This is a genomic window from Actinosynnema sp. NPDC059797 (assembly GCF_042732085.1).
Classification (GTDB): domain Bacteria; phylum Actinomycetota; class Actinomycetes; order Mycobacteriales; family Pseudonocardiaceae; genus Actinosynnema.
Genome location: NZ_JBHWIE010000035.1, coordinates 1 through 45,835 on the forward strand (window position 1 = coordinate 1; position 45,835 = coordinate 45,835).

Annotated in this window: 36 protein-coding genes; 18 read left to right on the top strand and 18 right to left on the bottom strand. The window is 73.9% G+C overall.

Translation table 11 applies throughout. The features are described from left to right. Both ACFV4N_RS12485 and ACFV4N_RS12490 read right to left on the bottom strand, forming a co-directional pair. The coding region (locus ACFV4N_RS12485; RefSeq protein ID WP_499672604.1) for a HAMP domain-containing protein at positions 1 to 370 on the bottom strand (370 nt) is incomplete at its 3' end. Between the two features lie 125 nt (positions 371 to 495). Further along, positions 496 to 1,347 (bottom strand): helix-turn-helix domain-containing GNAT family N-acetyltransferase, encoded by an 852-nt coding sequence (locus tag ACFV4N_RS12490; protein ID WP_499672605.1) that lies wholly within the window; start codon positions 1,345 to 1,347, stop codon positions 496 to 498. 101 nt (positions 1,348 to 1,448) lie between these two features. Between ACFV4N_RS12490 and ACFV4N_RS12495 the strand changes: the two genes are divergently transcribed. Next, positions 1,449 to 2,798 (top strand): FAD-dependent oxidoreductase, encoded by a 1,350-nt coding sequence (locus tag ACFV4N_RS12495; RefSeq protein WP_499672606.1) that lies wholly within the window; start codon positions 1,449 to 1,451, stop codon positions 2,796 to 2,798. A 133-nt stretch (positions 2,799 to 2,931) separates the two neighbouring features. Further along, positions 2,932 to 4,065 carry a hypothetical protein gene (locus ACFV4N_RS12500; RefSeq protein ID WP_499672607.1) on the top strand — a complete coding sequence of 378 codons (1,134 nt, stop codon included), beginning with the start codon at positions 2,932 to 2,934 and terminating at the stop codon, positions 4,063 to 4,065. A gap of 27 nt (positions 4,066 to 4,092) precedes the next feature. Here the strand turns inward: ACFV4N_RS12500 and ACFV4N_RS12505 are convergent, their stop codons facing one another. The 6 genes from ACFV4N_RS12505 to ACFV4N_RS12530 form a co-directional block, all read right to left on the bottom strand. Continuing rightward, entirely contained in the window at positions 4,093 to 8,598 is a 4,506-nt protein-coding gene (locus tag ACFV4N_RS12505) for a TIR domain-containing protein (protein ID WP_499672608.1), read from the bottom strand. A gap of 127 nt (positions 8,599 to 8,725) precedes the next feature. Continuing rightward, positions 8,726 to 10,294, bottom strand: coding sequence for a S8 family peptidase (locus ACFV4N_RS12510; RefSeq protein ID WP_499672609.1), 1,569 nt, complete (start codon positions 10,292 to 10,294; stop codon positions 8,726 to 8,728). 126 nt (positions 10,295 to 10,420) lie between these two features. Further along, positions 10,421 to 11,038: a hypothetical protein gene (locus ACFV4N_RS12515; protein ID WP_499672610.1), complete on the bottom strand. Its 618-nt coding sequence runs from the start codon at positions 11,036 to 11,038 to the stop codon at positions 10,421 to 10,423. Further along, positions 11,031 to 11,477, bottom strand: coding sequence for a DUF4383 domain-containing protein (locus tag ACFV4N_RS12520; protein WP_499672611.1), 447 nt, complete (start codon positions 11,475 to 11,477; stop codon positions 11,031 to 11,033). The genes ACFV4N_RS12515 and ACFV4N_RS12520 overlap by 8 nt, the downstream gene beginning before the upstream one ends. A gap of 6 nt (positions 11,478 to 11,483) precedes the next feature. Then, positions 11,484 to 11,897 (bottom strand): STAS domain-containing protein, encoded by a 414-nt coding sequence (locus ACFV4N_RS12525; protein ID WP_344040701.1) that lies wholly within the window; start codon positions 11,895 to 11,897, stop codon positions 11,484 to 11,486. Then, entirely contained in the window at positions 11,894 to 12,847 is a 954-nt protein-coding gene (locus ACFV4N_RS12530; protein ID WP_499672612.1) for a Ppx/GppA phosphatase family protein, read from the bottom strand. The genes ACFV4N_RS12525 and ACFV4N_RS12530 overlap by 4 nt, the downstream gene beginning before the upstream one ends. A gap of 100 nt (positions 12,848 to 12,947) precedes the next feature. Here ACFV4N_RS12530 and ACFV4N_RS12535 point away from each other — a divergent pair, with 100 nt between their 5' ends. The 3 genes from ACFV4N_RS12535 to ACFV4N_RS12545 all read left to right on the top strand — a co-directional run bounded on the left by ACFV4N_RS12535 (position 12,948) and on the right by ACFV4N_RS12545 (position 15,493). Continuing rightward, complete coding sequence (locus tag ACFV4N_RS12535; RefSeq protein ID WP_499672613.1) at positions 12,948 to 13,757, top strand: SDR family NAD(P)-dependent oxidoreductase; 810 nt, start codon at positions 12,948 to 12,950, stop codon at positions 13,755 to 13,757. A 159-nt stretch (positions 13,758 to 13,916) separates the two neighbouring features. After that, positions 13,917 to 14,288, top strand: coding sequence for a hypothetical protein (locus tag ACFV4N_RS12540; RefSeq protein ID WP_499672614.1), 372 nt, complete (start codon positions 13,917 to 13,919; stop codon positions 14,286 to 14,288). Positions 14,289 to 14,560: 272 nt separating this feature from the next. After that, positions 14,561 to 15,493 carry an anti-sigma factor RsbA family regulatory protein gene (locus ACFV4N_RS12545; protein WP_499672615.1) on the top strand — a complete coding sequence of 311 codons (933 nt, stop codon included), beginning with the start codon at positions 14,561 to 14,563 and terminating at the stop codon, positions 15,491 to 15,493. 86 nt (positions 15,494 to 15,579) lie between these two features. On the opposite strand, the gene ACFV4N_RS12550 is transcribed toward ACFV4N_RS12545, so the two are convergent. Next, the gene (locus ACFV4N_RS12550) at positions 15,580 to 16,203 is read right to left on the bottom strand and encodes a DUF305 domain-containing protein (RefSeq protein ID WP_499672616.1); all 624 of its coding nucleotides are present in this window, start codon (positions 16,201 to 16,203) and stop codon (positions 15,580 to 15,582) included. A 201-nt stretch (positions 16,204 to 16,404) separates the two neighbouring features. Here ACFV4N_RS12550 and ACFV4N_RS12555 point away from each other — a divergent pair, with 201 nt between their 5' ends. From ACFV4N_RS12555 to ACFV4N_RS12570, 4 genes are all read left to right on the top strand, one after another. Then, positions 16,405 to 17,862: an LVIVD repeat-containing protein gene (locus tag ACFV4N_RS12555; protein WP_499672617.1), complete on the top strand. Its 1,458-nt coding sequence runs from the start codon at positions 16,405 to 16,407 to the stop codon at positions 17,860 to 17,862. Positions 17,863 to 18,062: 200 nt separating this feature from the next. Next, positions 18,063 to 18,677, top strand: a complete 615-nt coding sequence (locus ACFV4N_RS12560; protein WP_499672618.1) for a hypothetical protein — start codon at positions 18,063 to 18,065, stop codon at positions 18,675 to 18,677. Between the two features lie 257 nt (positions 18,678 to 18,934). Beyond that, positions 18,935 to 21,184: a hypothetical protein gene (locus ACFV4N_RS12565; protein ID WP_499672619.1), complete on the top strand. Its 2,250-nt coding sequence runs from the start codon at positions 18,935 to 18,937 to the stop codon at positions 21,182 to 21,184. A 58-nt stretch (positions 21,185 to 21,242) separates the two neighbouring features. Next, positions 21,243 to 21,845, top strand: a complete 603-nt coding sequence (locus tag ACFV4N_RS12570; protein WP_499672620.1) for a hypothetical protein — start codon at positions 21,243 to 21,245, stop codon at positions 21,843 to 21,845. Here the strand turns inward: ACFV4N_RS12570 and ACFV4N_RS12575 are convergent. The 3 genes from ACFV4N_RS12575 to ACFV4N_RS12585 all read right to left on the bottom strand — a co-directional run bounded on the left by ACFV4N_RS12575 (position 21,842) and on the right by ACFV4N_RS12585 (position 27,027). Continuing rightward, a complete protein-coding gene (locus ACFV4N_RS12575; protein ID WP_499672621.1) occupies positions 21,842 to 23,068 on the bottom strand; it encodes an alpha/beta hydrolase family protein in 1,227 nt (408 codons plus the stop codon). The genes ACFV4N_RS12570 and ACFV4N_RS12575 overlap by 4 nt on opposite strands. A 102-nt stretch (positions 23,069 to 23,170) precedes the next feature. Next, entirely contained in the window at positions 23,171 to 25,657 is a 2,487-nt protein-coding gene (locus tag ACFV4N_RS12580) for a polynucleotide kinase-phosphatase (protein ID WP_499672622.1), read from the bottom strand. Next, on the bottom strand, positions 25,657 to 27,027 hold the full coding sequence (locus ACFV4N_RS12585; RefSeq protein ID WP_499672623.1) for a 3' terminal RNA ribose 2'-O-methyltransferase Hen1: 1,371 nt from the start codon (positions 27,025 to 27,027) through the stop codon (positions 25,657 to 25,659). The genes ACFV4N_RS12580 and ACFV4N_RS12585 overlap by 1 nt, the downstream gene beginning before the upstream one ends. Before the next feature lie 126 nt (positions 27,028 to 27,153). Here ACFV4N_RS12585 and ACFV4N_RS12590 point away from each other — a divergent pair, with 126 nt between their 5' ends. Next, positions 27,154 to 27,705: a superoxide dismutase gene (locus ACFV4N_RS12590; RefSeq protein ID WP_499672624.1), complete on the top strand. Its 552-nt coding sequence runs from the start codon at positions 27,154 to 27,156 to the stop codon at positions 27,703 to 27,705. Positions 27,706 to 27,929: 224 nt separating this feature from the next. Here the strand turns inward: ACFV4N_RS12590 and ACFV4N_RS12595 are convergent, their stop codons facing one another. The 3 genes from ACFV4N_RS12595 to ACFV4N_RS12605 form a co-directional block, all read right to left on the bottom strand. Then, on the bottom strand, positions 27,930 to 28,955 hold the full coding sequence (locus tag ACFV4N_RS12595) for a DUF4062 domain-containing protein (RefSeq protein WP_499672625.1): 1,026 nt from the start codon (positions 28,953 to 28,955) through the stop codon (positions 27,930 to 27,932). Between the two features lie 375 nt (positions 28,956 to 29,330). Then, positions 29,331 to 30,488 (bottom strand): serine/threonine-protein kinase, encoded by a 1,158-nt coding sequence (locus ACFV4N_RS12600; RefSeq protein ID WP_499672626.1) that lies wholly within the window; start codon positions 30,486 to 30,488, stop codon positions 29,331 to 29,333. A 137-nt stretch (positions 30,489 to 30,625) separates the two neighbouring features. Then, complete coding sequence (locus ACFV4N_RS12605; protein WP_499672627.1) at positions 30,626 to 31,822, bottom strand: pectate lyase; 1,197 nt, start codon at positions 31,820 to 31,822, stop codon at positions 30,626 to 30,628. A 470-nt stretch (positions 31,823 to 32,292) separates the two neighbouring features. Between ACFV4N_RS12605 and ACFV4N_RS12610 the strand changes: the two genes are divergently transcribed. Beyond that, a complete protein-coding gene (locus ACFV4N_RS12610; protein WP_499672628.1) occupies positions 32,293 to 33,174 on the top strand; it encodes a LacI family DNA-binding transcriptional regulator in 882 nt (293 codons plus the stop codon). A 95-nt stretch (positions 33,175 to 33,269) separates the two neighbouring features. Here ACFV4N_RS12610 and ACFV4N_RS12615 read toward each other — a convergent pair whose 3' ends face one another. Next, a complete protein-coding gene (locus tag ACFV4N_RS12615; RefSeq protein ID WP_499672629.1) occupies positions 33,270 to 34,466 on the bottom strand; it encodes a carboxylate-amine ligase in 1,197 nt (398 codons plus the stop codon). A gap of 657 nt (positions 34,467 to 35,123) precedes the next feature. Between ACFV4N_RS12615 and ACFV4N_RS12620 the strand changes: the two genes are divergently transcribed. The 3 genes from ACFV4N_RS12620 (at position 35,124) to ACFV4N_RS12630 (ending at position 39,310) form a co-directional block, all read left to right on the top strand. After that, on the top strand, positions 35,124 to 36,158 hold the full coding sequence (locus ACFV4N_RS12620; protein WP_499672630.1) for an ANTAR domain-containing protein: 1,035 nt from the start codon (positions 35,124 to 35,126) through the stop codon (positions 36,156 to 36,158). A 196-nt stretch (positions 36,159 to 36,354) separates the two neighbouring features. Then, positions 36,355 to 37,392: a chemotaxis protein CheB gene (locus ACFV4N_RS12625; protein WP_499672631.1), complete on the top strand. Its 1,038-nt coding sequence runs from the start codon at positions 36,355 to 36,357 to the stop codon at positions 37,390 to 37,392. Between the two features lie 61 nt (positions 37,393 to 37,453). Then, on the top strand, positions 37,454 to 39,310 hold the full coding sequence (locus tag ACFV4N_RS12630) for a CheR family methyltransferase (protein WP_499672632.1): 1,857 nt from the start codon (positions 37,454 to 37,456) through the stop codon (positions 39,308 to 39,310). A gap of 14 nt (positions 39,311 to 39,324) precedes the next feature. Here ACFV4N_RS12630 and ACFV4N_RS12635 read toward each other — a convergent pair whose 3' ends face one another. After that, complete coding sequence (locus tag ACFV4N_RS12635; RefSeq protein WP_499672633.1) at positions 39,325 to 40,068, bottom strand: ATP-binding protein; 744 nt, start codon at positions 40,066 to 40,068, stop codon at positions 39,325 to 39,327. A gap of 100 nt (positions 40,069 to 40,168) precedes the next feature. Next, on the bottom strand, positions 40,169 to 42,133 hold the full coding sequence (locus tag ACFV4N_RS12640) for a beta-galactosidase (RefSeq protein ID WP_499672634.1): 1,965 nt from the start codon (positions 42,131 to 42,133) through the stop codon (positions 40,169 to 40,171). Between the two features lie 219 nt (positions 42,134 to 42,352). On the opposite strand from ACFV4N_RS12640, the gene ACFV4N_RS12645 reads away from it, so the two are divergent. From ACFV4N_RS12645 to ACFV4N_RS12660, 4 genes are all read left to right on the top strand, one after another. Further along, positions 42,353 to 43,639: an ABC transporter substrate-binding protein gene (locus tag ACFV4N_RS12645; protein ID WP_499672635.1), complete on the top strand. Its 1,287-nt coding sequence runs from the start codon at positions 42,353 to 42,355 to the stop codon at positions 43,637 to 43,639. Next, entirely contained in the window at positions 43,636 to 44,550 is a 915-nt protein-coding gene (locus tag ACFV4N_RS12650; RefSeq protein ID WP_499672636.1) for a carbohydrate ABC transporter permease, read from the top strand. Before ACFV4N_RS12645 ends, ACFV4N_RS12650 begins: the two co-directional genes overlap by 4 nt. Beyond that, entirely contained in the window at positions 44,547 to 45,380 is an 834-nt protein-coding gene (locus tag ACFV4N_RS12655) for a carbohydrate ABC transporter permease (RefSeq protein ID WP_499672637.1), read from the top strand. Before ACFV4N_RS12650 ends, ACFV4N_RS12655 begins: the two co-directional genes overlap by 4 nt. A gap of 7 nt (positions 45,381 to 45,387) precedes the next feature. Further along, the coding region (locus ACFV4N_RS12660; RefSeq protein WP_499672638.1) for a LacI family DNA-binding transcriptional regulator at positions 45,388 to 45,835 on the top strand (448 nt) is incomplete at its 3' end.

Below are 45,835 nucleotides of genomic sequence, written 5' to 3' on the forward strand. Positions count from 1 at the left end.
ACAACAACACTCCCAAAATCCTGGTCAGGTTGCCCGCCATGGCGTTCACCGACTCGGTGAGGTCCTTCCAGGTGCCCGAGACGCCGGGCACTTCGGCCTGGCCGCCCAGCCGGCCGTCCGTGCCGACCTCCCGCGCCACGCGCGTCACCTCGGAGGTGAACAGCGAGAGCTGGTCCACCATGCCGTTGAAGACGGTGGCGATCTCGCCGAGCAGGCCGTCCGCGTCGTCGGGGAGCCGCGTGCCGAAGTCGCCGTCGCGGACCGCGGTCAGCCCGGCGAGGAGCTGCCGCAGCTCGGGCTGGTCCACCGGCGCCGCCTTGCCGGTGTTCCGCCTGGCGACCGCGGTCCCCTTGGCCGTCGTCTCAGCCATGCCACCCTCGTTCCTCGCGACTTCCAGCGCAGAGCAGCGACAGGCGCCCGCTCGTGGTTGAACGGGCGCCTGTCATCGGCGTCACGGTACACGCCGTGACCGGTGCGGCGGGCGGGCGACCGGTGTCAGCGGGCGGTGGTCGTGCGGGATTCCGCGCGGCGTTCGAGCAGGGCGGTGTCGCGCCAGGCGCCGTGGTGTCGGGCGATGCGTTCGCGGACGCCGACGGTGCGGAAGCCGGCGGAGTGGTGCAGGGCGATGCTCGCGCGGTTCTCGGGGAAGATCGCGGTCTGCAGGGTCCAGAGCCCGGCCTCGTCGGCGGCGGTGACCTGCTTGTGCAGCAACGCTTTCCCGACGCCGCGGCCGCGGAACCCCTCCCCCACGTAGACGGAGGTCTCGGCGACGCCGGCGTAGCACTCGCGGGTGGAGACGGGGGTGGCGGCGGCCCAGCCGGCGACGCGGCCGTCGACCTCGGCGACCCAGCGGTGCCCGGGGAGCCACTTGGCGTCGAGGGTGCGGCGGCCGGGGGTCTCGGTCTCGAAGGTGGCGTTGCCGGTGGCGATGCCCTCGCCGTAGATGCGCCGCACGTCCGACCAGTCACCGTCGGTCATGGCGCGCACGGTCACGTCGCCTGGCAGGTCGGTGGGGCAGCACGGGCGGGTGACGATCGTGCCCATGACCGCGTCGGCGGCGTGCGGCAGGCCGGTGCAGCAGGCCGGGTTGACCGAGACCAGGGTGGCGGTGCCCTCCTTGCGCAGCCGGACGAAGCCGGTGTCGGCGAGCTTGCGCAGGTGGTGGGAGCAGGTGGACTGGCTGATGCCCAGTGCCTCGGTCAGCGCGCCCACGGTGATCTCGCCGGGGTGGGTGGCGACGGTGTGCAGCAGCCGCACGCGCGTCGGGTCGGCCAGGCAGGCGAACCAGTCGGCGTAGGTGGCGGCCTCCTCGGGCGGGAGCCCCACCGGCCGCGTCGTCGTCGTCATGACGGCCAGTCTATCGACTGGGATCGATAGTTGATTCCATCGAGGATAGTCGATAGATTCCTCCCCACTCGATCGAAGAGTGACGATGAAAGAGGTGGCTCGTGGACGGATTCCCGGTGGTCGTGGTCGGTGCGGGACCGATCGGCCTGGCAGCGGCGGCGCACCTCCTCGAACGGGGTTTGCGGCCGTTGGTGCTGGAAGCAGGGCCCCAGGCGGGCGCGGCGGTGGCTCGGTGGCACCACGTGCGGCTGTTCTCGGCCTGGTCGGAGCTGGTCGACCCGGCCGCGCGGCGGCTGCTGGGCACCACGGGGTGGACCGCTCCCGCCCCGACCGGCTACCCGACCGGGGCGGAGTGGGCGTCGCGGTACCTGGCGCCGCTGGCGGACGCGCTGGGCGGGCACGTCCGGTTCGGCGCGCGGGTGGTGGGCGTGGCGCGCCGGGGCCGCGACCGGGTCGTGGACGCCGGCCGGGACGACGAGCCGCTGACCGTGCACGTGCAGACCGCCGCCGGCGAGGAACGGATTCCCGCCCGCGCCGTCGTTGACGCCTCCGGCACGTGGGGCTCGCCCAACCCGCTGGGCGGCGACGGCCTGCCCGCCGTCGGCGAACGCGCCGCCGCCGACCGGATCGCCTACCGCGTGCCCGACCTGGCGGTGGAGGCCGAGCGGTACGCGGGCAGGCGCATCGCGGTCGCGGGCAGCGGGCACTCGGCGCTCACCGCGCTGGTCGCGCTCGCCGACCTGGCACAGCGGCACCCCGGCACGCACCTCACCTGGCTGCTGCGGCGCGGCGCCGTGGGCAACGCCTTCGGCGGCGGCGAGGCCGACCAGCTCCCCGCCCGGGGCGCACTGGGACTCGCGGCGCGGGCCGCCGTGCGGGCCGGGCACGTCGACGTGACCACCGGTTTCCGCACCGCGGCCGTCGAGCGGGACGGCGGGCGGCTGGTGATCCGGTCGCAGGACGGCCGCCGGCTCGACCCCGTGGACGAGGTAGTGGCGCTGACCGGGTTCCGCCCCGACCACTCGTGGCTGTCGGAGGTCCGGCTCGACCTGGACCCGGTGCTGGGGGCGCCGACGAGGCTGGCGCCGCTGATCGACCCCAACGTCCACTCCTGCGGCACCGTCTACCCCCACGGCGCCGCCGAGCTGCGCCAGCCCGAGCCGGGTGTCTACCTGGTGGGCATGAAGAGCTACGGCCGCGCGCCCACGTTCCTCGCCCTGACCGGCTACGAGCAGGTCCGCAGCGTCGTCGCCGAGATCGCCGGCGACCACGAGGCCGCGGGCAGGGTCGAGCTGGTCCTGCCCGAGACCGGCGTGTGCGGCGGCTCGGGCGTGTTCGACGTGCCCGAGGAGACCTCCGGCGGGTGCTGCGGTGAGCCCGCCGTGGCGGACCTGGCGCTGACGGCCCCGACCGCCCGGCGCGTGCCGCTCGACCCGCCGCGCACGTCCTGAGGGCACTGGCGGGCGCCTCGGCCGCGTCCGCGCGACCGCCGGCGGCCCGGTGCGCGGTCGCCGACACCGGGCCGCGGCGGTGAAACCGGGACGGGTCGCGCCGCGTCGGTGTGGTCATGACGTTGGTGTGGCCATGACGAGCGTGGACCCCGAGGACGAGCCGCAGCCGCCGAGGTGGGCGGTGTGGGTGGCGCGCGTCGTCGCCGTGGCGGTCGTGGTGCCGGTGACGCTGGCGTGGGCTTGGCTCAAGGCGGTCGGGCGGGCGGTGCTGCGGCCCCTGCGGGCGGTCGCCGGGCGGATCCGGCGCTCGGGCGGCGCGGTGGCGAGGTTCCTGCGGCGGTGGCTCGTCGCGCCGGTGGGCCGGGGGCTGCGGTGGCTGGCCGACGGGGTCCGGCGGGCCCTGCGCGCGGTGCTCGTGCCGGTGGGCCGGGGGCTGCGGGCGGTGCTCGGTTGGGCCGGGCGGGGCGTGTGGCGCGTGCTCGGTTGGACGGGGCGGGGCGCGCGGGCGGTGCTCGACTGGACGGGGCGCGGCCTGCGCGCCGTGTTCGTGCCGGTCGGGCGGGGTGTGCGGGCGGTGTTCGGCTGGGTCGGCCGGGGGTTGCGAGCCGTGTTCGGCGGGGTCGGACGGGGCCTGCGCCGCGTGTTCGAGGCGGTCGGCGCGGTGCTCGACCGCCTGTGGGCGCCGGCGGGCCGGCTGCTGCGCCGCCTGGGTGGCATCCCCGTGGGCGACTACCTCGGTCGTGCGCTGAGGGCGGTGGGCAGGCCGTTGGCGTGGTGCCTGCGGGCGCTGGTGGCGGTCCCGCTGCGGTGGCTGTGGCGGAACGCCGTCGTGGTCCCGGGCCGGTGGCTGTGGCGGAACGCCGTCGTGCGGCCGACGCGGTGGCTGTGGCGGAACCTGGTCGTGCGGCCGGTCCGGTGGCTCGGCCGCGGGCTGTGGGCGCTGCTCCGGCTCTTCTTCGACGCGCTGGGGTGGGCGTTCGTCCGAGTCAAGCGGGTGTTCGCGGCGCTGGGCCGGCTGCTGCGCCGCGTGGTCGTCGTCGTGGTCGTCGTCCCCGCGCGGTACCTCCACCGCGCGGTGCTCGCACCGGTCGGCCGGGCGCTCCGGCAGGTGTGGCGGGCCGCGGTGGTGGCGCCCGCCCGCTGGGTGTGGCGGGTCGCGGTGGTCGAGCCGGCCCGCTGGGTGCGCCGGTCGGTGCTCGACCCGGTGCGGCTGGCCGGTCGCCGGGTCCGGGCCCAGTTGCGCGGCGCGTTCGGCCGCCGGCGCTGAGCGCGGCCGGTCAGGAGGTGCGCGCGCTCAGCGCGGCGGTTCGCCGGTGATGCCCCACACGAGCTGGTCGATCGGGTCGGGATCGGCCACCCGCAGGTCGACGGTGTGCCACAGCGCCAGGAAGTCCGGCAGCTCCGGGTCGCCTTCGGTGCCGTCGAGGATCACCGGGATGACCGGCCTGCCGCTGCGCACGAACCGGTCCCGGATCAGCTCCATCTCGGCGTCGTGCCACGGGCCGCGCCCCGCCGGGCCGACCAGCACCGCCGCCGACCGGCTCACCTCGATGCCCTTGGCCATCTCCTGCTGCCACCGGGCACCCGGCCTGATGTCGCGGAGGTCCAGCCACGGCAGGATGCCGCGCGCTTCGAGCCGCGCGGCCAGTTCGAGCACGCGCGGCTTGTCCCGGGTGTTGTGGCAGAGGAACACGTCGTAGTCGCCGGCGTCCCGCTTGCCCCTGACCGCGGTCGCCGCCACGTCCCGGTCCCGCTGCTCGTCGGCGCTGGCGTTCATCTCGACCACCGCGGACCGGACGTCGCCGACCTGCTCGTCCACCAGGCCAACCACGCCCTCGTCGCACATCGGGCAGCGGACGGTGGTCGCGCCCCTGGCGAGCCGGCCCCGCACGACCTCGTCGGGGATCGCGTAGCGGCAGACGCGGCACGCCCGCACCCGCCGCGCCTCCACCGTGCCCTCGACGGCGCGCGCGGTCAGGTGCTCCACCACGTAGGTCTCGAACTGCGTGCGCACCACCGGCTCGACCGGCCCCTCGTGGAACACGACCAGCTCGCCCCGACCCTCGCCGGTCTCGCGCAGCGCGATGCCGCACGTGCCGCCGGCCAGGGCCGCGTAGGTGGCCGTGTTGTGCCACATCCCGTCCCGCCGGAACAGCCGGGAGTGGGACAGCCGGACCGCGAGCGTCGCGTAGACCGAGTGGAGCCGCCCGGAGAACGCGAACACCACGTCCTCGCCCGGGACGCGCGGCGCGTCGGGCCGCTGCCGGGTGAACTGGGACGGGAAGATCAGGTCGACCTGCCGGTCGGTGACCTCCTTGAGCGCGATCTCCCGGCGCAGCAGCTCCCGCACCACCGTCACGAGCAGGACCCGCTCCTGCTGCCGGTTGCCCAGCCGCTCGTCCCCGGACATCCGGAACCGGCCCTCCAGCGCGGCGTCCTCCGGCACGAACCCGAGCCCGTCCGGCTCCTCGCGGGCCGCTTGGACCAGCGCCGACGCGTAGGCGTCCAGCAGCTCGGGCTGGAGCAGCACGTGGTCGCCGAACGCCATCCGCCGGACCAGGCCGACGCTCTCCAGCCGCCCCAGGCAGGTGGAGAAGTGGTCCGCCGACGCCTCCGGCGCGCCACCCCGGACCCGGCGGAAGCCGTGCCACAGGTCGTCGACCGTGGACAGCACCCGGCCCTGCCGCTTCTCCTCCAGCACGAACTCCCTGATCGCCTCGAACAGGGCGCTCGACCCGACCACCGGCACCGACTCCCAGTCGATGCCGTCGCGGATCGCGCGGGCCAGCTCCTCGACGCCCCAGCCCTCCTTGGCGCTGGTCTCCAGGTAGCCGTCGAAGCCCAGCGACGCCACGACCTCGTCGATCCGCCGCCTGCCGACCGCGATCCCGCCCCGGTCGACCCGCGCGGCCACCAGGTAGGTGCGCGGGCGCGCCGCCGTGGCCCCGTCGAGCCGCCGGGCCTGCTCCAACGCCCGCTGCCAGTGGCGGACCCCGGCGAACGGGTCGGTCTCGCCGCGCGCGTCGAACACCACCAGCGCCACCGCCACCTCGTTGAGGTGCAACTGGTGCACGATCCGGTAACCCGGCTGGCCCGCCAGGTCCCACAGCAGGATCTCGCGGGTGTGCGCCTCGCCCTCGGGCGTGTGGGAGTGGGCGCGCTCGAAGGTCCACACCCGGCGGCCGTGCGTGGAGGAGGTCGGCTCGTAGGGCCGGCCGCTGAGCACGAGCCCGAGACCGGACTTGCCGACCCCGGTGTCGCCCACCAGCACGACCTTGGCGTTGGCGTAGCGGCGCACCTGGTCGGTCGCGTCGGCCCGGCCGAGCAGGTCGGTGCGCAGGCGGACCACGTCCACCCGGTTGCCGTCCTTGACCGCCAGCAGCGGTTCGGTCGGGTGGAAGGCGAGTCCGCCCCGGCGACCGATGTGCTCCCGGGGCAGGACGGCCACGCACGCCAGGTCGCGGCGACGCCAGATCCGGACGGTGTTGTCGGTGGACGACGAGGCCAGGTACTGGCCGTCCGGCGAGAACCTGACGCACATCACCTGCTTCGTGTGCCCCTCCAGGACGGCGAGCACGGTGTTGGTCGACACCTGGTGGAGCTGCACGCCGTGGCCGTCGGGCGAGGAGCCGGCGGCCACGACGTCGTTCTCGTCGCGGGCGGCGAGGTCCATCACCTCGCCGCCGACCCGGGCGCGCCACCGGGGTGCCAGGCTCCGCGAGTCCAGCAGGTGCACGACCTGGCCGTTGGAGATCACGATGAACCGGCCCTCCGCCGTCCACCGGGGGCGCAGGAGGTACGTCCCCTTCTGGGGGAGGAAGCGGTGCAGCGGGACGGAGCGGCTCGGGCGTCCGGTGGCGGCGTCGACGAGCCGCAGCTCGGAGTGGTCCAGCACGGCGATCTCGCGGCCGTCCGGCGACCAGCCCAGGCGGCTGCCGCGGGTCGCCCCGCACAGAGGTCGCGGCGTCCCCTCACCGGGGGCGACGAGGTCGACCCGCCGGTGCCGTCGCACGACCGCGACCCGGGTGGTCGTCGGGTGCCAGGCCACGTCGGTCGTGCTCGGCGCCTCGGTGTGGACCAACCTCGGCTCTTCGCCGGGACCGGTCCGCCAGAAGACCGGACGGCCGTCGCAGTTGGCGGTGAGGAAGGAACCGTCCGCCGACCAGGTGACCCGCCCGACCAGGCCCGAACCGGCGACCAGGTCCCGGTGCACGAACTCGACCGGGTGCCGAGCGGGTGAGGCCGAGAGGTCCGCGCGCAGGCTGAGCACGTCGCCGTTCAGGACGAGCAGCGACATCGTGGCGCGGTAGTCGTCGGCGCTCAGCTGCTCCTTCCACCAGGGCACCAGATCGGCTGCCGAGCCGTGGGTGGCGCCCGGACCCGCCGCGTGCAGCTTGGCCAGGACCAGGTTCGCCGAGTACGCGGCCAGCCGGTTGGCGCGCCTGTTGAGGTGGTGGTCCACCTCCACCAGGAAGCGGCGGCGCTCCGCCTCGGGCTTCTCCGCGACCAGCTCGGCCACGAACTCGAAGACCAGGGGGCGGGTCGCCAGCGACCGGTGCGACAACCCCGTGGCGTCGTCGTACCTGTCCACCAGGTGCATGGCCGCCCAGTAGTCATCGGCCACGGCGTGCCGCCACCCCCGCCCGATCGCCCGGCGGACGAGGTCGGCCCGGGTCAGGCCGCCGACGGCAGCGCCGTGCTCGGCGATCAACCGCAGCGACAGCGGCTCGCGGGCCGGCTCGCCCCGGGCGATCGCGTCCGCCGGGTCCACCGGCCGCCGATCGGTCCCGGCGACGGCCTCGTTCCACGCCTCGACCCACGCGCGGACCCGCTCGTCGTCGAACGGTTCGAGCTTGACCACCCGGATGCCCACCGGGACGTCCGCCCGGTCCAGCGCCGACAGGCGGGCGGTGACCACCACCGCCACCGGCCGGCCACGCTGAGCCTGGTACTGCTGGTAGTCGGCCAGCTCCAGCAGGTACTCCGCGCGGTCCGCCAGCACGTTCTCCAAGCCGTCGAGCAGGAGCACCGAGGGCGTGCCATCCGCGCGGAGGGGCAGCGACCGGTCGATCGGCAAGTCCGTCCGCTCGACGGCGGGCAGCGTGGCGACGAGCTGGTCCAGGAGGGCGGTCTTGCCCATCCCGGGGCCGCCCACCACGAGGAGCGGGCGCCTGGTGGCTTCGGCCGTGTCGAGGTGCCGGGTGATGAACAGCTCCACGTCGTCCTCGACCTCGGTCTCGGCCGACCACCACCGCTCGTCGGACAGCCGCGCGCCCCGCGTCGCCCGCGCCTTCCGGACGCGGGGGCGCACGTAGTCGACGCCGACCAGCTCCAGCCACGTCTCGCGGTAGCCGGCCAGCACGTCGTCGGCGAAGGTCCCGGAGGGCGGGGCGCCGCAGACCAGCGCGCCCTGTTTCCTGAGCCACGGGGCGACGTGAGGGCCGCCCATCGCCGACCGCGCGGGTACCTCGGCGGCGTAGAGGCTCGACGCGGGCACCTCGTCCCCGGGGCGCCCGGCGGGCGTTCCCCCCGGCTCGCGCCGCGCGCGGGCGAAGAGCGCCGAGCACAGGAGCAGGGTGTGCGCGACGTCCCGGCGGACGGGTGACCGGGTCAGGGCCGCGGCGACGAGCACGGGCACCTCGCCGTCCGGCTCCAGCCAGGCCCGCAGCGCCCTCGAACCGGTGGAACCGGTCGTCAGCGCGCCTCCGAGCAGGCCGTCGACCTGCGCCAACCAGTCCGGGTCCCCCTGGCCGAGGACGCGCAGGGCGCCCCGGAGCGTGGTGGCGGGTTCGCGTAACACCCCCTCGATGCTAGAGCCCGGGAACCCCTTCAGGAGGTGGTGCCCCGGCCTTCGACGGAGCGCGCGCGTGGGCGCACTCGCGGCGCGCGGGAGAGGAGGACGCGCGCCGCGGGTGCCGATCAGGAGGTCAGAACGTGAGGGTCCAGCCCTCGATCGTCCCGGTGTCGTAGGTGTAGACGTCCTTCACCTGGAGCTTCCACGTGCCGTTCTTCGTCTCCGCGGAGGTGTCCAGGGTGAAGGTCTCGTGGATGCCGTGCGACGAGCCGACGCCGCCGGACCGGCGCAGCGCGTACGCCTTGCCGCCCGGTGCGACCAGGTCGATCGCCAGGTCCGCGGTGTAGGTGTGCGCGATGTCCACCTTGACCTTGGTGGCCGCGGTGCCCGCGCCGGAGCAGCCGGTGACCGGGATGGCGGAGGTCACCGCCGCGCCCGCGTCGGGGATCGCCACGTCCTCCGTGTTGGACCCGCCCGAGCAGGTGGGCGGGTTCGGGTCGCCGCCGATGAATCCCGTGTACAGCAACTTGTCCGGCGAACCCGAACCCGCGTTCTTGACCACGCCCGCGGTGGCGTTGTCGGTCAGGGCCTCGACCACCTGCGCCGGCGTGGCCGACGCGTTGGCCGACAGGTACAGCGCCGCCGCGCCCGCCACGTGCGGCGAGGCCATCGAGGTGCCGCTGATGGTGTTGGTGTTCCCGGTGTGCCAGGTGGAGGTGATCCCGGTGCCCGGCGCGAAGATGTCGGTGCAGGTGCCGTAGTTGGAGAACGAGGAGCGGTTGTCGGAGCTGTCGATCGCGTTGGCCGTGATCGCCTCGGGCGTGCGGGCGGGCGAGGTGCTGCACGCGTCGCGGTTGTCGTTGCCGGAGGCGACCGCGGTGGTGACGCCGGAGGCGACGAGCTGCTTGATGGCGTTGTCCACGGTGGTGTCCGCGGAGCCGCCGAGGCTGAGGTTGGCCACCGCGGGCTTGACCGCGTTCCGCGCGACCCAGTCCACGCCGCCGATGATCTGCGACCACTGCCCGGAGCCCTGGCAGTTGAGCACCCGGACGCCCACCAGCTTCACGCCCTTGGCCACGCCGTAGGTGTTCGAGCCGATGGTGCCGGCGACGTGCGTGCCGTGCCCGTGGCAGTCCTGCGCCACCGCGTCGTCGTCGATGAAGTCGCGGCCGTCGCCCGCCCGGCCGCCGAAGTCGGCGTGCGCCTTGTGGATGCCGGTGTCGATGACGTACGCGGTCACGTTGGCGGCCGTGTTGGCGTAGTTGTACTTCGAGTCCAGCGGCGGGTTCTTCTGGTCGACCCGGTCCAGGCCCCACGTCGGGTTGTCCTGGGTGGCGGTGGCGTGCGCGACGGCGTCCTGCTCGACGTACGCCACGGCCGGGTCGGCGGCGAGCTCGCGGGCCCGCGCCTCGTCCATGGTGACCGAGAAGCCGCGCACGGTGGCGGTGTAGGTGAGCTTGACCCGGCCGCCGTAGCGGTGGGCCAGGTCGTCGGCCTGGAGCTGGGTCTGCTGCGCGGTCATCGCGTCGGCGCGCAGCACGACGATGTAGCTGTCCTTCACCGCGCCGGGCTTGCCGACGCCGAGGATCTCGCCCTCGGGTTGGCCGGCCGCGTAACCGTAGCCGACGCCCGCGAGCAGCAGCGCTGCCGACGCCAGGCAGGCGGTGACGACCCGTCGCCGGGTCGAGCGGTCGTGTCGCATCGGTGGTTCTCCGTTCCACTCGGCCGCCTGGCAGGGAAGGTGAAGTCCGGCGGCCACGTGGCACCCACCTTCGACTGGTGAGGGGGCGCGAACAATCCGGGTGGTCATACGTAGGGCTACGCAAACTCACGGGTCTTGTTCGGCCGGGCGACCGCGTCTGCTGCCGCGGTAGGCGCGTTCCCGGAGCCTCGCCAGCAGGGCGGGCGCCAGGTCCAGGCCCGGTGGCCGGTTGCGGACCGGGTCCAGCGGCGGCTGTTCGTCGTCGGTCGGCAGCGGGCGCGCCACCAGCCGCCCGACCGGCCGCCAGGGCGGGCCCACCTCCAGGGTGAACCCCAGTTCGCCGGGCAGGTCGTCCAGCGCCGCCGACCCGGCCTGCCCGGGGTCGGGCACGGCGGCCAGCCACACCAGCGCGCCGCGCCAGCGGAACGGCGTGATGCTGCCGTAGCGGGCGCTCGACCAGGTCCGCGCGGGCCGGGGCAGCACGCGGGCGAACGAGGTGGACAGCAGCACGTCCCACGGGCCGGGCAGCCGGAAGGCCAGCCCGAGCACGTCGGGCACGCCACCGGGGGTGCCCGCGCCCTTGGACAGCCTGCCCAGGACCTCGGTGCGCCCCGTCGGCAGCGGGAGCGCGGGGTCGAACGTCGTGGTCAGGGTGCCGGCGAACCACCGGCCTCGCGGGTGGAACGCCCGCGCGCCGCGCGCGCCTGCCAGCGCGCGGAACGCGGACGCCACGACCTCAGGCACTGCGGGCGTTGGGGTTGCCCTTGAGGCCCAACGCCAGTGCGATCATGCCGACGCCCAGGCCCAGGTGCAGCCAGTCGTCAGCGGTGTTGAACGGCGCGAAGTTGGCCGCGCTCCCCTTGTCGACCAGCAGCCCGTACAGCCACAGCACCAGGTAGACGGCGCCGCCGCCGATCAGGAACGACCGGGCGGAGGACACCGTGCGGGCCAGCAGCAGGCCGGCCGCGCCGAACAGCAGGTGCACCAGGTTGTGCAGCACGGACACGTGGAACACGCCGAGCAGGTGCGCGCCCGAGCCCGGACCCGCGAACGAGATCCGGTCCAGGTGCGCGGTGATGCCCGGCACGAACCCCAGCACGCCGACCAGCAGGAACACGACCGCGACCGCCATCGCCGCCGCGCGCACCGGGTGCGGCACGCGCGTCGTGGTGGTGGTGCTCATTGCGGATCACCTCGCTTGGGAGGGTGGTTTCCGCTCGACTACCCGGTGGTCGGGGCCGGAAACTACACGACCGGTTGCCGCTGATCCCACGTCCGGGTAACGCGGGAACAACCGGTCGAGGTCGGTGCGCTCGAAAACCCGGCGCACGTGCGGCGGCACGGCGGCCAGCCGCAGCCACCCGCCGGCGCGCTGCGCCCTGGCCCGCGTGCGGACCAGCGCGCTCATCGCCTGCGCGCCGCAGAACGCGACACCCGACATGTCCAGCACGATCCGGTCGCGTCCCTCGGTGATCAGGCGGTCCATCTTGTCGAGCACCCGGCGCGCCCCCGCCAGGTCCAGCTCACCGGTCGCCACCACCACCGCGCACCCGGTCCGGTGGGACTCGACCGACAGCGCGAGCATCCCCGTTGATCCCTTCACGCCACCTGGCTGATCTCGTCGTCGTCACCTTCGTTGCCGAGGGTGAGCAGCAGGCCCTCGCGGGTCGACCAGGGGCAGATCTCCACCCGGTCGTGCCCGGTGGCCGTCATCAGCGCCTCCACCACCAGCGCGCCGGCCAGGGACTGCTCGGCGCGGTGCCGGGAGATGCCGGGCAGCCGGGCCCGCTTCGGCGGCGGCATGCTGGCCAGGCGCGGGATCCAGCGGCGCAGGTCGGCCAGCCGCAGCGCGCGGGGAGTGAACGGGCCCTCGTGCTGGGGACGGGCCCCGGCCAGGCGCGCGAGCTGCTGGAACACCTTCGAGCAGCCGACCGCGCGGTGGTCGGCCGGGTGCACGCCGACCAGCGCGTCGCGCACGGCCTCGCGCACGCGGGCCAGCTCGCGGCTCTTGCGGGAACGGCCCTCGTGGGCCAGGTCGAGGGCCAGCCGGCGGGTCAGGGTGCGGGCGCCGAACGGCAGCGACCGGGCCAGCGACGGCGTGGCGTCCTCGCCGGCCGCCAGCTCCAGGGTGCCGCCGCCCACGTCCAGGACCAGCAGCGGACCGGCCTGCCAGCCGAACCAGCGCCGCGCGGCCACGTAGGACAGGCGCGCCTCCTCGTCGCCGGGCAGCACGCGCAGCCGCGTGCCGGTGCGGCGGGCGACCTCGGCGATCACCTCGTCGGCGTTGGCCGCGTCGCGGATCGACGAGGTCGCGTACGGCAGGAAGCCGGCGACGCCCGCCCGTTCGGCGATGCGGCGCGCGGTGCGGACGGCGCTCACGACCTGTTCGACGCCTTCGGGGGCCAATCGGTTGTCCCGGCCGAGGGCCCGGTCGAGGCGGAGCCTGGTCTTGTGCGAGAGCACCGGGTGCAGTGGCGAACCGTCCACGACCAGCAGGTGTGCGCTGAAGCAACCGACGTCCAGCACCCCAACCTGACCACGTCTCCCGGACATCCGTCACCGCCGTTCTTTCACCCCACAGGAACCTTCGAGTTCCCATGAATACACCGTGTGAAACCGGATTGGGTGACATAACTGCGGGTAGTCGACCCCTATGAGCACACCGGAGAGCGCGGCGCGACCGCTGGCAGTGGTGACCGGCGCGTCCAGCGGCATCGGGCTGGAGCTGGCGAGGACGTTCGTCGAACACGGGTTCGACCTGGTCGTGGCGGCGGAGGACGCGGCGGTGGAGGACGCGGCGCGCCGGCTGGCCGCGGGCGGGGCGCGGGTCGACCCCGTGCGGGCGGACCTGGCCACCTACGAGGGCAACGAGGACCTGGTCGCGGTGGTGGAGGCCGTCGGGCGGCCGGTGGCAGCGCTCGCGGTCAACGCCGGGGTCGGCGTCGGCGGCGACTTCGTCGACGACAGCGACCTGCGCGCGCACCTGCGGGTCGTGGAGCTGAACATCGGCTCGGCCGTGCACCTGGCCAAGCGGCTGGTGCCGCCGATGGTCGAGCGCGGCGAGGGTCGCGTGCTGTTCACCTCGTCGGTCGCGGCGACCGGGCCGGGGCCGTTCCACTCGGTGTACGCGGCGTCGAAGGCGTTCCTGGCGTCGTTCTCCCAGTCGCTCCGGGAGGAGCTGCGCGACAGCGGGGTGACCGTGACCGCGCTGATGCCGGGGCCGACGGACACCGATTTCTTCCGCCGCGCCGGCATGGAGGACACGAAGGTCGCCACCGGGCCCAAGGACGACCCGGCCGAGGTGGCCCGGGAGGGGTTCGAGGCGCTGATGGCGGGCAAGGACCACGTGGTGGCCGGGTCGCTGCGGAACAAGGCGCAGGCCGCGGCGGGCCGGGTGCTGCCGGACCCGGTGAAGGCGCGGGCGATGCGCGCCATGACCGAGCCGGGCGGTGGCGAGTCGTAGTGGTGCAGGGGGCCGGTCGTAGCGGTTGAAGGGGGTCGGCCGGGCTGGTGGGCCGGCCGCCGGGTCGGGCGGCCTGTCGGGCGGCCTGTCGGCCGGTCGGGGGGCCGTGGCTGCGGGTTCCCCGGTGTGCGGCCCCTCGAACGGGGTAACCCCCCACTCGTGACCATCCACGCGAGACGCGACGTCCCCGCCCTGCCCGACCTGGTCTTCAACGCGGCCGCCGACCCGTCGCGGTTGGCCTCGTGGCTCCCCGAGCCCTACCAGGTCGTCGGCCGCAACGGCGACGTGCTGATCCTGCGCGAGGAGGGTGAAGCGCGTCAGCTGAGCCTGGCCGCCGACTACGACCGCCTGCTGCTGACCTGGGAGCCGCTGTCCGGGCACGGCTGCCGGGGCGAGCTGCGGGTGTCCCTGTCGGGCGTCGCGGCCAGCGTCGCCGAGCTGAGCGTGGACGACTGCGCGGACGAGCAGTTCCCCGCCCGGATGCTGGAGGCGCTGGCGGGCGAGGTGGAGCAGAACCTGACCGCCGGGTGACCCGCGGCCCGGCCACCGGTCTCGCCCCGCGCGGTCGGGGCGGACACCGTGTGCCGGGTCCCGCCCCCGGCGGTGGTCGGTTCGCCGGGTCGGACCGGCGTCGCCCGGGTCGCGGACCGGCTCCGCCGCCCCCGGTGAACCGCGGTCCCGAGCCGGAGCCGCGGTCCGCCCGCGCCGACCGCGTCCGCGGGTGGGTCCGGCCGCTCAGCCGTCCCGTTGGGACGCGATACTGAACGGGCAGGGCCCGCCAGCAACCGTTCGGAGGTTCCCCGGTGGTCGATTTCGTGCACGAGGCACTCCTCTACCGCGATGACGAGGAGTACCTCGCGAGCACGGTGCCGTTCGTGTGCGACGGCCTGGCCGCGGGCGAGCCCGTCCTGGTGGCGGTCGCCCAACCGGGCATCGACCTGCTGCGCTCGGCGCTGGGCCGCCGGGCCGACCACGTCGAGTTCCTGGACATGAGGCGCGCCGGGCGCAACCCCGGCCGGATCATCCCGGGCGTGCTGGCCGCGTTCGCCGACAACTCCTCGGCGGCCCGGGTGCGGATCATCGGCGAGGCGATCTGGCCCGGCCGGACGGAGCTGGAGTACCCGGCGTGCGTGCAGCACGAGGCCATGGTCAACACCGCGTTCGAGGACCGGGCGGCGTGGCTGCTGTGCCCGTACGACGCGGCGCGCCTGGACCGCGCGGTGGTGCTGGAGGCGGAGACGACGCACCCGGTGGTGGTGGAGGACTCGCGGCACCGGCCGAGCACGGCCTACCGCGAGCCGTTCCTGACCGCGGCGGAGTTCAACCGGCCGCTGCCGGCGGTGCCCGCGGACGCGCTGGTCCGCCGGTTCGACCTGGACGAGCTGTCGGTGGTGCGGCGGCTGGTGGCGGGGTTCGCGTCCGAGACCGGGCTGACCGCCGACCAGGTGGAGGACCTGGTGCTCGCGGTCAACGAGCTGACGACCAACAGCGTGGTGCACGGCGGCGGCGTGGGGACGCTGCTGCTGTGGCGCGAGGGCGGCGTGGTGGTGTGCGAGGTGCGGGACGCGGGGCGGTTGGCCAACCCGATGGTGGGCAGGCGGAACCCGGGCGCGAGCGCGCACGGCGGGTACGGCGTGATGCTGGTGAACCTGCTGTGCGACCTGGTGCGGGTGCACACGGGCGAGGGCGGCACGGCGATCCGGGTCTGGGTGGGGCCGGTGGGCCCGACCGTCTGACCGGAGGACGCGCGGTGCCCCACCGGAGGACACGCGGTGCCTGAGTGGAGGACACGCGGTGCCTGGGTGGAGGACACGCGGGGTGGTCAGCCGGACTGGAGGGCCTTCATCCGCTCGATTTCGTCCGTCTGGGTGACGACCACGTCGTTGGCCATCTCCTCCACCCGCACGTCGGAGCCCGAGGACAGCAGCTCGACGGCCATCTCGATGGCGCCCTCGTGGTGGGCGATCATCAGCCGCAGGTAGAGGCGGTCGAAGTCCGCGCCGCGGGCCGCCTCCAGCGCGGCCAGGTCGGCGGCCGACGCCATGCCGGGCATGGACGCGTGGTCCACCTCCGGCACCCCCGCGCCGTGCCCGTGGGCGGCCGCGTCCTCGGCGTAGTCCCGCTGCCACTGCTCCATGCCCGCGATCTCCGGGCCCTGGCTGTCGTGGATGCGCGAGGCCAGGCCCTTGACGGTCTCGTCGGCGGCGCGGTCGGCCGCCAGCGCGGACATCTCCAGCGCCTGCCGGTGGTGCGCGATCATCTTCGCCACGTAGGTCACGTCGGCCTCGCTGGGCGCGACCCACCGGTCGGTGCCGACGTCGTCGGGCGAGAGCGTCCGAGCCTGTTCACCGGGTCCCTGGGGTGCGATGATGGGCGGTTGATCCTCCGCACCGGACGTGCAGCCCGCCAGGACGGCCGCCAGCACCGCGATGACCAGGACCCGCATCCACAACTCCCCACTACGCCGGTCGCCTCAACGTACCCGGTGGTCCACTGGGTGAAAAGGCGGAAAATCCCGACGAACGGGTCTGGTACTTAGCGTTGCGAACAGGCACTATTTGCGGATCCCTGCACTGGGTTGGAAGGGGAACCTGAAGTGGAACCACGCGAGTCGACCAGACGGCGCCGTCGCGCGCCGATCGCGGTCTTGGGGGCCTTCGCGCTGAGCCTGTCCGGGCTCGCCCTGGGCCCGCAAGCGACCGCGGCCCCCGACGAGGACGCCGAACTGGCGGGCCTGTCGGAGCAGCAGCTGTCGAGCCAGGAGCAGCCGGACAGCGGCATCCCCGGCGTCGACGAGATCCGCAACACGCGCAACCTCAAGCTGATCGCGAACCTGCCGAAGCCGGCGCCGTTCACCAACTCGTCCACGTGGACCGACCTGGCCTTCCAGGGCAACTACGCGTTCGCGGGCAACTACGACGGCTTCGTCGTCTACGACATCAGCAACCCGCGCAAGCCCAAGGTCGCCGCCGCGGTGCTGTGCCCGGGTTCGCAGAACGACATCTCGGTCAAGGACAACCTGCTGTTCCTGTCCACCGACTCCTCGCGCAGCGACGACTCGTGCGCCAGCACCTCCCTCCCCGCGAGCAACAAGGCCGCGTGGGAGGGCATCAAGATCTTCGACATCAGCGACAAGCGCAACCCGCGCTACGTCAAGGCCGTCGAGACCAAGTGCGGCTCGCACACCCACACCCTGGTGCCGGACAAGCGCGGCAAGAACGCCTACCTGTACGTCTCCTCGTACGGCCCCAACGCCGACTTCCCCGACTGCCAGCCCCCGCACGACCTGATCTCCATCGTCAAGGTCCCGCTGAAGAAGCCGACCGAGGCGTCCCTGCTCTCGGAGAAGGTCGTGTTCCCGGACGGCGGCAACCCCGGTCGGGACGGCACGATCGAGACCGGCTACGTGCGCGCCACGTCCGGCTGCCACGACATCACCGTGTACCCGTCGAAGGACCTCGCGGCGGGCGCCTGCATGGGTGACGGCGTGCTGTGGGACATCTCCGACCGGGAGAACCCGCGCGAGATCAACCGCGTGCAGGACGACGTGAACTTCGCGTTCTGGCACTCGGCCACCTTCAACAACGCCGGCACCAAGGTGATCTTCACCGACGAGCTGGGCGGCGGCGGCGCGCCGACCTGCAAGGCGTCCATCGCCCCGACGCGCGGCGCGAACGGCCTGTACGACATCACCGGCCGCGGCGACAACCGCAAGCTGGAGTTCCGCTCGTACTACAAGATCCCGCGGCACCAGGCCGAGACCGAGAACTGCGTGGCGCACAACGGCTCGCTGATCCCGGTGCAGGGTCGGGACATCATGGTGCAGTCCTGGTACCAGGGCGGCATCTCGGTGTTCGACTTCACCGACACCCGCAACCCGCGGGAGATCGCCTGGTTCGAGCGCGGTCCGCTGCCCAACGGCGCGGGCGGCGGCACGTGGTCGGCCTACTACTACAACGGCCACATCTACTCGTCCGACATGGCCAAGGGCCTCGACGTCCTGGACCTCCGCGACCCGCGGACCGTGACGGCGAAGTTCATCCGCGTCGGCGAGCTGAACGTGCAGACGCAGGGCGCCTACCGGGACCTGTTCCCGCGTCGGTGACCCCGGCGCCCCGGCGCTGACGGACCGAGAGGGGCCCGCTCCGGGGGGCCCCTCCGCTGTTCCCGGGGGGCGCCCCTCCTCGTGCCGCGCCATTCACCGGCGGTGTAGTCCTTCGCGGTGAATCCACCGGGTGCCGAGCGGAACCGGCCGTAAGATTGGCCGGCCGCCCGGCTCCCGAATTCCGCGCGAGGAGTATTCCGGTGCCCGACATGATCCTTTATCGGGGTGAGCGCAGGAATGCCTGGCCCGACCCGGCCGTCCGCCTCATCTGGGGCGGTTTGACGATCCAGGACCCCTGGCCGGGCGCGCGCCTGCCCAACCAGGCGGCCACCGGCGCGTGGTGCGCCCTGTCCCGGGCCATCACCGCGGGCGGGCGCGACCCGGCGGCGTTCTCCCGCGCGCTGCGCGAGGGCGGCGCGCCCCACGGTTTGACCTTCACCCGCACGCCACCGGCCTCGCGGGCCGACCACGACCACCAGTACGTGGTCACCATCCACCACGCCCGCACGTTCCTGCTGCGCTACGTCGGCGTCGGCGGCTGGGCGCCGGGCGAGGAGGTGCCGTGGGCGAGCGACCCGGGCGCGGTCACGCAGGACTACGTGGTGCTGAACGGACCGAGCGTGGGCCGCTCGACGGTGCTGGGTTACGGCCACTTCTCCGGATCACCGGAGGTCACCTTGTTCACCGACGTGCCGACCGGGTGGGTCACCTCCGTGGACGGTCGCCCGATCGGGGGAAGCGGATTGCGCGTGCTGACCGATTCCGCCCTTTCCGAGGACGAACGCCGCGAACTCGGCAAGTTGCGACGTCCGTGAAGCGGGTTCGCCCCGACCGGCCCAGCCCGCTGGGCCGGTCGCCGCAGCGGGCCGGTGTCGGCGGTGACCCCGCGGAGCGCTTCACTGGGCCGTTGGGAGGAGGTCCGCGCGGAAGGGGGTGAACGCCCACCCCTACTTTTGCCGGCGCACCCACTCACCTCATGACCTGGGGTAACGCCCTTCGGAGCGCGGTCGACACGCGGGTGTCACGTGACGGGAATGTCCCAACCCGCTCCCACCGCAGAAGGGCGGATCCCATGCGCCACCCGCGAAGACCGGTCGCCATCGCGGCCGTCGGGGCGCTCCTGCTCCCCCTCGGCCTACCCGTGACGGCGGTCGCCGCCCCGGTGACCGGCGAAGACGTGCTCTACACGCTGGACGCCGACTTCGACCAGGGCGTGCTCCAGGACGTCAACCACGACTCGCCGAACGACGACCAGCTCCAGCTCAACCGGCAGAGCGTGTTCTTCCCCTACGTCAACGTCGCCGCCTCGGCGCGCGGCACGATGATCCGCATCGACGTGGACACCGGCGAGATCATCGGCGAGTGGCTGTCCGCGCCGGACGGCCGCGGCCGCAACCCCTCCCGCACCACCGTGGACAAGCTGGGCAACACCTGGCTGTCCAACCGCAACGAGGCCGGCGGCGGCCAGGGCTCGGTGACCCGGGTCGGCGTGATCCGGGGCGGCACGCGGGTCGACGCCGGCGGCCTCCCCGACCCCGCCGGCGCCTACCTCCGGGGCCCGTTCGCCTACAACACCTGCCAGGACCGCGACGGCGACGGCCTCATCGCCACCTCGCGCGGCCTGGGCGACGTCCGGCCGTGGACCAACGCGGGCGGCGTCGACGACGACGGCGGCGTGGAGACCGCCGCCGACGAGTGCCTGATCACCTACAGCCGGGTCGCGGGCACCAACACCCGCACGGTCGCCGTGGACGCCAACAACGACCTGTGGACCGGCGGTTCGAACACTCAGCACCAGAAGATCTCCGGGGTGGACGGGTCGCCGCTGAGCGCGCCGGTCAGCTTCGGCTGCGGCGGCTACGGCGGCCTGGTGGACCAGGCGGGCACGCTGTGGTCCGCCCGGTACGGCGCCAACCTCCTGCGCTACGAGCCGGGCACGGGCACGGGCGCGTGCCTGAACACCGCCCACGGCGACTACGGCCTGGGCATGGACCCGCGGACCGGCGAGATCTGGCACACCAGGGTCAACGACGGCGTCGTGGTCAAGCTCGACGCGGCGGGCAACGTCCTCGGCACGTTCCCGCACGGCAACCAGCGCTCGCAGGGCGTCGCGGTCGACGGCGACGGCAACGTGTGGGTCGCCCACTCGCTCGACGCCGGCACGACCACGGTCGGCCACCTGCGCACCGACGGCACGTACGTCGGCAACGTGACCCTGCCCGGCGGCGACGGGCCCACCGGCGTCGCGGTCGACACCAACGGCAAGGTGTGGGTCGCCAACATCAACTCCAACAACGCCCAGCGGATCGACCCGGACGCGGGGCCGATCGGCGGCGGCGGGTTCCCGGTCGGCGCGGTCGACCTGACCGTCGACCTCGGCGCGGGCGCCGGGCCGTACAACTACAGCGACATGACCGGGTCGGTGCTGGGCGAGATCACCGCGCCGGTCGGCACGTGGTCGGTGGTGCAGGACGGCGGGGTCGCGGGCCAGACCTGGGGCACCGTCACCTGGAACACCGAGCCGCAGGGCAGCGTGCCGCCGGGCACGTCCATCACCTTCGAGGCGCGGGCCTCGGACACCGAGGCGGGGCTGGCGGGCGAGGCGTTCGCGCCGGTGTCCAACGGGGTGGAGTTCGCGCTGGTCGGCCGGTACGTCGAGGTGCGGGCGACGCTGACCGCTGCGCCGTCCGGGGCGAGCCCGGTGCTGTCGGACGTGCGGATCCGGACCTCCGAGCGGACCGGCACCTTCTCCTGCCAGGCCACGGCGCTGGACCTGGCCGGCGTGGTCCTCGCGCGGGCCAACCCGCCGGACGTGCCGTGCGTGGACGACTTCGCGCAGGTGGCGAACGTGAACCTGCCCGCGGGCGTCCTCAACGTGCAGGCCAGCGCGTTGACCGCGCGCACGGACCAGACGCCGGACGACCTGCTCGCGCTGCCGCCGGCGCCCGGTGACGGCGCGGTGTCCGCGGCCCGGGTGGAGCACACCCGGATCACCGCGCTGCTGGTCGGCATCGAGGTGGGCGTGATCCAGGCGAACGCCTCGGTGACCTGCGACGCGTCGCTCAACCCCGTGTTCGCCGGTTCGTCGCAGATCGCGAGCCTGCGGATCAACGGGGTGAACGTGGCCGTCGGCAGCGCACCGCTGACCATCCCGCTGGTGATCGGGTCGCTGCGGCTCAACAGCACGACCACGACGGCGACCAGCGTGACGCAGCAGGCGCTGGTGCTGGACACGCCGGTGACCGACGTGGTGCTGGGCGAGGCCAGGGCGAACGTCGAAGCGCTGCCGGGTGAGCCCGGCGGCAGCCCCTGCCGGGTCTGAGGCGCCACCCCACTAGTAGCCGTACTATACGTAGTGCGGCTACTAGTGGGGGTTGTCGATGAGCCGGAAGCTGTTGGTGTGGTTGCACGTCGTGACGTCCACCGGGTGGATGTTCATGGCGCTGGCGCTGTTCGTGGTGGTGAACCACGCGCTGTCCGGGCGCGTGTGGGCGTTCGAGGTGGCGCTGCTGCTCGACGTCGAGGTGCTCCAGGTCATGGCGGGCGCGTCGGCGTTCAGCGGGCTGCTGCTGTCGGGGCTCACGCCGTGGGGCTACTTCCGGCACTGGTGGGTGTCCGTGAAGGTCGTCGTCACGATCACCCAGTTGTACGCGGGCATCTTCGTGCTCAGCCCGAACCTGCACCCCGGCGGCTCGACGGCGCTGCTGCGCGTCGGGTCGCTGCTCATGTTCTCGGCGCTGGCGTGCCAGGTGTGGCTGTCGGTGGCCAAGCCGTTCGGGCGGACGCCGTGGGCCACCGGCCCGAAGCCGCGCACCGCGCCACCGTGGGCGTTCGCGGCGTGCCTGGCCGTGCCCGCGCTCGACTACGCGCTGGGCCAACTGGTCCTCGACCAGTCCGTCCCGGCGCTGTCGCTGCTGGTCGTGCTGGTGCACCCGGTGGTCCGCGCCGCGCGCTCACGGGCGCGCGGCGCGAGCACCGCCTAGTGGAACTCCACCTCGGGGTACCGGTCGGACGGCCCGTCGAACAGCCGCTGGGGCCGGTGCCCCAGGTGCTGGTCGAAGAAGGCGGTCACGTACGCGCGCTGGGCGGCGACGCTGCGCCCCGGGTCCACGGTGCCGACGGCGGGTTCGGACACGGCCGGGTCCAGGCCCAGGCGCGGCAGCAGCACCTGGTGGTCGGTGTAGCTGAAGTGCTCGCCCGCCGGCAGGTGCAGCACCCGCGACCAGCCCCGGTGGTTGGCCAGGAACGCCTGCCAGGACGGGTCCGACGCCGCGCTGTGGTCGCCGGCGCTCATCAGCAGGAACGGCCGGTCCAGTCCTTCGCGGGCGACCTGGCCGAAGTCGCCGGTCGACTGCGCGTAGGCCATGCTGCCGTCGAGGTCGGCGCCCGCGTCGACGCGCCGGTCCGCCAGCATGACCTCCCCCGCGGTGAACCCGCCGCCCGAGTGGCCGAACATCCCGACCCGGGACAGGTCCAGGGCCCGGCCGAGGCCGCGCGGCAGCCGACGCCGCTCCGCGTCGGGGTTCCCGCCCGCGGCCAGCACCTCCAGCCGGTCGAGGACGAACCGGGTGTCCCGCACCCTGGTCGCGACCATCTCCCGGAGCGTCTCGGCGCTCGACGGCGGCAGCGCGCGCCGCGCCAGCCGGCCGTCGGGGAACTCCACCGCCGGGGCCTCGTGCGTGTGGTCGAGGGCCACCACCACGTAGCCCCGGGCGGCCAGTTGCTCGGTCAGCGCGGTGCCGAAGGCTCGGGACTCGCCCCGCCCCGGCGAGTAGAGGACGACGGGCCGCCCGGCGCCCACCGCCTCGGCGCCCGGGACCGAGTGGGTGGCGAAGCCGTAGTCGAACCGGTCCGCGTCGACGCCGAGCCGGGCCGCGTCCACCCGGGCCACCTCCTCCGCGACGGCCGGCGGCAGGAACGGCGCGGGCTCGCCGCCGCGCTTCGCCGGGTACCGGACGGTGACCACCAGCTCCCGCACCGCGCCGGGCACCCACGGGTCCCGGCGCGCGTGGTCGACGAGGTGCAGCTCGGTGACGCCGACCGCGTGCGGGCCGGTCGGCGGTGGCAGGTCGGAGCGGGGTGCGGCGGTCGCCGGGGCCGCGGCGACCACCGCGCCCGCCACCACCGCACCGGCCACCACTGCACGGGCCACCACTGCGCCGGCCACCGCGCCGATCCGGTGGGTCGTTGATCGTTTCCTTGGCATGGGATCGACGCTAGGCAGCGCGCCGGACCGCCACATCCGGGTGATCACCGAGCCGTGCCCGGAGCCCCCCCCCCGACCCGGGTGGGGGCTCCGGGCCCGTTTTCAGAGCCTCGGGTCCACCGGCTCGGACTCCAGCGCCAGCACGGCGAACACGCACTCGTGCACGCGCCACAGCGGCTCGCCCCGGGCCACCCGCTCCAGCGCCTCCAGCCCCAGCGCGTACTCCCGCAGCGCCAGCGACCGCTTCGCGCCGAGCCCGCGCTTGCGCAGCCGTTCCAGGTTCTCCGGCTCGGTGTAGTCCGGGCCGTAGATGATGCGCAGGTACTCGCGGCCGCGCACCTTCACGCCCGGCTGCACCAGGCCGCGCCGACCGCGCACCAGGTTGGCCAGCGGCTTGACCACCATGCCCTCGCCGCCGGCCGCGGTCAGCTCCTCCCACCAGCGGACACCCGCCGCGACCTGCTCCTCGTCGGTCGTGTCGACCACCAGGCGCCGGGTCGGCCGGAACGGGCCGCCCAGGCGCGAGAGCACGTCCAGGTGCCAGAGGTGGTCCCGGTCGTGGAAGGTCCGCCCGCGCGCGGCGAGCAGCTGGAACGGCGCGATGGTCACACCCGCCAACCCGTCGGTGGGCGCGCAGTACCGCAGGTAGGCGTCGCGGTACCCGGTGGCGTTGGCCAGCCGCCGCGTGGTGCGGTCGAGCAGGTCGGCCACGTCGACGCCGCGCCCGCGCGCCCGTGCCAGCACGTCCACCGCCGCCGACAGCCCGCCGGTGGCGGCCGCGCCGACCGAGGCGTACTGGTCCCGGATCAGGCCCGCCGCCTTGGCGTTCCACGGCATCAGCTCGGCGTCGATCAGCAGCCAGTCGGTGTCGAACTCCTCCCACAGGCCGGCCCTGGTCACCTCCTCGCGGACCACCGCCAGCAGCTCGTCGCCCAGCGGCGCGTCGAAGAACGCTCGGCCGGTGCGCGTGTGCACCACGCCGCCGGACTCGCGGCGGACGTGCAGCACCGCCCGCGACCCCATGTGCTTCTCCTCGCAGATCACCTCGCGCACGCCCGCGGCGCGGTACTCGGCGAAGGCGTCCTCGGGGTGCTCCAGCACGTCCGGGCGCGCGGAGGTCGCCGTCGGGGCCATCGTCGGCGGCAGGTACAGCAGCTCGCGCGGGTCCGCGGCGAAGCGGCTCATCACCTCCAGCGCCGACGCGGCCTGCTCCGGCCGCACGGTGATCCGGCCGTGCTGCGAGGTCTCGATCGCGCGGCGGCCGGTGACGTCGGTGAGCGCCAACACGTCCGGCGCGCGCTCCGGCTCGGGCGCGACCAGCGGGCGCACCGGCTCGTACCAGACCCGGTGCGCGGGCACGGACACCACCTCGCGCTCCGGGTACCGCAGCGCGGTGAGCTTCCCGCCGAACACCACCCCGGTGTCCAGGCACAGGGTGCCGTTGACCCACTCGACCTCCGGCACCGGCGTGTGCCCGTACAGCACCGTCGCCCGGCCCCGGTAGTCGTCGGCCCACGGGTAGCGCACCGGCAGGCCGTACTCGTCGGTCTCGCCGGTCGTGTCGCCGTAGAGCGCGAAGCTCCGCACCCGCCCGGACGCCCGGCCGTGGTAGCGCTCGGGCAGGCCGGCGTGCGCGATGACCAGGTCGCCGCCGTCGAGCACGTAGTGGGCGACCAGGCCGTCGCAGAACCGCTCGACCCGGCGGCGGAACTCCTCGGGCTCGGCCGCCAGCTGCGCCAGCGACTCGGCCAGGCCGTGCTTGACCTGCACGTCGCGACCGCGCAGGGCGCGCACCAGCTTCTGCTCGTGGTTGCCGCACACCGCGAACGCGTGGCCCGCCTCGACCATGCCCATGACCAGGCGCAGCACGCCCGGCGTGTCCGGGCCGCGGTCGACCAGGTCGCCCACGAACGCGGCCCGCCGTCCCGCCGGCGGGACGGCGTCCACCGGCCGGCCCTCCTCGTCGCGCACCAGGGCGTAGCCCAGCTCGACGAGCAGCTCCTCCAGCTCCGCGCGGCAGCCGTGCACGTCGCCGATCACGTCGAACGGGCCGGTCTCGTGGCGCAGGTCGTTGAGCAGCGGCTCCCGGACGACGACCGCCTCGTCCACTTCGGACTGGGAGCGCAGCACGTGGACGCGCCGGAAGCCCTCACGACCCAGCGCCTTGATCGACTTGCGCAGCGCGGCCCGGTGGCGGCGCACCACGTGCGGCCCGAAGTCGCGGTCGGGGCGGTCGGCGTTGCGCGCCAGGCACACCTCCTCCGGCAGGTCGAGCACGATCGCGACCGGCAGGACGTCGTGCCGCTTGGCCAGCTCCACCAGGTGCGCCCGGTCGCCGCGCTGCACGTTCGTGGCGTCCACGACCGTCGTGCGGCCCGCGTCCAGGCGCTTGCCGGCCACGAAGTGCAGCACCTCGAACGCCGCGCCGGACGCGGACTGGTCGTTCTCGTCGTCGGCGACCAAGCCGCGGAAGTAGTCGCTGGACAGCACCTGCGTGGGGAGGAAGTGCCTGCGCGCGAACGTGGACTTGCCCGAGCCGGACGCGCCGACCAGCACCACCAGGCACAGGTCCGGGATCTTGAGTTCCATCAGTCGTCCTCCCCCAGGGTGAAGACCGCGAGCTGGGTCGGCGCGCCGCGCTCGGCGTCCTCCGGCCCGATCGGCAGGTGGCGCACGGCGTAACCGCGCCGCCCGGCCACGCCGGCGGCCCAGTCGCGGAACTCGGCGCGGGTCCACTCGAAGCGGTGGTCGGCGTGCCGGTGCTGCCCGGCCGGCAGCGCCTCGAACAGGTCGTTGTACTCGACGTTCGGCGTGGTGACCAGGACCGTGCGCGGGCGGGCGACGGTGAACACCGAGTGCTCCAGGGCGGGCAGCCGGTCCGGGTCCAGGTGCTCGACGACCTCCATCAGCACGGCCGCGTCGTAGCCGGCCAGCTCCGGGTCGGCGTAGGTCAGCGACGACTGGCGCAGCACGAGGCGTTCGCGCTGCCGGTCGGGCATCCGGTCCAGGCGCAGCTTGCGGGCCGCGACCTCCAGCGCCTGCGCGGACACGTCCACGCCCTGCACCTCGGTGAACGTCGGCTCCTGGAGCAGGGCGCGCAGCAGCGCGCCGCCGCCGCAGCCCAGGTCGAGCACCCGGCGGGCGCCGGCGGCCTTGAGCTGCGCGACGACGGCCTCGCGCCGCTGCTCGGCCAGCGAGGCCCGCCGCTCCACCGGCACCGGCTCGTCCAGGGCGTTGTCCAGCTCCTCCGGCTCGACCTCCTCCGCCTCGGCCAGCCGGGTCAGGGCCGACTGCACCAGCGGGCGGCGGCGCGCCAGGTAGCGGGTGGTGATCAGCTCGCGGTCGGGGTGCGCGCCGAGCCATCCCTCCCCCGCCCGCAGCAGCTTGTCCACCTCGTCCTCGGCGACCCAGTAGTGCTTGCCGCCGTCGAGCACGGGCAGCAGGACGTAGAGGTGCCGCAGGGCGTCGGACAGGGTGAGCGTGCCGGTGAGGGTGACGTCGGCGTAGCGGGAGTCGCCCTCGGCGCCGGCCAGGGGGATCGGGGTGACGTCGACAGTCCAGCCCAGCGGCGTGAACAGGCGCTCCACCAGGTGGTGGGGCAGGACCGGGAGGCGCGCGGTCAGCGGGATGGGGGTGGCGGCCAGCTCCGCGCGGCTGTCGCTGCGGCCGTTCATGGCGGTGCGGAAGACCGAACCGAGGGCGACGGTGAACAGCGACCCGGCCGCGTAAGGCCGGTCGTTGACGTACTGGGTGAGCGTGCTGCCGGGTTTGCGGACCAGCGCGACCGGGTCGACCTCCAGCAGGAGCGCGACCGTGCACTCCTCCTCGTCCGCGCGGGGGTAGAAGACGTGCGCGATTCCCGACGAGGTGGAGAACGACTGCGCCCGGTCCGGGTGCTTGTGCAGCAGGTGGCCGAGGTCGGTCGCCGGGCGGTGGGTGGTCGTCAGCGTGAGCAGCACCGGTCCAGTGTGGACGAGGTGAATACCAGAAGACCCGCGATTTTCACCACGCGGCAGGTGCTAGCGTCGGGTACGCCCCGACGCCGCCGCACGTCCGAAAGGCAACGACGCGTGAAACGTCGTCCAGTGCTCCTGCTCATCGGTGTGCTCGCGGCCGGCCTGACCGCCGCGCCGCCGGCCTCCGCCACCGGCTCGTCCTCGGGTGTCGCGGTGACGGTGGCCCGCTTCGCCCCGCCGGGAGAAGCGACCAAGGCGTACACCTACGACACCGCGCTCATCGCACCCGGCGCGGCCGTGATGGTGGTCGCCTCCCCCGTCCGGACCTCGACGAAGACCCTGCTCAGCGTCTACGGCCTGGTGCCCAACCGCACTTACGGCGCGCACGCCCACCAGCGGCCGTGCGGTGCGCTGCCCGCCGACGCGGGCGCGCACCACCAGCACGTGGTGGACCCGGTGCAGCCGTCGGTCGACCCGGCCTACGCCAACCCCGACAACGAGATCTGGCTCGACTTCACCACCGACGCGCGCGGGCGTGCGGTGGTCGCCGCTTCGGTGCCGTGGCGGTTCGCGGACCGCCGCGCGGGCTCCGTGGTGCTGCACGCCGAGCGGACGGCGACCGAGCCGGGCCGGGCGGGCACCGCCGGTCCCCGGCTGGGCTGCGCCACGGTGCGGTTCTGACCCGTGCCGGCCCGACCAGTGCGGTCCTAAGCCGTGCGGTCCTGACCCGTGCGGTCCTGACCCGTGCGGTCCTGACCCGTGCGGTCCTGACCCGTTCCGGGGGCCGGTCGCGGCCGGCCCCCGGCACACCGGGCGACGCCCCTGATCCCCGCGCCGGGATCCGGTCGCCGGCAGGTTGGCGGTGCGGCACGCCCACCGGACCTTGAACCGGGTGCAGACCCCCGTCAGGGGGAACGCCTCTCCTCCAACGCCGCCCGAACCGCGCGCACGGTGGTCGCCCGGTCCGAGGCGGGGTCCAGCCTGGCGGCCAGTGCCTCGGCCCTCGCCAGCGCTCCGGCGAGGTGGTGCAGATCGGCGACGGGCAGCCCGCGCGCCGCGGTCAACAGCGCCATCCCGGCGTGGTAGGCGATGAACGGTTGGCCACCGTCGAAGCGGCGGGCGAGCCAGTCGAGGTGCCGGAGGTCGGGCAGCACCTGCAAGGCGCACACGGCGGCCAGTCGTGCGCCGGCTGATCCACTGGCCACCAGCTCCGGCAACAACGGCGAGGTCGATCCCGCCAGCGTCCGCATGGAGGAGGCGACGACCTCCAGGCGCCGGGTGCGGGTGGCACCCGCGGCCGTGGTCTCGCGCAGCCTGTCGTACTCGGCGGCCAGCTCCGTCACCTGCGCGCGGGCGATCTCCAGATCCGCCGCCGGCACCGCGCGGGAGGGCAGTCGATCGCCGTGCAGCAGCCTCCCGAGCACCAAGACCAGGTCACGGCGGATTTTGTCGGCGAACGACGCCCGGTCGTCGTACACCCCTACCAGACCGATCCGCTCCAGCTCGCGCCGGAACGCCAGGATCGCCTCCCGCTCCCCGTCGTCGGGATCGTCCACCGGAGCTTCGCAGAAGTAGAACAGCATGTGCGCGGGCCGCCGCCGGGTCCGCCAACCCGTGTGGGCGTCGCGGAACTCGTGCTCGGTGCCGGACCCGGCGCGCCAGGTGGGTGTGCCGAAGCGGCTCCACATGATGCCCACGAAGACGTCGAAGTCCGCGCCCAGTTGCTCGTCGACCACGCGCTGCGGGTGGTCGCCCAGGTCCGGGTGGGTGTGCGTCTCCCAGCGGACCAGCTCCAACCGGACGTCGCGTTCGGGCGCCAACGCGCCCAGGATCGTGTTCAGCTCCTCGACGACCCGCCCGCACTGCGCCCGCTCCTCGGCCACGTCGCCCGGCGACGAGACGAACACCGTGATCCGGCGCGGCTCCCCCATGGACACGACCTTAACCGGGGAACCCGTGCGGCTCGCCCGGTCGAGCCCGCTTCAGCCGGGGAAGGACCGGTGCCGGCCGCTGGGAGAGGACGGCCGGCACCGGAAGCGTGCACGTCGTTGCGGAACTCCGACGGGCGACGACCCGACCGGAGGTGAAGGACCGTACGCCGTTTTGCATTAACCGGTCAAGCACCTCTCCGAACGGCTCTGACCAGGGCGTTCAGGGCCAGCAGGAGCCGGTAGGTACCTTGTGTCCCACCTGCTCATAAATAGTTGAGCGACTTGCCGAAATGGAGCCTGACCGGAATTGTCAAAGGTATGAACCTTTGCCCGACGAGACCACACTCGATTAAGCGCTAAAGCAGAGCCCCCGGGTCACGGCTTGGGCTTCTGCTTGCCCACCGGCCGGGGGTCGGGGGTCTTGTGCTTGTGCGCCCGGTTCGCCTTGGGCGCAGCCTCGGCCCCGACCTCCGGTGCACCACCGGCCACGGGCGGCGCCGCCGACGTGGACGGGGCCTGCACCGGGCGCGCTTCGGTGGGCACCGGGACGGTCACCGTGACCGTCTCCACCACCGGTTCGGCCGGGCGCGGCGTGCCGGACGGCGCGACCCTGGGCGGCGGGTCGGAGACGCCGCTCGTGGACGACCACGCGAAGCCGACCACGCCCACCACGCCCAGCAGCGCCGCCGCGGTGAACACCACGCCCCACGAACGGTCGGCGGCCTTCTCCCGGGAGTCGTCGTAGCCGGCGGCCAGGGCCTCGGCGCACTCCGCCGCGGTCGGCCGGTCCCGCGCGTCGGTCGCGGTCATCCGCCGGATCAGGCGGGCCAGGTCGGCGGGCACGTCGTCGGGCACGTGCGGCGCGCGGTGCAGGCGGGCGACGGCCGCCTCGATCTCGCCGCCCTGGTACTCGCGCCGCCCGGTCAGGCACTCCAGCAGCACCAGGCCGAGCGCGTAGACGTCGGCCGCCGGGCCGGTGGGGCCGCCCCTCACCTGCTCGGGCGCGAGGTAGGCGGCCGTGCCGACGATCTGGTCGGCGCGGGTCAGCCGGGTGGCGTCGACGAGGCGGGCCAGGCCGAAGTCGGCCAGGTAGGCGGTGCCGGACGGGTCGAGCAGCACGTTGGACGGCTTGACGTCGCGGTGCACCACGCCGCACGAGTGCACGTGGTCCAGCGCCTCGGCCAGCCGCACGCCCAGCGCGCGGACCTCCTCGGGCGCGAGCGGGCCGGATTCCAGGCGGTCCCGCAGGGTGCCGCCCTCGACCAGGCCCAGCACGACGAACGCCAGGCCCCGGTCCTGCCCCGCGTCGTGGACGGGCACCAGCCCGGGGTGCGACAGGCCGGCCAGCACCCTGGCCTCGTTGTCGAACCGGCGGCCCGCGGTCAGGTCGTCGCCCGGTCGGAAGACCTTGACCGCCACCGAGCGCGCCAGCTCCAGGTCCCACGCCAGGTGCACGTCCGCCATGCCGCCGGAACCGATCACTCGGTCGAGGCGGTAGCGACCTGCCAGCAGCGTCACCTCTTCGGACGGCACCACGACCTCGATTCCCGCAGGGGTTGTGGCCCCTCGGGTGCCCACCGCCCGGTGCGGCAAACGTGATCCCGGCCTGGCCCGGCGCGGGGAAGGGGTGCGGGCGGGTGGTGCCCCGCCCGCACCCGGTGGCCCTCCGGTTACAGCCGGGTGATGTCGGAGGGCGAGTAGATGCAGTGCACGCCGTCCGCGCCCTCGCCGATCTTCTTCGGCTCGGAGCCCTTCGGGACGCCCTGGTACTTCTCGCAGACCGTGGTGCTGCCGCTGATCTTGATCCCGGAGAAGCGGGCGGTGTCGCCCCAGTTGGTGTTGATGCCCGCGAGCACCTTGGTGGAGTACGCCGTGACGTTCTCCATCACCACGTGCCGCTGGTAGGAGGTCGAGCAGTTGCCGCACGCCCGGTAGAGCTTGCCCGAGTTGTGCACCTGGAAGTCGCGGATGGTCACGGTGCCCGCGCCGTTGTGCTGGAACACCTTGTCCGAACCCGACTTCGCGCCGCCGCCCTCAACCAGGTACCGGGCCGAGGAGCTGGAGGACTTGAACGTCGCGGCGTCCTCGCCCACGTCGTTCCACCACACGTTGCGGATGGTGCAGGAGCCCTCGCAGTGGATGCCGTCGCCGGCGGGCGCGTCGATGATCACGTTCTCGATGGTGCCGCCGTCGGCCACCACGAACATCGGGTCCTGGCTCTCGCCCTGACCGCCGTCGCCGATGCCGTAGTAGCTCTTGAGGCCGCCGTCGAAGTAGGCGCCGACGTCGCGGGTGTCGGTCAGCTTGACGCTGCCGGTGGGCGTGGGCCAGGAGCCGCCGCCCGGGTTGGTCGTGGTGGTCGTCGTCCGGATGGTCGTGGTCGTGGTGCGCGTGGTGCTGGTGGTCCTGGTCGTCGTGGTGGTGCCGGTGGGCGAGCCGGTGCACGTCACGCCGTTGAGCTTGAACGAGGTCGGCGCGGGGTTGGTGCCCGTCCACGAGCCGTTGAAGCCCGGTGTCACCGAGGCGCCCGTGGCCAGCGAGCCGTTGTAGCTCGCGTTGCGCACCGTCACCGCGCTGCCGGACTGGGAGAACTCGCCACCCCACAGCTGCGTGACCTGCTGGCCGGCCGGGAACGACCACTCCAGCGTCCACCCCGACAGGGCGTCGCCCAGGTTGGTGACCGTCACGTTGGCCCCGAACCCGCCGGTCCACTGGTTCGTCACCGCGTAGTCGACCCGGCAGCCCACCGCGGCGCTCGCGCTCGTGCCCGCCGCCACCACCAGACCACCGGTCAGCGCCGCCACCGAAACGGCCGCCGCGGCCAGCGCGGCCCGACCTCTCCTGCGCTCGTCCGTGCGCGAATTCATGCGTCGCCTCCTTGCGAGCAGAACTGTCCGGGAGCGGCACCCCGGGACGCGCCACCGATGCGGGCGCGCGGGGCTGCCGGATGTCTTCTGGGAGCGCTCCCAGGAAGCGTAGCCGTCAATTTATCCGGACGACAAGGAGATTCACGCTGGTGAAAAACCAGGCGGGTTCACATGAATGAACGCGCGCCGGCCACCGTTATCGGAGTTGTGGCGACAGGCCCTTCCCGACGCTCCGACCTGCACGCTCCCGATGCGGACGCCCGGACGGTACGCGTTGGACCATTAAGCGGTCAAGCCTTCCACATTTGTGAACACGCCGGCCCGCCCCCGAAGCCGAACGCCGCCAACTCACGGGACCCCACCAGGACGGAAATAGTTCAGCGAGCCAACTAACAGGGATTCATTGACTTAAGCGTTATAGCTCTGCATCCTGAACCCCCGCTTCCCACGCACCTTCAGGAGGACGCGGCATGGTGACCATCGCGGAAGTGGCACGGCACGCGGGGGTCGCGGTCAGCACGGTGTCGTACGCGCTCAGCGGCAAGCGCTCCATCTCCCCCGGCACGCGCCGGCGGGTGGAGGCGAGCGTCCGCGCCCTGGGGTACCAACCGCGCAAGAACGCGAACGGCGACCTGCTCCACCTGGCGCTGCCGGGTCACGGCGCGCTGGGCGCGGACTGGCTGGGCGCGTTCCTCGGCGCGGCCACCGCGACCGCGCACGCCGGCGGGGCCGACCTGCTGGTGAGCCCGTCGGCCCACCACCGCGGCGCGGCGGGCGTCGTCGTGGTGGCCCCGGCGTCGCCACCGCTCGACACGTCGGTGCCGGTGGTGGTCGTGGGCGGGGACGGCGGCGTCCCGGCGCACTCGCGGGTGGACCTGGACCGGGTCGCCGCGGGCGTGCGCGCCGCCAACTACCTGGCCGACCTCGGGCACCGCGCGGTCGCGTTCGTGCACAGCGGCCCGCCGGAGGACTTCCACCACGGCCTCGCGCGGGGCGCGCGGGAGCGGAACGCGGTGGTGCGGGCGCACTGCCGGTCGACCGAGGTGGACCAGGTGTTCGCGCACGACCGGCCGACCGCCGTGGTGGCGTCGGACGACGCGGCCCTGACCGCGGTCCTGGAGGACCTCCAGCGCAGGCAGCTGCGGGTGCCCGAGGACGTCTCGGTGCTGGCGCTGTGCTCGGACGAGGCCGCGCGGCGCGGGCGGTGGGCCGTGACGTCGGTGTCGGTGTCCCCGGCGGCCCTGGGCCGGGCCGCGGTCGAGGCGGTGCTCGACGGTCGGCCGACCACCAGGCTCCTGGCGCCGCGCCTGACGGTCCGGGCCAGCACCGCCCCGGTCCACGGCGGGGGCTGAGCCGGCCGGGCGGACCCCGCGGCCTCGGGGACCTCCACCCTCAGCGCCCCTCCCCCAGCGGCCCTCCCCCAGCGCCCTCCCCCAGCAACCCTCCCTCAGCGACCCTCGCGCGCCGCGCCCAGCGGCACCGGCCAACTCGCGCCGGCGGGACGCACGCCCGGGTACGGGGCCGTCACGAGCGGGTCCGGGGCGTCGGCCGCCAGGACGTCCAGCAGGTCGGTCGGCGTCCCGGTGCGGACCAGGAGGCGTCGTTGCCGGTCGGCGCCGCAGCCCACCCGGTGCAGCGCGGCCAGCGCCCGCTCGACCAGGTCCAGGTCCCCGTTGGCGGACAGCGCGGGCCGCGCGTGGCGGACCAGCCTGCGCAGCAGGTGCCGCACCGGCACCAGCTCGCCGGACAGCACGTCGAGGGTCCGGCCGCCCAGCCCGTCGCGGGCGGCGCGCCACCCGGCCGGCCGCAGCGCCTCGGCGGGCACCGCCGGGGCGGGCACACCGCGTTCGACGTCCGCCACGGCGGTGGTCGCCAGGGCACGGACCAGGGCGGTCAGCAGCAGCGCCTCGGTGGGGCCCGCCGCGACGTCCGCGACGCGCACCTCGACGGTGGGCAGGTGGCACGACGGGCGCACGTCCCAGTAGAGCATCGCGGGGTCCGTGGCCGCGCCGGACTCGCGCAGCAGCTCGGCCACCTCCTGGTAGTGCTCCCAGGAGGAGAAGTACGGCGGCGGGCCGGCGGTCGGCCACCGGTGCCACACCACCGTGCGCCAGCTGGCGTACCCGGTGTCGCGGCCCCGGGACAGGGGCGAGTTCGCGGTGAGCGCGCCCAGCACCGCCAGCCACGGCCGCAAGTGGTTGCACACCTGGACGGCCACCTCGCGGTCCGGCACCCCGACGTGCACGTGGCACCCGCAGATCGACTGCTCGTCGGCCAGCTGCCCGAAGGTGCGGGAGATCAGCCGGTACCGCGGCAGGTCCGCGATCGCCCCGGCGGGGTCGCCCAGCGGGGCCGCGCCGACCGCGAGCGCCAGGCACCCGGCCTCCCCCGCGGCCCGCGAGACCGCCGACCGCATCGCCACCAGCTCCCGGCGGACCTGCGCCAGGTCGTGGCACACCCCGGTCTTCGCCTCCACCTGCGCGGTGAGCATCTCGTGGTCCAGCTCCAGGCCGAAGCGGCCCCGCGCCGCGGCGACCACCTCGCGCGCCCTGGGCACCGGCACGCCGGTCGCGGGGTCGACCAGGAGGAACTCCTCCTCGACACCGACCGTCGGCGTCCCGGTCGACGGGAGTGGCTGGCCCATGGCTTCCACCGTCCTGCTCTGGCGTCGGGTGCCGCGGGGCGGGGTGCGCTCGGCGACCACCACCCGGCGGCGCCGGCGCGCTGTTCGACCGGCTGAGCGGGCCACCCGTGCAGGGAGGGTGGCCCGGAATCCGGTTACCCCAACGGGATGCGGTGAAACCGCCGGCCTGTTGCGACCGTCCGTTGTGGACTGCGGGACCGGTCGTGAGCCCCGGGTGGCGGACCGGTGGTCCACCCGGCGGGCGCGGTCGGGCGATCGGGGCGGCGGGTCCTCCGACGCGGGCCCGGCGAACCGGCGATGCGAGTCGGCGACGCGGGCCGGCGGCGGGCACGGCCGACGGCGATCCGGCGCGGGAGCGGCGCACCGGGGGCGCAAACCTCGCGACCCTCGCGAACCTCGCGCCGGGGCGTGGTCGGCACCGAGGTCCACCACCTCGTCACCGGCTTTCACCCTCGTCGAGCGCAGCGCCGGCCGCCCGTCGCCCGCACTGGTTTCCCGTTGCGTCGACCGCCAATCAAACTTCACTCGTTCAGATGTACAACTTCACCCGAGGGTCTACCGACAGGTCCAGAGGTCGCTCCGCCCGGGGCAGGCTCCGCCTGGCGGCCCGTCCAGGACTCCGAATATCGTCGAGAACGGAGGGGGAAGGCTGTGGGCGTGGAACTGGCCAGGGTGCTGACCGACGCGGCTCGGACGCTCGCCGAGCAGCAGTCGGTCGACGCGACCGCCGAGCGCGTCGTGGAACTGGCGCTCGCGGTGGTGCCCGGCGCGGGTTCCGCCTCGCTGTCGCTGGCCCGCACCGGCGCCCTCCACACCGTGGCCGCCACCGACGAGGTGGCCCTCTCCGCCGACGCCGCCCAGTACGACGCCGGCGAGGGCCCCTGCCTCCACGTGCTGCCGCACGACCAGGTGCTGCGGGCCGGTGACCTGACCGAGGACGAGCGGTGGCCGCGGTTCCGGGCCCGCGCGCTGGAGCTGGGCGTCCACGGCGTGCTGGCCTGCCACCTGCCCACCCGCGACGGCGGGCGGTCGGCCCTCAACCTCTACGCCCGCGAAGCCGGCGCGCTCGACGAGCACAGCGAGGCCGTGGCGAGGCTTTACGCGACCCACGCGGCCATCGCGCTGGCCACGGCGCTGCGGGACGAGGACCTGCGCACCGCGGTGGTCAGCCGCGAGGCCATCGGCCGGGCCATGGGCATCCTGATGCAGCGGCACCACATCAAGTCCGACCAGGCGTTCCAGCTGCTGTCGGCCGCCTCGCAGAAGCTGAACATCAAGGTGCGGCGGCTCGCCGAGATCATCTCCGACACCGGCATCGACGCCCGCGACACCGCGGAGCTGGCCCGCCAGGCGGCCAAGGAGGCGGGCGTCCGGGCGGGCGAGCTGCACGAACGGCTCGCCTCGAACGGCCCGAGGACCGGCGCCTCCGGCCCCCGGCACCTCACCGAGGCCAACCGCCGGGCCCAGCAGGCCGCGGCGCGGGCGGCCGACCGCCTGCAACGCACCATGGCCGCCTACCTCTCCGCCGCCGACGCGCACGAGCGGGCCGCCGCCATGCACGAGAAGATCGCCGCCAACGGGCTCAAAGCGGACCGGGAGCACCACCTGCGCCAGGCCGAGGAGCACCGGCAGGCCGCCGCGGCCTCGCGGCAGGCGGTGCAGAACGGACTGAGCCGACCACCCACGACGTGACCCGACGACGTGACCCGACGACGTGACCCGGCCACGAGCCGCCGGGGACCGCCGCAGCCCGCACGGCCCACCGCGGCCGGCGCAGCCCGCCAAGGCCCACCGCGGCTACCGCGGCCCGGCGCGGGCAGCCCGCCCCATCGCGGCCACCCGGTCGAGGCACTACGGTCGGTGCACACCGGCGGAGGAAGGGAGCCCCATGCCCGAGGCGCACCGTGACCTGATCGTGGTGGGCGCCTCGGCCGGCGGGGTGGAGGCGCTGCGCGCGCTGGTCGCGGGCCTGCCCGCCGACCTGCCCGCGGCGGTGGCCGTGGTGCTGCACATGCCCCCGGGCGGCGCGAGCGCGTTGCCCGCGATCCTGGACCGCTCCGGCCCGCTGCCCGCGGTCTTCGCGCGGACGGGGATGCCCTTGACGCCCGGCCGGGTCTTCGTGGCGCTGCCGGACCACCACCTGCTCGTCGTGGAGGACCGGTTCGCGCTGTCCCACGGCCCGACCGAGAACGGGCACCGGCCCGCGGTCGACGCGCTGTTCCGGTCCGCCGCCATCGCGCGCGGCCCGCGGGTGACCTGCGCCGTCCTGTCGGGCGTCCTCGACGACGGCGTGGCGGGCGCGGTGGCGGTCCGCGCCCGCGGTGGCCGGGTCGTGGTGCAGTCGCCGGAGGACGCGCTGCACCCCGGCATGCCGGAGAACGTGCTGCGCCACGTCCGGGCCGACCGCGTGCTGCCCGCCGCGGGGCTGGGCGCCGTGCTGGCGGAACTCGCCCGGGAACCGGTGGCGCCGTCCTCCGCGCCGCCCGCGCCGCCGCAGGTGGAGCAGGAGGACCGGATCGTCCGGGGTTGGCGGGAGAGGGTGGGCGGCACGGGCATGATCGGCGAGGCCAGCGGGTACACGTGCCCGGACTGCAACGGCGTGTTGAACGAACTCCAGCCCGGCACGCTGCGCTTCCGGTGCCAGATCGGGCACGCGTGGTCGGTGGAGGCCCTGGCCCAGGCGCAGGGCGACGCCTTCGAGAAGGCGCTCTGGACGGCGCTGCGCACGCTGGAGGAGAAGGTGCGGCTGTCCGAGCGGATGATGGGCGCCGCCCGCGCCCGCGGCGACGGTCGCCAGGCCGAGAAGTACCAGGGCCGGTTGGAGGAGTCCGTCCGCGCGGTGGACGTGCTCCGCGGGTTCCTGCTCGGTCAGGGCGAACAGGAACCCGAGGACGAGGACGCCACGAGCGGTGACCGGACCGGCTGATCGGCTGACAGGCTCACCGGCGCACGCGCCGCCGCCGGCGCGGCGGGTAACCTCCACCCCCGTGAGCCCCGAACCCGCCGAGCCGGACAGCAAGTTCGAAGCCGTCCTCAAGCACCTCAAAGAAGCACGCGGGTTCGACTTCACCGGCTACAAGCGCACCAGCCTCGCCCGCCGGGTGCGGCGGCGGATGGCCCAGGTCGGCATCGACGACTTCGGCGACTACACGGACCTCCTCCAGGTCAACCCGGAGGAGTTCGACGCGCTGTTCAACACCATCCTGATCAACGTCACGGACTTCTTCCGGGACGCCGAGGCGTGGGAGCACGTCCGCGCCGACGTCATCCCGCTGCTGCTCGCCGAGCGCGGCCCGGACGACCCGGTGCGGGTGTGGAGCGCGGGCTGCGCGGGCGGGCAGGAGGCGTACAGCCTGGCCATGGCCTTCGCCGACGCGCTGGGCCCCGAGCGGTTCCGGCAGCGGGTCAAGATCTACGCCACCGACGTCGACGAGGAGGCGCTGGCGCAGGCGCGGCAGGCGTCGTACTCCGCCGCCGAGGTGCACAACCTCACCGAGGAGCAGCTCCAGCGGTACTTCGACCAGCAGGGCAACCGGCACGTGTTCCGCAAGGACCTGCGCCGGTCGGTCATCTTCGGCCGCAACGACCTGGTCCAGGACGCCCCCATCTCCCGGATAGACCTCCTGGTCTGCCGCAACACCCTCATGTACTTCAACGCGGAGACCCAGGGCAAGATCCTCAACCGGTTCCACTTCGCGCTGTCGCCGCGCGGGATGCTGTTCCTGGGCAAGGCCGAGATGCTGCTCTCGCACACCAGGATCTTCGACCCGGTCGACCTCAAGCGCCGCACGTTCCGCCGGGCACCCGGCGCGGCGACGGGCGTGAGCAACCTCGTCACCCACTCCGGGGCGCCCGACCGCACCCGCGACGTCGGGGGGTTGGCCGAGCTGCGCGAGCACGCGTTCTCCGCCGGGCCGGTCGCCCAGGTCGTCGTCACCGGCGAGGACATCGTCGCGCTGGTCAACCAGCAGGCCGAGATCACGTTCGGGCTCTCCCACCGCGACATCGGCCGGCCGCTGCGCGACCTGGAGGTCTCCTACCGGCCGGTCGAGCTGCGCGGCTACGTCGAGCAGTGCAAGGTCGAGCGCCGCGCGATCCGCATCAAGGACGTCGAGTGGTCCCGCTCGCCGGGCGACGCGGTCTGGTTCGAGATCCACGTCAACCCGCTGGTCCACGCCGACAACGGCCTGCTGGGCGTCACCATCGTCTTCCACGACGTCACCGCGGCGCGCAAGCTGCTGGAGGAGCTGGAGCACACCAACCGGCAACTGGAATCGGCCTACGAGGAGCTCCAGTCCACCAATGAGGAACTGGAGACGACCAACGAGGAACTCCAGTCCACGGTGGAGGAGCTGGAGACGACCAACGAGGAGCTCCAGTCCACCAACGAGGAACTGGAGACCATGAACGAGGAGCTCCAGTCGACCAACGACGAGCTCCAGGCCATCAACGACACCCTGCGCGAGCGCAGCGCCGAGCTGGACCAGGTCAACGACTTCCTGGAGGCGATCCTGACCTCCGTGCGCTTCGGCGTGATCGTCGTCGACCCCGACCTGCGGGTGATGGTGTGGAACCGGGGCACCGAGGACCTGTGGGGCCTGCGCCGCGACGAGGCCGTGGGCGAGCACCTGCTCAACCTGGACATCGGCCTGCCGGTCGGCGAGCTGCGCTCGGCGGTCCGCGCGGCGCTGTCCGGGACGGACACCGACGACGTGCTCATGCTCGACGCGATCAACCGACGCGGTCGCAACACCACGGTCCGCGTGATCGTCGCGCCGATGCGCCGCCAGGACGGCGCCGCCTGGGGCGCGATACTGGTGATGGAGCCCTCCGGCCCGGGGTGACCCGGGCGCCGGGTTCAGCGGGCGCCCGCGTCCAGCACCGCCCAGACGACCTTGGTCCCGTTCACCGGGTCCGGCACGCACCCCCACGTCAGGGCCAGCTGCGCCACCTGCAGCATCCCCCCTCCCCGCTGCGGCGAACCGCCGGGGTCCCGCAGCACCGCCGCCGCCGGGTCGTCGTCGGCTACCGCGACGGTCAGCCTGGCGCCCCGCAGCTCCAGCCGCAGCCGGGCCTCCGACCTCGCGTGCAGGACGGTGTTCGTCACCAGCTCCGACGCCACCTGGACCGCCGTGTGCACGACCTGCTCGGGCACCGACCAGGTCGCGCACACCTCGCGGACGAACGCCCGCGCGGCCCGGGGGCTGCCGGTGGCGCGCGGCAGCACCCGGTGCGCCCGCCGGCTCGGCGCGGGCCGGTCGACGTGCGCCAGCGCGTCGGCGACGGTGCCGTGCACGGCCACGTACCGGCGCAGCGCCGTGCCCTCCGGCAGGTGCCCGGTCGCCCCGGCGAGCAGCAGCGGCACGGTCGGCCAGTCGCAGGTCCGCAGCCACACCGCGGCGAAGACGCTGAGCAGGTACTCGCCCCGGACCTCCAGGTCCGACAGGTCCACCACCACGGCCCGTGGTTGCTCGACGGCGCACTTGAGCAGGGTGTTGCGCAGCGAGGCGTAGTTGGCCACGTCGAGCACACCGCTCGGGCTCACCACGAGGCAGTCCTCCACCGGTCGCACGTCGCAGCGCAACCCGCTTCCCGTCTGCATCGACCTCCCCCATCCAGCCCGTCCGGCTCCGCGTGCCCGGAGGCTACCCACGTCCCCGGGAGGGCAACCGGGCGAATGCCGGCCGCCGGTGGGCTCCCGGTCACGCCAGGCGCAGCACCGCCGCGCCGCCGGCGGGCACGGTGACGCCGGCGGGCCAGTCCGCGCCGGTGAGCAGGTCGATCCCGCTCAGCGCCACCTCGGCGGGCGCACCGGTGTGGTTGATCACGAACGCGTAGTCGGCGTGGACGCCGTGGCGGCGCACGACCTCCACGTCCCGGGGCAGGTCGACGGGCGCGAGGCCGGCGTCGTCGCCGACCTGCCGCAGCACCCGGGCCAGCGACTCGCCGCGCAGCCGGGTGGACAGGTACCAGGCGCTGCCCGCGCCGAACCGGTTGCGGGTGACGGCGGGACCGCCGGCGGCCGGGCCGTCGGCGTAGTCCAGCACGGACCGGGCGCCGGCCGGCCGGACGTCCTCCGCCCACACGTCGCCGGTGAGGCCGCCGGTCAGCGAGACCCGCTCGCCCCGGCGCAGCGGCAGGAACTCCTCCACGGTCAGGCCGAGCACGTCGCGCAGCGCGCCGGGGTGGCCGCCGGGGTGCACCGCGTCGTTGCCGTCGACGACGCCGGAGAAGCACGAGACCGCCAGCGTGCCGCCGCCCGCCACGTAGTCGGCCAGCACCTTCGCCGCCGGCGCGGTGGTCAGGTACAGCGACGGGACCACGACCAGCCGGTAGTCGGCGAGGTCGCCCTCCGGCGGGACGAAGTCGGCGGTCAGGTGGGCGTCCCACAGCTGCTCGTAGAACGCGCCGACCCGCTCCCGGTAGCCCAGGTCGACCGAGGGCCGCCAGGGCAGCTCCAGCGCCCACCACGACTCCCAGTCCCACACCACCGCCACGTCGGCGCGGACCAGGCTGCCCCGGACCTCGCGCAGCGAGGCCAGGTCCTCGCCCAGCCGCACCACCTCGCGCCACACCCGGCTGCCCGTGCCGGCGTGCGGGACCATCGCGGAGTGGAACTTCTCGGCGCCGAACCGGGAGGCCCGCCACTGGAAGAACATCACCGCGTCCGCTCCCCTGGCCACGTGCGCCAGGCTGTTGCGGGCCATCTCGCCCGGCCGCTTGGCGATGTTGCGCGGCTGCCAGTTGACCGCGCTCGTGGAGTGCTCCATCAGCATCCACGGCTGCCCGTCGGCGACCGCGCGGGTCAGGTCGGCGGCCAGGGCCAGGTCCACGTGGGGCCGCTCTGCCTCGGCGGTGAGGTAGTGGTCGTTGGCCACCACGTCGACCTCCGCGCCCCACCGCCAGTAGTCGACGGACTTGCAGTTGGCGGTCATGAAGTTGGTGGTGACCGGCAGGGACGAGTGCTCGCGCAGCAGGTCGCGCTCGGCGCGGTAGCAGGCCAGCAGCTCGTCGGAGCAGAACCGCATGAAGTCCAGCTCCTGCGCCGGGTTGTTCGCGGTGGCCGTGGCGCGGGGCGGTTCGACCTCGTCCCAGTCCTCGTAGCGCTGGCCCCAGAAGGTGGTGCCCCAGGCCGCGTTGAGCGCGTCCGCGCTGCCGTGGCGGGTCCGCAGCCAGCGGCGGAAGGCGCGGGCCGACTCCGCGCAGTAGCAGGCGCCCAGCGGCGCGCCGTACTCGTTGTGCACGTGCCACAGCGCCAGGGCGGGGTGGCCGGCGTAGCGGGCGGCGAGGGCGCGGGTGACGCGCGCGGCGGCGTCGCGGTAGGCGGGTGAGCTGGGGCAGAACGTCGCGCGCGAGCCGCGGTCGAGGACCACGCCCTCGCGGGTCACCGGCCGGATCTCCGGGTGGGCGCGGTAGAGCCAGGCGGGCGGCACGACCGTGGGCGTGGCGAGGTTGACCGACACGCCCGCGCCGTGCAGCAGGTCGAGCAGCCGGTCCAGCCAGCCGAAGTCGAACTGGCCGGGGCGGGGTTCCAGCAGCGCCCACGAGTGGATGGCGACGCTGACCAGGTTCACCCCGGCCCGGCGCATCAGCTCGACGTCCTCGGCCCACACCTGCTCGGGCCACTGCTCCGCGTTGTAGTCGCCGCCGTACACCAGACCGCTCACACCCACCGGCCAGGACGGACCACCCGGACGCGAGACCCCGAACGCCATGAACACCCCTGCGGCTGTGAACGTGCACAAGTTCCAACGCCGATTAACGACGTGCAACAAGGCAGTGTCAAGTGGTTGACACGGTCCAGGGCCGCAAAACTACTGTGCACGTTCACAGCGCGGTTCCCGCCGGCAAGGGCGTCGGCGACGCGTACACCCCGGAGAGATCCCATGCGACTCGATCTGGTGAAGAAGTCCCTCGCCGTCGGACTCGGACTCGCCCTGCTCGCCGGCTGCGGCGGCGACGCGGGGGACGCCGGCGGCCCCGTCGAGCTGACCTTCTGGTCCTGGGCGCCCGGCATCGAAGAGGTCGTCGGGCGGTGGAACGCCGGCCACCCGGGCGCCGAGGTGGTGGTGAGCAAGCAGGCGTCGGGCGACGACCTGGTGACCAAGCTGCTGACCAGTGCCAAGGGCGGCAACCCGCCGGACCTGGCCCAGGTCGAGTACCAGGCGCTGCCGACCCTGGTGAGCAACGACGTGCTGGCCGACGTCTCCGAGGTGGCGGGCGGGGCGAGGGACCGGTTCGCCCCGGGCGTGTGGGACCAGGTCACGCTCGGCGGCAGCGGCGTGTACGCCGTGCCCCAGGACTCCGGTCCGATGATGTTCTACTACCGCGCCGACCTGTTCGAGCAGTACGGCCTGACCGTGCCGAAGACCTGGGACGACTACGCGCGGACGGCGCGCGACCTGCGCGCCGAGGCGCCCGACAGGTTCCTGGGCACCTTCTCCTCCAACGACCCGGGCTGGTTCGCGGGCCTGGTCCAGCAGGCCGGCGGCCAGTGGTGGTCGGTGGAGGGCGACAGGTGGAAGGTCGCCGTCGACGACGAGGCCTCGCGCAAGGTCACCGCGTACTGGAGCGGCCTGGTCGCCGAGGGCGCGGTGGACAAGTCGCCGATGTACACGCCGGAGTGGAACAAGGCGCTCAACGACGGCGTCCAGATCGGCTGGCTCAGCGCCGTGTGGGCGCCCGGCGTGCTCCAGGGCAACGCCGGGAGCACCAAGGGCAAGTGGGCCATGGCGCCGATGCCGCAGTGGGACCCGGCGTCGCCGCGCACCGGCAACTGGGGCGGCTCCACCACGGCCGTGACCGCCGGCTCGGAGCACCAGCGGGTCGCCGCCGAGTTCGCGGTGTGGCTCAACACCGACCCCGAAGCCGTCTCCGCCCTGGTGACCGAGAGCGGCGTCTACCCCGCCGCGACCGCCGCGCAGACCGGCGGCGCGCTGGCCGAGCCGCCCGCGTTCTTCGCCAACCAGCCCGACTTCTACGACCGGGTCGCCGAGATCGCGGACACCGCGGCGAGCTTCACCTGGGGCCCCAACGTGAACGTCGCCTACACCACCTACAAGAACGCCTTCGGCGAGGCGATCGCGGCGGGGGCGGACCTGGTGCCCGCGTTGGCCGAGGTGCAGGAGGCGACCCTCGCCGACCTGAAGGCGAACGGGTTCCCGGTCGGATGAGGAAGACCACCGCGCGGCCCACGACCGCCGGCGCGGCGCCGTACGCCTTCGTCGCGCCGGCCGTCGTGCTGTTCGCCCTGGCGTTCCTGCTGCCCATCGGCTACACCGTCTACTTGAGCCTGTTCCGCGTCGAGGTCAAGGGGCTCGGGCTGGGCAGGGGCAGCCGTAGCGAGGTGTTCGCCGGCCTGGACAACTACGTGCGCGCGTTCACCGACGCCGAACTGGGCGCGGGCGTGGTGCGGGTGCTGGTCTACGGCGGCATCCTGGTGCCGACCATGCTGGGGTTGGCGCTGGTCTTCGCGCTGCTGCTGGACGAGGAGCGGGTGCGGGCGCGCGGGTTCGCCCGGATCGCGATCTTCCTGCCCTACGCGATCCCCGGCGTGATCGCCACGCTGCTGTGGGGCTTCCTGTACCTGCCCGCCACCAGCCCGCTCAACCAGGCGCTGCGCGGGCTGGCGGCCCCGGAGGTGGACTTCCTGTCGCCCACCGGCATCTACTTCGCGCTGGCCAACATCGCGGTCTGGGGCGGCGTGGGCTACAACATGGTCGTCCTCTACACGGCGCTGCGCGCCATCCCGCGCGACCTTTACGAGGCGGCGCGCGTCGACGGCTGCACGCCGTTGCAGGTCGCCCTGCGGGTCAAGGTGCCCATGCTGGCCCCAGCCCTGGTGCTGACCACGCTGTTCTCGGTCATCGCCACGCTCCAGGTGTTCGCCGAGCCGACCACGCTGGCGCCGCTGACCAACTCCCTGTCCCGCACCTGGACCCCGCTGATGAAGGTCTACCAGGACGCCTTCGCCCGGGGCGACGTCCACTCCGCGGCGGCCACCTCGGTGCTGATCGGGCTCGGCACGGGCGTGATCTCGTTCGGCCTGCTGCGGGCCACCCGCCGGTTCGGGGGCCTGCGGTGAACGCCCGCCGCCCCGTGCTGCCGACGCTGGTGCTGCTGCTCGGCGCGCTGTACTGCCTGTTCCCCGTGGCCTGGGTGCTGGTCGCGGCGACCAAGAGCAGCGGCGAGCTGTTCTCCACCACGACCTTCGAGCTGGGCTCGTCGCTACTGGCGAACCTCGGCGACCTGTCCGACCACCGCGACGGCCTGTTCTGGCGGTGGGTGGCCAACTCCGCGCTGTACGCGGGCGTGGGCGCGCTGCTGTCGGCGGCCGTGTCCGGTGCCGCCGGGTTCGCGCTGGCCAAGTACTCCTTCCGCGGCCGGGACCTGTTCTTCAACGCGCTCATCGCGGGCGTGCTGGTGCCCTCGGTGGTGCTGGCCGTCCCCCAGTACCTGCTGCTGGCGGAGGTCGGGCTGACCGACTCCTACCTGTCCGTGCTGCTACCCAGCGTGATCAGCCCGTACGGCATCTACCTGGCGCGCATCCACGCGGCGGCGTCCGTGCCCGACGACGTGGTGGAGGCCGCCCGCACCGACGGCGCCGGCGAGACCCGCGTCCTGGTCTCGATCGCGCTGCCGATGATGCTGCCGGGCCTGGTCACGGTGTTCCTGTTCCAGTTCGCGTCCATCTGGAACAACTTCCTGCTGCCGTTCGTCATGCTCGGCGACGACGGCAAGTTCCCGGTCACCCTCGGCCTCTACACGCTGCTCAACCAGGGCAACACCACGCCCGCCCTCTACACCCTCGTGGTCGCCGGCTCGCTGGTGTCCGTTCTACCCTTGATCGGGTTGTTCCTGCTGCTCCAGCGGTACTGGCGGGTGGACCTGCTCTCGGGTTCGGTGAAGGCGTGAGGAAGGTATGACCGTCGATCGCGACAAGGCACGCCGTCGGGCGACCATCCACGACGTGGCCGCCGCCGCGGGCGTGTCCCGGGGGACGGTCTCGCGGGCGCTCAACGGCGGGCGCAACGTCAGCCCGAGCGCGCTGGAGGCCGTCCGCCGGGCCGTGCGCACCACCGGCTACGTCGCCAACTCGGCGGCGCGCAGCCTGGTGACGCAGCGGGCGCACTCGGTGGCGTTCGTGCTCACCGAGCCGCAGCAGCGGCTGTTCGAGGACCCCAACTTCAGCGTCCTGCTCCAGGGCTGCACGCAAGCGCTGGCCGAGCACGACGTGCCGCTGCTGCTGATGACCGCGGGCAGCGACGTCGAGCGCGAGCGCACCAGCCGGTTCATCGCCGCCGGGCACGTCGGCGGCGTGCTGCTGGTGTCCTCGCACAGCGGCAACCCGCTGCTGGAGGACCTGCGGC

Coding starts and splice junctions, on each gene's coding strand:
- ACFV4N_RS12490 (WP_499672605.1), bottom strand. CDS start 1,347: ATGACGACGACGACGCGGCCGGTGGGGCTCCCGCCCGAGGAGGCCGCC.
- ACFV4N_RS12500 (WP_499672607.1), top strand. CDS start 2,932: ATGACGAGCGTGGACCCCGAGGACGAGCCGCAGCCGCCGAGGTGGGCG.
- ACFV4N_RS12510 (WP_499672609.1), bottom strand. CDS start 10,294: ATGCGACACGACCGCTCGACCCGGCGACGGGTCGTCACCGCCTGCCTG.
- ACFV4N_RS12520 (WP_499672611.1), bottom strand. CDS start 11,477: ATGAGCACCACCACCACGACGCGCGTGCCGCACCCGGTGCGCGCGGCG.
- ACFV4N_RS12530 (WP_499672612.1), bottom strand. CDS start 12,847: ATGTCCGGGAGACGTGGTCAGGTTGGGGTGCTGGACGTCGGTTGCTTC.
- ACFV4N_RS12535 (WP_499672613.1), top strand. CDS start 12,948: ATGAGCACACCGGAGAGCGCGGCGCGACCGCTGGCAGTGGTGACCGGC.
- ACFV4N_RS12550 (WP_499672616.1), bottom strand. CDS start 16,203: ATGCGGGTCCTGGTCATCGCGGTGCTGGCGGCCGTCCTGGCGGGCTGC.
- ACFV4N_RS12565 (WP_499672619.1), top strand. CDS start 18,935: ATGCGCCACCCGCGAAGACCGGTCGCCATCGCGGCCGTCGGGGCGCTC.
- ACFV4N_RS12570 (WP_499672620.1), top strand. CDS start 21,243: ATGAGCCGGAAGCTGTTGGTGTGGTTGCACGTCGTGACGTCCACCGGG.
- ACFV4N_RS12575 (WP_499672621.1), bottom strand. CDS start 23,068: ATGCCAAGGAAACGATCAACGACCCACCGGATCGGCGCGGTGGCCGGC.
- ACFV4N_RS12580 (WP_499672622.1), bottom strand. CDS start 25,657: ATGGAACTCAAGATCCCGGACCTGTGCCTGGTGGTGCTGGTCGGCGCG.
- ACFV4N_RS12595 (WP_499672625.1), bottom strand. CDS start 28,955: ATGGGGGAGCCGCGCCGGATCACGGTGTTCGTCTCGTCGCCGGGCGAC.
- ACFV4N_RS12605 (WP_499672627.1), bottom strand. CDS start 31,822: ATGAATTCGCGCACGGACGAGCGCAGGAGAGGTCGGGCCGCGCTGGCC.
- ACFV4N_RS12610 (WP_499672628.1), top strand. CDS start 32,293: ATGGTGACCATCGCGGAAGTGGCACGGCACGCGGGGGTCGCGGTCAGC.
- ACFV4N_RS12615 (WP_499672629.1), bottom strand. CDS start 34,466: ATGGGCCAGCCACTCCCGTCGACCGGGACGCCGACGGTCGGTGTCGAG.
- ACFV4N_RS12625 (WP_499672631.1), top strand. CDS start 36,355: ATGCCCGAGGCGCACCGTGACCTGATCGTGGTGGGCGCCTCGGCCGGC.
- ACFV4N_RS12635 (WP_499672633.1), bottom strand. CDS start 40,068: ATGCAGACGGGAAGCGGGTTGCGCTGCGACGTGCGACCGGTGGAGGAC.
- ACFV4N_RS12645 (WP_499672635.1), top strand. CDS start 42,353: ATGCGACTCGATCTGGTGAAGAAGTCCCTCGCCGTCGGACTCGGACTC.
- ACFV4N_RS12650 (WP_499672636.1), top strand. CDS start 43,636: ATGAGGAAGACCACCGCGCGGCCCACGACCGCCGGCGCGGCGCCGTAC.